Genomic DNA, 57251 nt, shown 5'->3' on the forward strand with positions numbered 1-57251 from the left:
CGCTGTTCTGCGCCGCCCCCGCGTCGCGCCCCGCCCGCACCCCCTTCGCGGCCGCCCCGGGGGGGGGGGGGGCGGGGCCGGGGGGGCCCCCGGGGGGGGGGCGGGGGGGCCCCCCCCCCCCCCCACCCCGTCTCCATCCCTGCTCCGAGGCCTGACAGGCCCCCGATCCGTAGCGTCGGTGGTGTCGGCGGAACCCCGCCGTGAACGCCAGGAAAGCCAAGCAGGAGATGATCGAGATGCCCGGCCTTGCCAATGCAGTGGTCATCGTCGCGGTGGTCGGATACGTGATCTTCCGCCAGTTCCAGGCACGCCAGTGGAACCCCAACCCGCGGCGGTTGCTGGTGGTCCCGGCGGTCCTCGCCTTCATGGCCCTGCGCGACCCGCACCTGGTCGACCCGCACCACCAGGCGCTCTCGGCCGCGTTCCTGATCATCGGCGTCGTCGTCGAGATCGGCCTCGGCACGGCCTGGGGCTTCACCACCCGGATCTGGACCGACGCCCAGGGGGCGGTCTGGTCCAAGGGCACCAAGGCCAGCTTCTTCGCCTGGATCGGCATGCTGGTGGTCCGCATCGCCCTCTACGCCGCCGCGGCCGCGATGGGCGTCGCCCAGGGCCAGGCCGGTCTGCTGCTCGCGCTGGCCGCGCTGCTGCTGGTGCGCGGAGCCGTGGTGACGTGGCGGGCCCGGGAGTTCGCCCCGGCGTACGGTAGCCCTGCCGGATCGCTGTGAGCGGCACCGGCCACCTCGGCACCGGCCACCTCGGTACCGGCCACCTCGGTACCGGCCACCTCGGTACCGGCCACCTCGGTACCGGCCACCTCGGTACCGGAGACCTCGGCACGGACGCCATGGGCATCGGCGGACACGGCAGGAGCGACGTGGAGAGCTGGACCGACTGGCCCTCCCGGGAGGCCCTCTCCCGGGAGGGCCTCGCCGTGGGCCGACGCGTGCTGAGCTGGGTGGGCCGCGTCGGCGGCCTGGCCGGCGGCCTGTGGGCGACCTTCGCCAACGAGCACCTGACGACCCCGCAGGTCCTGACGGTGCTGGCGGTCACGGCCGTGGGCGTCTTCGCGTTCTGGGGGTTCGTCCGCTCCGTGCCGCGCATGGACCTGCGGCGCAGCCTGCTCTGGCTGACCTTCACCTACGTCCAGGCGATCCTGTGCGGGATCAACCACGCCCCGGTCATGGGCATCATCTTCATGTGCGGGATCGCGCTCGGCTCGATCCAGCGACTGCCGATCGTCGCGGCCGCGCCCTTCATCCTGCTGGCCACCTCGGTCTTCATCGTGGTCGTCCCCACCGACGTGCAGAACTGGGGCAACGTCACCACCATCCTCGGCCTCGGAATCCTCGGCTACGTCACCCGGCAGGACTGGGAGGCCCGGGCGCAGACCCAGCGGACGCTGTCGCAGGAACGGGCGCTGCGCACCGTGGAGGCGGAGGCGGCGGCGCTGGCGGAGCGGGCCAGGATCGCCCGGGAGATCCACGACGTGCTGGCACACAGCCTCTCCGCTCAGCTCGTCCACCTGGAGGCGGCCCGGCTGATGGTCGAGGGCGAGGCGGACCGCGAGCAGATCCGCGAGCGGATCGTGGCCGCGCGGCGGATGGCCCAGGACGGCCTGCTGGAGACCAGGGCGGCCCTGTCCGCGCTGCGCGGGGAGTTCAGGCCGATCGGGGAGTTCCTGGTCAAGCTCACCGAGGACGCCTCGGCGAAACTGGAGGTGGTCGGCACGCCGCGCCCGCTCACCGCCGAGGTCGGCGTGGCGGTGCGGCGCACCGCCCAGGAGGCGCTGACCAACGTCCGCAAGCACGCGCCCGGGGCGTTGTGCACGGTCCGGTTGTCGTACCTGGAGGGTAGCGTCGAGCTCGAGGTGGTCGACCAGGGCGGATCCGGATCGGGCCGTCTGGGTGACTCCGGGCTGGCCTCCTCCGGCAGTGGGCTCGGGCTGCTGGGCATGAGGGAGCGCGCCGAGCTGCTCGGCGGCTCCCTGGAGGCGGGGCCCACCCAGGGCGGGTTCCGGGTGCTGTTGCGGATCGAGGGCTGACGTTCTCCGGCGCTCGTGTGGTTACGATGGGTCAGATGAGCGAGCAGCCGGTGCGGGTGGTGGTCGCGGACGACCAGCAGGTCGTGCGCGAGGGGATCGTCATGCTGCTCGGGCTGCTGCCCGGCATCGAGGTGGTCGCCGCGGCGGCAGACGGCGAGGAGGCCGTGGCCCTCGTCGCCGAGCACGCGCCCGAGGTGGTGCTCATGGACCTGCGGATGCCGCGCTGCGACGGCGTCGAGGCCACCCGGCGGATCAGGGCCGAGCACCCGGGCACGGCGGTGATCGTGCTGACCACGTACGCCGACGACGATTCCCTGTTCCCCGCGCTCGCGGCCGGGGCGCGCGGCTACCTGACCAAGGACGCCGGCAGCGAGGAGATCGTCCGCGCGATCCGTGACGTGCGGTCCGGTGCGGCGGGCCTCTCGCCGCAGGTGCAGGCACGGCTGCTGGAGCGGCTGTCGGCGGGGGAGGCGGCAGGCGAGGCGACAACCCGGCCGGAGTCGGCGGGCGAGCCCGCGCCCACCGCGGCGCCGACGGTCTCCTCGGGGCCGGCCGCCGGCCCGGCCGCTCCGGCCGCGGCGCTGCCGGACGGGCTGACGGCCCGTGAGGCGGAGGTGCTCGGGCTGATCGCGGCGGGCCTCTCCAACCAGGAGATCGCCGCGCGGCTCTTTGTGAGCGTCGCCACGGTCAAGACGCACATCAACAACCTCTTCGCCAAGACGGGCGTCCGCGACCGGGCCCAGGCGGTCGGCTACGCGTACAAACACGGCCTCCATCACCTGATGGGGTGAACGTCCGTACACCCGGCCACGGCGGTCCGCCGGGCTCCTCATTCTTGTGGCGTGAGTCCTCAAGAACTGGCCCCCGATACTGAGCACCCGACGGCCCCGCGGTCATCGGAGGAGTCCTTCGACTGGTGGGCCGCGTCCGCGGCGGCGCGGGAGAAGCAGGAGCAGCGCCGGGAGCAGGAGGCGGTCTCCGCCACGGCCTCCGGTGCCTTCGCCGCGTCGGCCGGAGCCCCGGCCGAGCCGCCCGAAGACGTCGCCACACCGTCCGGCATCGCCGCGGCGGACATCTACCGTGCCGTCCACGAGAGTTCCGAGTTCCGGGAGATCCGCGCCCGGTACCGGCGCTTCGTCTTCCCCGCCACCGCCGCGTTCCTGCTGTGGTACCTGCTCTACGTCGTCCTGGCGGTCTCCGCGCCGCAGTTGATGGCACATCCGATCGCCGGACCGTTCAACACCGCCTGGCTGCTGGGCCTGCTCCAGTTCGCCAGCACCTTTCTGCTGACCTGGCTGTACGCCCGGCATGCCCGCGCCCACCGGGACCGCGCCGCGCTCGGCCTGCGCTGGGAGACCCAGGACCGGCTCCGGTGAGGGCTCCGCTGACGCCGCGGCCCACGAGGGGGGAATGACATGGCTGCTGGCCTCTTCGTGCTCGTCGTCCTGGTGACGCTGGGCATCACCTTCTGGGCCGGCCGACGCAGCCGCGCCGCGGAGGACTTCTACACCGCGGGACGCGACTTCAGCCCCATGCAGAACGGTTTCGCCATCAGCGGCGACTACATGTCGGCCGCCTCCTTCCTCGGCGTCACCGGGCTGATCGCCCTCTACGGGTACGACGGGCTGCTCTACACGATCGGGTTCCTGGTCGCCTGGCTGCTGGTGCTGATGCTGGTGGCCGAACTGGTGCGCAACTGCGGTCGCTACACCCTGGCCGACGTGCTGACCCTCCGCATGCGTGAACGTCCGGTGCGGGTGGCGGCGGGGGTCTCCGGCATCGTGATCTCGCTGCTGTACCTGCTCGGGCAGATGGTGGGCGCGGGCACACTGGTCTCGCTGCTGCTGCACCTGCACTCCTCCGCCGCGCGCGCCGGGGCGATCGTGGGCGTCGGCGTGCTGATGGTCGTCTACGTGACGATCGGCGGGATGAAGGCCACCACGTGGATCCAGATCGTCAAGTGTGTACTGCTGATGGGCGGAACGGTTCTGCTGACGGTGCTGGTGCTGGTCCGCTTCCATGGGGACCTCGGCTCGCTGATGCGGTCGGCCGCCCGGGGCAGCGGGCAGGGCGCGGCGTACGACGTGCCGGGGCTGCGCTTCGGCCACAAGCTCACCGATCAGCTGGATTTCGTCAGCCTGGGCCTGGCGCTGGTACTGGGCACGGCCGGGCTGCCGCACATCCTCTCCCGCTTCTACACCGTGCCCACGGCGCGGGCGGCGCGCCGTTCGGCGGTCTGGGCGATCGGTCTGGTCGGGGCCTTCTACCTGATGACGATCGTGCTCGGGCTCGGCGCCGCCGCCCTGATCGGCGCTCCGGCGATCAAGGCGGCCAACAGCGCGGGCAACACGGCGGTGGCGCAGCTGGCCGACGCACTGGGAGGAACGGTTCTCTTCGGGGTGATCTCGGCCGTCGCCTTCGCCACGATCCTCGCTGTGGTGGCCGGACTGACCATGGCGGCTTCCGCCTCCTTCGCCCATGACCTGTGGGCGCAGGCGTTCCGCCACCCGGACGAGGATCCGCCGAGCGAACGGCAGGAGGTCGTGGTCGCGCGGATCTCGGCCGTGGCCATCGGGGGCGTGGCGATCGTGCTGAGCCTGTACGCGCAGAAGCTCAATGTGGCGACGCTGGTGGCGCTGGCCTTTGCCGTCGCGGCCTCGGCCAATCTGCCGGCGGTGCTGTTCACGCTTTTCTGGCGGCGGTTCACCACGCGTGGCGCGGCCTGGGCGATCTGGGGAGGCCTGGTGCCGGCACTGGTGCTGGTGGTCTTCTCGCCCGTGGTCTCCGGCAGCGCGGCGGCGATCTTCCCCGGCGCCCACTTCGACTGGTTCCCGCTGCAGAACCCCGGCCTGGTCTCGGTGCCGTGCGGGTTCCTGGCCGGCTGGCTGGGCACGGTGACCTCGCGCGAGCGCGCCGAGCCGGACGCGTACGCGGAGCTGGAGGTCCGCGCGCTCACCGGCGCGGGGGCGGTCTGAGCCGCCGCCCCGGCCGCCACCACGGGGTATGAAAGGGCCCCCGGGCGCGACGGGGGAGGCGCGCCCGGGGGCTGTCTTCCAGCGTATCTCTCGGTTGCTCCGGGGGTGGGCGTCTTCGGCATTTCCCGCGTTACCGAGGGTTCTGCTCGTTCTGCGCACGGTGACAGGGGTAGGCAAAGCGCTCCCCACCAGGCACAATCGCCGGGACGCGGGCGTGGCAATGGGGCTTTCGCCCCAGCTCATCCGGGTTGGAGGCCGAGATGTTCTCTCGACGCAAACTCTCCGGCCGGATCCTGGTCAGCCAGCTCGCGATCCTCGCCGTGACCAGCGTCATCGGCTTCGTGCTGCTGGCCTTCGCCCAGCGCGCGCAGATCGACCACGTGAACGAGCAGCGGGCACTCTCCATCGCCCAGGTGGCCGCGTCCGACCCGCAGATCGTCGCGGCCATGAGCGAGGGCGATCCGAAGCTCGGCCCGCGGGGTCCGGTCCAGCTGGCGGCGGGCAGGATCATGAAGGCGACGCAGGCCCGCTACGTCGTGGTGATCGACCGGCGGCACATCCGTCACTCGCACCCCATCGCCGGGCTGATCGGCGGGCGGGTCACCGAGCCCGTCGCCGCGCTCGACGGTCACGACCACTTCTTCATCGACAACGGCTCGACCGGCCGCTCGGCGAACGCCCGCACCCCGCTGCGCGACGCCTCCGGCCGGATCATCGGCGAGGTCTCCGTCGGCATCGACGAGCGGAAGGTCTTCACCACGCTGCTGACCGAGCTGCCGCCGTTCGCGCTCTACATCGGCGCCGCGCTCGCCGTCGGCCTGCTGGCCTCCTACGTGCTGGCCTGGCGGCTCAAGCGGACCACCTTCGGGCTGGAGCTGGAGGAGATCGCCGGCCTGCTGCAGGACCGTGAGGCGATGCTGCACGGCATCCGCGAGGGCGTGCTCGCCTTCGACCCGAGCGACAAGGTCAGCGTGGTCAACGACGAGGCGCGCCGGCTGCTCGGGCTGGGCACCGCGCTGGGCTCGCGGTTGGAGGACCTGCTGCCGGAGGGGCGTCTGCGCCGCGCGCTGGCCGGGGAGCTGGGCCCGGACGAGATCCATGTGCTGACCGACAGCCACTGCCTCGCGATCAACCGGATGCCGGTGGTCCTGCACGGTCGTGCGCTGGGCGCGGTGGTGACCGTCCGGGACCGGACCGAGATCGTCGGCATGCTGCGCGAGCTCGACTCGGTCCGCGGCCTGACCGACGCGCTCCGGGCCCAGCAGCACGAGTTCGCGAACCGCATGCACACCCTCGCCGGTCTGCTCGAACTCGGCGAGCAGGAGCAGGCGCTCGACTACGCGGTCGAGCTCGCCTCCACCGACCGTACCCAGGCGGCGAAGGTCCGCGAGCGGATCGCGAACTCGCTCATGGTCGGCCTGGTCGTCGCCAAGTGCACGGTCGCCGCGGAGCGCGGGGTCCGGTTGAGTCTTGACCCGGCCTCCAAACTGAGCGCGGACCCGGGCCACCTGCGCCGGCTGCTGACCGTCGTCGGCAACCTCCTCGACAACGCCGTGGACGCCGCTGCGGGGAGCAGCCCGGCCACCGTCGAGCTGCTGGTCCTGGAGACGCCGGATGCGATCACGGTCCGCGTCTCGGACAGCGGTCCTGGCGTTCCTGACGCGGCCCGCGGGCACATCTTCGAGGACGGCTGGTCCACCCGGCCGGACCGCGGCACCGCACGCCGGGGGCTCGGCCTGGCGATGGTCCACCGGCTGGTCACCCGGCACGGCGGCGAGATCACCGTGAGCCAGGGGCCGGGCGCGGTGTTCACCGTCCACCTGCCGCTGCCGGACACCGACCCGGCCCCGCTCGGGGCGGTGTTCGTCTCCGTTCCACCGGTCGTCGAACCGGCCGTACTGGCGCAGTCGGCCGGAGACGACGCGGGCGGGAGCGGGGGAACACCCGACGGAGTGAATGTGGCGATCGAAGGAAACGCGGGGCTCTGGGGAGACCTCTCTCCAGCAGGAACGAACTCAGGAAGGACGCGCTGGTGATCAGAACCTTGGTCGTGGACGACGACTTCCGGGTCAGCGGCATCCATGCGGCGTACGTCGCCAAGGTGACCGGATTCGAGGTCGCCGGGCAGGTGCCGTCGGTCGCCGCGGCGGAGGACGCCGTTCGCAGCCTCCGTCCCGATCTGCTGCTGCTCGACGTCTACCTGCCCGACGGCACGGGCCTGGACCTGCTGCGGCGCCTCGCCGCGCAGCCCCCGGATCCGCAGGCGCCGCACGCGGGCCGCCCGGACGCGATAATGATCACAGCCGCGCGGGACTTGCACTCGGTGCGCGAGGCGATGCAGCTCGGCGCCATCGGCTACCTGGTGAAGCCTTTCGGCTTTGCCGCCTTCGAGCAGCGGCTGGTGGCCTACGCGGAGCTGCGTCAGCGCATGGAGTCGCTCCGCGACGCGGAGGAGACCGACCAGGCCGAGGTGGACGCCCTGTTCAGTGCGGGCCGCTCCGCGCCGCTGCCGACGTTGCCGCCCAAGGGTCACTCGGCGCCGACCCTGGCCCTGGTCCGCGACGCGGTGCGCGGTGCGCGCCGCGATCTCTCGGCGGCGGAGGTCGCGGAGCTCACCGGGGTCTCCAGGGCCACCGCCCAGCGCTACCTCTCCTACCTGGTCCGTGAGGGCATGGCCCGCCTGGAGCTGCGCTACGGCTCCACCGGCCGCCCCGAGCATCGCTACCGAGCGGCCTGAGCAGCCTGGTCGGGCCCGGTGGCCGGGCGCTGCTCGCGGCGGATGCGGTAGAGCACGCCCTCTCGCAGCGGGCCCTCGGGCTCGGCGGGGTCCTCGAAGTCGTCGGCGGGGTCGTACGTCATGCCGAGCCGGCGCATGACGGCCTGGGAGCGCAGGTTGCGACGGATCGTCGTGGCGAGGATTTCGTCGAGGTCGAGCCGGTCGAAGCCGAAGTCCAGGCAGGCCAGGGCGGCCTCGGTGGCATATCCGTGGCCCCAGGCCGAACGGGTGAGCCGCCAGCCGATCTCGACGCCGGCGAACGGCATCCCCTCGTCCGTGTCGTCCAGGCCGGCGAACCCGATGAAGCGGCCGCTCTCGCGGACCTCGACCGCCCACCAGCCGTAGCCGCGCGCGGCGAACTCCGCCTGGAAGTGCCGGACGGACGCTTCGCTCTGCTCGCGCGTCAGGAGTCGGCCGAGATGTTCGCGCACCTCCGGGTCGGCGTTCAGCTCCGCCCAGGGGGCGAGGTCCGAGTCGAGCCACGGGCGCAACAGGAGACGGTCGGTATGGAGTTCGGTCATGCCGGCCAGCCAAGGGCAGCCGGCGTCCGGGCGCAATCGGTTTACGCGAGGGCGTGGTCGGGTTCGCGGACCATGTAGACGTCGACGGGGTCCTGGGACTCCAGGGTGAAGCCGAAGCGCTCGTAGAGGCGGCGGGCGGGGCTGCCCTGGAGGACGTTGAGGCGGACGCGGGTGCCCTTGGCGGAGCAACGGCCGAGCAGCTCGCGCAGGACGGCGGTGCCGATGCCCGCGCCCTGGAGGGCGGAGGCGAGGTAGAAGTGCTCCAGCCACAGGACGCCCCCGTCCGGCCGCAGGGCCACGCAGCCCGCGGGGGAGCCCGCCGCCGTCTCGCCCGCCGCCGTCCCGCCCGACGTCGAGCCGGACGCCGCGCCTGGCGTCGAGCCCGCCGTCTCGATGACCCAGGTGAGGGCCGGGTCGTAGGCGTCGCGGAACCGCTGCCGGACACGGTGAGGGTCGTAGCGGCCCAGGCGTTCGAGATCGGGGCGCATGGCCACGGCGCGGATCTCGACCAGGGGTTCGAGGTCGTCCGGGGTGGCCGGACGGAGCTTCCAGTCGATCATGGGCGCCGAGGCTACGCGGGGGTGGGACACACCTGTGCCGGCAGGCCGGTCAGTGAGACGACGTCGTAGCGGTCCGGCGTGGTCGGGGCCTTGAGGCAGCTCTCGGGGCGGGCCGGGGCGGCGGCGGTGCGGCGGACCTCGGCCTGCCACATGCGTCCGTCGGTGTGCTCGACGCGGACCGACCAGCGGTCGGGGTCGGTGGGAGCGGCCGGATCGGGGGCCTGGGTGACCGTCAGGGCCTCGGCGTCCTCGACGGCGTGGTTCTGGCGGACGGCCAGCTCGGCGGCCTGGCCGGGCCTGTCCCAGCAGGAGCGCCCGCGGCAGAACTCCGCGACGATGCGGCCGTGGTGGGTGGCCTCCAGGACCTCCTTGGCCGTCGGGGCGGTCAGCCGGCCGTAGGTGTAGCCGTAGGGCAGGACCAGCATCGTCGGTGCGAAACGGTGTCCACCGAGATGGGTGACCTCCCAGACCTCGGCGTGGCCGGCCGCGGCGAGCTCGCTCGCCAGAGGGCGGCCGAGCAGAGCGCAGCAGCGGTCGCGGCGGCCGTTGGTGCAGACGAGCGCGAGCGGATCGCCCTCGTGGGCGGTGCCGAAGCCACCGTGCTCGCCCGAGCCGATCGCGGCGAAGTCGAGGTCGCGCAGGATGTGCGGGTCGGCCAGCTGCGCCGTGCGGATCCAGCTGCGGCCGGGGGCCGTGTGGGCCAGGTGGACGGTGCGCTCCCCGGTGGGCGGACAGTCGGCGTGCCTGCCGGGGCGGCGGATCAGGGCGACCTCGACGCCGGTGCCCCGGGTGATCTCCTGCAGCTCGCGACCGAGCTCGGGGTGGAAGTGGCTCTCCGTGAGTGCCCGCGGCCCCCAGGGGCCGGTCTGCTCGATCAGCAGCCAGGCGGCGGCTCGCGGCGCGCTGCCGCCGAGCGGCTCCGCCAGCTCCTCCGACACTCTCGCACAGATGCTCACAGAGGCAAGGTTAGCCTTACCAACATCTCCGCTGTCCACCGGAGCGAGACTCCTCGTTCACCACTCCGGGGGCACCGCCGGTCTGGGAGCACGGCCAGGCCGGGGGCGCCGTCAGGCCGACGGCCCGCGCCCCGCCGCCAGCACCCCACCCCGCTGTCGGCTTGCGCCCGGCCATGGGCCCGCGTTCAGGCGAGCGGGTTGGGCACCTGGGTCCACTGGTCCCCGGCCGGCCGGCCCTCCAGCCGCATCAGCGTCAACGCCTTGACGGGCAGCGGGTCTGCCAGGAGCGCGCGTCGGTCCGCGGGATCGTGGAGCACCTCGGCTGCCACGCGCCGTGCCTCGGCGGCGATCGTGGCCCACAGTCGGTCCTCCAGTGCCCGGTCACCGCCACCGAATCCGGAGACGAGGCCACCGAGAGCACCGCCGACCAGCGAACCGAGCAGCTTGCGCCGCAGCACGAGCGGGTCGTCGTCCAGGACGTGACCGGTCACGGGCGCCAGTGGGACGTCCTGTCCGGCGCGGGCCAGGCGCCGCGGGCTGACGCGGATGTCGGCCAGGTCCCGGTAGACCAGTCGGATCGGGCGGTCGGCGTCGTCCAGCACCAGCAGCAGGTTCTGGCCGTGCGCCTCCAGCGCCACGCCCCGGTCCCAGAGGGTCAGCAGGGGCGGCCAGACCAGGTGGGCGAAGTCGGCGACCCAGGCGACCGGGTCTTCCGTCTTCGGGGGATGCGCGGCGAGGGCCGCCAGCGGAACCACTCGCTCGCCCGGTAGCAGCCCGGCCGCCGGGCTCTCGCGCACGATCACCGCCAGATCGGCGGAGGGCTCCCCGCCGGGCAGCCCGGCGGCCGCCGCCAGGTTCCGGGTGATCCGGAGGCCACCGTCCCGGAGGCCGTCTCCGGCGGAGCCTCCCGGACCGCCCGGACGGCCGGGACCGCCGACCAGGCTCTCCAGCAGGGCTGAGACCGCGGGGGCGTTGCGCACGGAACCGGCGGAGATGTCGCGGACGGCGGAGGTCATCCGCAGCGACAGCGAGGTCTTCAGGTGCGGTCCTCCGCCGTGCGGCGCGAGCGTCCGCACGGACATCAGCGGCACGGCCGGCAGGGTCCGGCCGCACGGCTCGATGCCGAGGCGGGGCAGGACCTCCCTGGCCTGCCAGGGGTGGACCGGGAGCAGTACGGAGCCGTTGGCCCCGCGCAGCCAACCGGGCCAGTCCCCGACGACGAGCGCGCGCCGGGGCGGCAGGGAGACCAGCTCCAGGGCGACGTCGGCGCCGTGCTCGGGCGCGTAGGCGAGCTGGTCGGCGACGGTGAAGCCAGGGCGGCTGCGGCAGCACGGGTGGTAGGGGTGCCCGTCCACGACCGAGCGTTCGGCGGCCTCCAGCGAGTCGAGCGCGTCCCCCTGCGTGGGCGCGGCGAGCGCGCCCGCGCGGGAGAGCGCGAGGGAGACCACGCTGTGCTCCAGCTCCCCGAGGAGGGTGGCCGAGCCCGGCAGTGCGAGCGCTTCGAGAAGGGCGGCCGGGTGGGTGAAGGCCACGCCGTCGAGGCGGACGGTCTCCCCGGCGGCCGGGGCGCCGATGTCGTACGGGCGCCGCTCCGGCCCACTGAGCCGCGCGCGCACGCCGGGGGCGAGCGGCAGCGGCTCGATCTCCAGAGCCCGCCACAGCCGCGCCAGCACCGCCGCCCGCGCCCCGGGCAGGGCGGCGGCGAAACCGGCGTCGAGGCTCGGCCGCACGCGGTGCAGCTCGGCCGCGAAGGCGGCCTCCGCCGGGCGGAGGCCGGGCGGCAGCGGATGGTTGCTGGCGGTGTGGTCCGTGGCGCGCATGAAGGTGAGGTACCCCGGATTGGGAGAGGATGCGTCTGGACAGATCATCGGCTGTCGGTATCGACGCGGACAAAATCGACGCGGACAACCCGCTCGCGTCGACGACGGGTCGGCCCCCGCGACAGCGGACGCCGGCGGGGTGCGGAGGCGAGTATGCACGGCGGTGGAGCGGCGGACGACGCGGGGCCGCGCGGCGCGGCGGCGTGGTGCGGGTGGGGGGCGGGGGAGCCGGAGGCCGGGACGGCTCTGCTGAACTGCCTCGTGCGGGAGCTCGCCGAGCCGCGGGCCGACGGTGGGGTCGGGTACCGGCTCGCCGGAACCGGGCGGGTGCTCACCGTCGCCGCGGGGCGCTGGCCCCAGCCGCCGATCGCCGTGGACGGTGTCGGGATCGGCGGGTTCGACGGGCTGGTCGCGCTCGTCGAGGAGGAGGCGCGGGTCCGCACCGGGGTGGAGAACGCGACGCTGGGCGCGGAGATCCGGGACAGCCGCGACGTGGTCGCCGCCCTGTTGGACGCTCGGGCGAAGTCCGCGGCCGGGGACGAGAAGCCGTCCGGCGACCTGTACCTGCGGTCCGAGCAGGCGCTGCTGGCCGGGCACCGGTACCACCCTGCGCCCAAGACGCGCGGCGGCGGCGTACCGGAGAGCTGGCTGCCCTACGCGGCGGAGGCGGGGGCCAGCTACCCGCTCGCGCTGCTCGGCGTCCGCGAGGACCTGTTGGGCGGGGAGGGCGCGACCGGGGCGATCGACGCCCTGTGGGGTGACGCGGCACCGCCCGGGTACCGGGTTCTGCCCGCCCACCCGTGGCAGTTGGACCTCCTGCGTACCCATCCGACGCTCGCGCCGGCCACGCTGACGGCCCTCGGCGACGGCCGGCTGATCGAGCTCGGGCGCAGCGAGGAGCTCGCGTTCGCGACCTCCTCGCTGCGGACCGTCTACCTCCCGGACGCGGACCTCGCGTTCAAGTTCAGCCTGGAGGTGCGGGTCACCAACGACGTGCGCCGACTCTGGCTGCGCGACCTGCGCTGGCTGCGGCCGGTGGACGAGGTGCTGGAGTCCCTGCCGATCGCCCCGCTCGTCCTCGCGGACCAGGGCTACCGGACCCTCGCCGGGCACGGCGAGGACGGCTGGGAGGCGTATGCGGTGCTGCAGCGCGAGGGCTTCGCGCAGCGGGTGCGGCCGGGGCTGACGCCGCTGCTCGCGGCGGGGGTGAGTGAGGGTTTCGCGGGCAACCCGCTGGACGGGCTGACGGCCGACCAGTGCCTCACCTGGTGGCGCCGCTACGTCGAACTGCTCGCGCTGCCGGCGCTGGACGCGCTGCGGGACCACGGAGTGGTGCTGGAGTGCCACCTGCAGAACGTCCTGGTCGCGGTGGACCGCGACGGGCAGCCGGGGCAGGTCCTCTTCCGCGACCACGAGGGCGTCAAGCTCACCACCGACCGCCACGCCGCGCTGCTGGCGCGCTTCGGCCCGGACGTGCCGACGCCGGGTGTGCCGGCCGCCAAGGGCCGTGACCGGCTGCTGTACTGCCTGGTCGTCAACAACCTCTCCGAGATCGCGGGTGCGATCACCTCCCGCCATCCCTCGCTGGCCGCCGAGTTGTGGCCGGCAGCCCGCGGGCTGCTGGCCGACTACCGCGACGTCCTGGACGTGCCCGTCATCCCGGGCAAGACCAACCTCCTCCTGCGCTGGACGGACGCCGACGGCGGCGACTCGACCTACACCCCGTTGCCCAACCCCTTGGCCGGGTGAGGCGGTGAGGGGGTGAGGGGAAGTCGGACGGCCGCCCGGCGGCGGCCCTTCGGCCAGTCCGGAGGTGCGGTCGGGGCGTCCGAAGAGGGTTGTGGGACTGCCGCGGATTGTGGAAGGGTGGAGCGCAGCTGGCACCGCCTGGTGCGCTCGAATGATGAAGGACTGAGCCATTTGACCTCGGCGACCCGCAGTGGCCGCCGGCAGGACTGAGCGTCGTCGCTCGTCCAAGCCTGACCGCGGCCCCACGACTCTTTTCATGCCTGGAAAGCCGGTACTTCTGTGTGCCGGCTGCCTGACTTCGTGAGGTCATCATCACCGTGGACATCTCTGTCCAGAGTTTTACCGTTGCCCATCTCCGTTGCCGTCCCGAGGTCGTGGAACGCGGCGGATTCGTGATGGGGTTCGACCCCGCCACGCCCAACCCCTACGTCAACTACGCCACCCCGCTGCCGGGCGCCGAGCCCACCGCGGGGGACGTGCGGGCGCTTGTGGAGGAGTTCCAGCGGCGAGGGCTGCGGCCCCGGCTGGAGTTCGCCTCGGACAGTGCGCCGGCCGTGCAACCCGCGCTGCTCGCCGCGGGGTTCGCGGTCGAGCAGGAGCACGAGTACCTGGTCTGCACGCCCGGCACCCTCGTTCCGGCGCCGCGAGGGACGGAGGCGACCGCCGCCCCGGCGTCGCTCGTCGAGGCGCCGGGGTCGGACGAGGACTACCTCGCCCTCGACGGAGCCCTCGCCGAGGCGTTCGGCGGGGAGTTCCCGGCCTCGGCCGAGGGAGCGGCGCGGTTGCGGCGCACCGCAGAGAGCGGGGGAGCGGTGCGCATGGTCCGGGCACCCGGCGGCGTGGTCGCCGGTGGGGCGTTGTGCACGGCGCCCCAGGTCGGGACGGCCGAGCTGGCGGGGGTGGGGACCCGCCCGGAGTTCCGGGGGCGGGGGTTCGCGCAGGCGGTGACCGCCGAGTTGGCGGCCACGCTCTTCGCCCGGGGAGCGGGCAGCGTGTGGCTGGAGTACTCCGGCGAGGGATCGCGCCGCGTCTACGAGCGCGTCGGGTTCCGGCCGCAGGGGACGCGGCTGTACGTCTCGCTCCCGGAGCACGACGATCAGGGGTAGGTGTTTGCCTACCTGAGCTGTAGGTTCCGGTCCATCGCGCCCGAACCGGGCCGCGCAGCAGCATGGTCGCGGGGCCGCAGAGCGCGGTCCGGAGGTCGGGAAGAGGTGGTGGCCATGCCGCCGGTTCTGGTGGACAGGGAACCCTGGACCCTGGTCGTCATCGTGCTGCTGACGGCCGGCTGCGGGGTGGCGGCCGTCAGGGCGGAGCACTCCGGCAGACGCTCCCAGGGAAGCCAGGGAACACGGGGAACACGGGCAGTGCAGGGGGCGCGGTACGGGTGGCTCGGCTGGGTTCTCGCGGCGGCGCTGGTGGGGGCGACCGCGTACGCCGCGGTGCAAATACTGCTGCTGGACCTGCACCTGCCGGACTCGTCCAGCCGGGTGATCACAGTGGCGGGGTGGGCCTCGAGCGGGCTGCTCGCGTCCGTGCTGCTGCCGGCCGGCTTCCTGGCGGTCGCCCTGCCCCCGCTCCCGAGGTCGCTGCCCCGGTGGGTCCTGCCGCTGGTCGCGGCGGCGTGTGCCGAAGCACTCGTCGTGGCCGCTCCGTTCGGGCTGCAGCAGGCCCGGACGCTGCTGGATCTGGTGGTCGGCTGCACAGTCGGTCTCGTGCTCGCGCTGCTCGCCTGGTGGGGTCTGCTGCGGCTGGTCCGCCCGGCTGCGGCGACCGGGGCCGCGACCGGCGGTGGGACCGGGGCCAGGAACGAGGGCCGCGCCGCGCTCGCAGCCGGACGCTGGGGGCTGCTGCTGCCGGGGGCCGTGGCGATGGTCGGTGACGTGCTGGGCCTCGAACTGTGGGTGCCCGCGTCGCCGGCAACCGGGATGCTCGTGCCCGCCGTCGGGGCGTTCGTCGTGGGCCTGCTGGTGCTGATGGGGGTCGGGGCCGCCGTCCGGCGGTGGCCGGGGCCGACGGCGGGCATCGCGGCCCTGGCGCTGGTGGGGGTCGGCACGTACGCCATCGCGCAGGGTGCGTTCGGTCAGACGATGGTCGTCGTGGGCACATACGGGTCTCCTCGCGATCCGTTGCCGGTGCTCCCGGTCGGCTTCGGCCACAACGCGTCGGTCCTCGGCGGGATCCAGGGTGCCATGCTGCTGGCGCTCGGTCTCTGGATGTTCCCGTCCACCGTCCTGCCGGACGTCCGGCGACTGCTGGGTCGGGCGCCCGACCCGGCGCTGACCGCGCGCGTGCAGGAGCTGACGGAGACCCGCGCGGAGGCGGTCAGCTCGGCCGCCGCCGAACTGCGGCGGATCGAGCGGGACCTGCACGACGGCGCGCAGGGGCGCCTCGTCGCCATCGGGATGAACCTGCGCGCGGCCGAGGACCTGATGGGGACCAGCCCGCAGGAGGCGACCGCCCTGATCACGGAGGCCCGCCACGCGTCCGCCGCCGCGCTGGAGGAGCTGCGCGGCCTGGTCCGGGGCATCTGCCCGCCGATGCTCGCCGACCGGGGGCTCGGGGAGGCGCTGCGGGCGCTGGCGATGGACCTGCCGCTGCCCTGCGCGACCGAGATCGATCTGCCCGAGCCTCCCGAGCGGCTGGACGCGCCCGTCGAGTCGGCGGTCTACTTCGCGGTCGCCGAACTGGTGACCAACGCCGTGCGCCACGCCGACGCGCGTACCGTGCGGATCCGGGCCGTGCTCACGGACGGAGTGCTGCGCGTCGAGGTGACGGACGACGGCGCGGGCGGCGCGGACCCGGCCGCGGGCAGCGGGCTGGCCGGGGTGGAACGGCGGCTCGCGGCCTTCGACGGCATCCTGGCCGTCAGCAGCCCGCCCGGGGGCCCGACGATCGTCGCCATGGAGGTACCGTGCCGGTAGGGCCCCTCAGGCTGGTCGTAGCGGAGGATCTCTACCTGCTGCGCGAGGGCCTGGTCCGGTTGCTCAAGGCCCGCGGGTTCGAGATCGCCGCGGCCACCGACAGCGCGCCGGGACTGCTCGACGCGTTGCTGGAGCACCGGCCGGACCTCGCGATCGTCGACATCCGGTTGCCGCCCACCCACACCGACGACGGCTTGCGCGCGGCGCTCGCCGCCCGCGCGCAGCTGCCGGGCCTGCCGATCCTGCTGCTGTCGCAGTACGTCGAGCCGGTGTACGCGCAGGAGCTGCTCGCCGACCAGGCGGGCGGGGTCGGCTACCTCCTCAAGGACCGGGTCTTCAGCGACGACCAGTTCGTCGACGTGATCCGGGCCGTCGCCGGGGGCGGCACGGTGATGGACCCGCAGGTGGTGACCAAGCTGCTCGGCCGCCGCAGCCGCAGCGACCCGCTGACGCGCCTCTCCGAGCGGGAGCGGCAGGTGCTGGAGCTGATGGCCGAGGGACGGTCCAACAGCGCCATCGCCGGCCGGCTCTTCGTCAGCGAGAAGGCCGTGTCGAAGCACAGCACCAGCATCTTCGCCAAGCTGGAGCTGGCGCCGTCCGACGACGACAACCGCCGGGTGCTGGCGGTCCTGGCGTACCTGATGGCGGCTCCCAAGCAGCCGTGACACGCGAGAGGGGCGGCAGGGCCCTCCGGCCCCGCCGCCCCTCTCGCGTACTCGCGTCGACGCGGCGTCAGGTCACGCTCGCCACGCAGGCGATCTCCTTGGCCAGCGGGACACCCGAGCCGTCGCGGCGCGGGTCGCGCGCCGGGAGCTCGGCCGGGGAGCCGTTGGCGGTGGCCGCGCGGGCCGGAGCGGTGCCGGCCCAGGCGAAGACGAGCGTGTCCTCGCCCTTCAGGAACCGTTGGCAGCGGACGCCGCCGGTGGCGCGGCCCTTGCGCGGGTACTGCTCGAACGGCGTGGCCTTGGCCGAGGTCTGGCTCATTCCGTCCAGCGCGTCCGCCCCGCCCGCGACGGTGACGACGAGCGCGTCCTGCGCCGGGTCGACCGCCGTGAAGGACAGCACCTTCGCGTCGTCGGCCAGCTTGACGCCCGCCATGCCGCCCGCCGGGCGGCCCTGCGGGCGGACCTGCCCGGCCGGGTAGCGCAGCAGCTGGGCGTCGGAGGTGATGAAGACCAAGTCCTCCTCACCGGTGCGCAGTTCGACCGCGTTGACGATCCGGTCGCCGTCCTTGAGCGCGATGATCTCGAACTCGTCCTTGTTGTCCGGCCAGTCCGGCACGACGCGCTTGACCACGCCTTGCTCGGTGCCGAGCGCCAGGCCGGGGGAGGACTCGTCGAGCGTCGTCAGCGCCAGCGCGGTCTCACCCGCCTCCAGTTTGAGGAACTCGGCGACCTTCGCCCCGCCCGCCAGCGCCGGGGTCTGCGCGCTCGGTGGCAGCTGTGGCAGGTCGATCACCGGCAGCCGCAGCACACGTCCGGCATCCGTGACGACCCCGATGTGACCGCGCGCGGTGGCGGGGACGGCGGAGACGATGACGTCATGCCGGGCCCGCTTGCTGTCGGCGAGGTCCGCGAGGTCCGCGAGGTCGGCGTCGGCGGGGGACTCCCCGTCGGCCGTCCGCGCGAGCAGACCGGTGGAGGAGAGCAGCACCCGGCACGGGTCGTCGGCGACCTCCAGCGGCACGGCGGCGGTGGCCACCGAGCCCGCCTCCAGCAGCACGGTGCGCCGCTCGGTGCCGAACTTCTTGGCCACGACCGCGAGTTCGTCGGAGACGAGCTTGCGCAGGACCGCGTCGGACTCCAGGATCTCGGTCAGTGCCGCGATCTCGGCGTTGAGCTTCTCCTGCTCCGCCTCCAGCTCGATCCGGTCGAACCGGGTCAGGCGGCGCAGCGGGGTGTCCAGGATGTACGCGGTCTGCGTCTCGGACAGGGAGAAGCGCTCGATCAGGCGCTCCTTGGCCTGCGTCGAGTTGTCGCTCGACCGGATGATCGCGATGACCTCGTCGATGTCGACGAGCGCGACCAGCAGGCCCTCGACCAGGTGCAGGCGGTCCTGGCGCTTGCGGCGCCGGAAGTCGCTGCGCCGGCGGACCACCTCGAAGCGGTGGTCGACGTAGACCTCGAGCAGCTCCTTCAGGCCCAGCGTCAGCGGCTGGCCGTCGACCAGGGCGACGTTGTTGATGCCGAAGGTCTCCTCCATCGGCGTCAGCTTGTAGAGCTGCTCCAGCAGCGCCTCGGGCACGAAGCCGTTCTTGACCTCGATGACCAGGCGCAGGCCGTGCGCACGGTCCGTCAGGTCCTTGACGTCCGCGATGCCCTGGATCTTCTTGGCGTTGACCAGATCCTTGATCTTGGAGATGACCTTCTCCGGGCCGACCGTGAACGGCAGCTCGGTGACGACCAGCCCCTTGCGGCGCGGCGTGACGTCCTCGACGGAGACCTTGGCGCGGATCTTGAAGGTGCCGCGGCCGGACTCGTAGGCGTCCCGGATGCCGTCCAGGCCGACCACGAGACCGCCGGTCGGCAGGTCGGGGCCGGGGATGAACCGCATCAGCGCGTCGAGGTCCGCGCCGGGGTAGCGGATCAGGTGGCGGGCGGCGGCGACGACCTCGGAGAGGTTGTGCGGCGGCATGTTGGTGGCCATGCCGACGGCGATGCCGGAGACGCCGTTGACGAGCAGGTTCGGAAAGGCGGAGGGAAGGACCTCCGGCTCCTGCTCGCTGCCGTCGTAGTTGGGCCGGAACTCGACGGTGTCCTCGTCGATCGTCTCGACCATGGCCATCGCGGCCTCGGTGAGCCGGGCCTCGGTGTAACGCATGGCGGCCGGCGGGTCGTCGTTGCCGAGCGAACCGAAGTTGCCGTGGCCGTCGATCAGCGGCAGCCGCATGGAGAACGGCTGGGCCATGCGCACGAGCGTGTCGTAGATGGCGGTGTCGCCGTGCGGGTGCAGGCGGCCCATCACCTCGCCCACGACACGCGCGCTCTTGACGTGGCCGCGATCGGGGCGCAGCCCCATCTCGTTGGCCTGGTAGAGGACACGCCGGTGGACGGGCTTGAGACCGTCCCTGGCGTCGGGGAGCGCCCGGGAGTAGATCACCGAGTAGGCGTACTCCAGGTAGGAGCTCTGCATCTCGTCCACCACGTCGACGTCGAGGATGCGCTCCTCGAAGTCCTCTGGCGGAGGGGTCTGCGAACTGCGGCGGGCCATCCGGCGGCGCTCCCTAGGACGGCATGCGCGCCTCCGGCGGTACCGGTCGGTGGGCATGGGTGGGCACGGTCGGGGACCATTCTGGACCAGCGGGCTGACAAACCCGGCCACCGCGTCCCCTGCTGGTGCAGCACAATGGGGCTTTCGGGGCTTCACGGCCCCGGACGACGACTCTCGATCGTGTGCAGACCGGAAGGAACGACGCGGATGGCCCAAGGATTCACCATCAGCGAGCACACTCTGGGCAACGGGCTCAGGGTCGTGCTCTCCGAGGACCACCTCACCCCGGTCGCCGCCGTCTGCCTCTGGTACGACGTCGGTTCCCGCCACGAGGTCGAGGGGCGCACGGGTCTGGCGCACCTGTTCGAGCACCTGATGTTCCAGGGCTCGGCGCAGGTGCCGGGCAACGGCCACTTCGAGCTGGTGCAGGCGGCCGGCGGTTCGCTCAACGGCACCACCAGCTTCGAGCGCACCAACTACTTCGAGACCATGCCCGCGCACCAGCTGGAGCTGGCGTTGTGGCTGGAGGCCGACCGGATGGGCAGTCTGCTCGCCGCGCTCGACCAGGAGAGCCTCGACAACCAGCGCGCCGTGGTGAAGAACGAGCGGCGTCAGCGCTACGACAACGTGCCCTACGGCACCGCGTTCGAGCGGCTGACGGCGATGGCCTTCCCCGAGGGCCACCCCTACCACCACACCCCCATCGGCTCGATGGAGGACCTGGACGCGGCCACCCTCGGCGACGCGCAGGACTTCTTCCGCACCTACTACGCGCCCAACAACGCGGTCCTGGCCGTGGTCGGCGACATCGACCCGGAGCAGACGCTCGCGTGGGTGGAGCGGTACTTCGGCTCGATCCCCTCCCACGACGGCAAGCGCCCGCCGCGGGACGGTGCGACGATCGTCCGCGCCGCCGGCGCGCCGCTGCGCGAGCACGTCGTCGCCGAGGTCCCCTCGCGCGCCGTCATGCAGGCCTACCCGCTGCCGCTGGACGGCACCCGTGAGTCCGACGCGGCCGACCTGGCGCTGACGATCCTCGGCTCGGGCGAGTCGTCCCGCCTCTACAACCGCCTGGTCCGGCACGACCGCACGGCCGTCACGGCCGGCTTCGGCCTGCTGCGGCTCGCGGGCGCGCCGTCGCTGGGCTGGCTCGACGCGAAGACCTCCGGTGAGGCGACGGTCGAGGCCGTCGAGGCCGCCATCGACGAGGAGCTCGCCCGCTTCGCGGCCGAGGGCCCCACGGCGGAGGAGCTGGAGCGCGCGCAGGCGCAGATCGAGCGCGAGTGGCTCGACCGGCTCGACACGGTCGGCGGCCGCGCGGACGAACTGTGCCGCTACGCCGTCCTGTTCGGCGACCCGAAGCTCGCGGACTCCGCGCTGGAGCGGGTGCTGGACGTCAAGGCCGAGGAGATTCGCGCCGTCGCGCTGAAGTACCTGACGCCGGACAACCGTGCGGTGCTGACGTACGAGCCCACGGTCACGCCGGCCGCTGACGAGAACGCCGACGAGGACGAGGAGGTGCAGGCATGACCATCGCCTCCACCATGACCTTCCACCCGCGCCCCGAGCCGGGACAGCCGACCCCCTGGAACTTCCCCGCGCCGACGCGCGGCACCCTGGCCAACGGCCTGACGGTGCTGCGCTGCGACCGTCCGGGTCAGGCGCTGGTCGCGGCCGAGCTGGTGCTGGACGTGCCGCTCGCGGCCGAGCCGCGCGAGCAGGAGGGCGTCTCCACCATCCTGGCCCGCGCCTTCTCCGAGGGCACCGAGTCGCTGACGGCGGAGCAGTTCGCGGCGGAGCTGGAGCGCACCGGCGCGACGCTGGACGCCCACGCCGACCACACCGTGCTGCGGATCTCGCTGGAGGTCCCCGCCTCCCGCCTGGAGCGCGGTCTCGCGCTGATGGCCGACGCCGTCCGTTCGCCCGCGTTCCCCGGGCACGAGATCGAACGGCTGGTCGCCAACCGCCTCGACGAGATCGTCCACGAGCAGGCCAACCCGGCCCGCCGTGCCGCGATCGCCTTCTACGGCGAGCTGTTCGAGGCGGCCGACCGGCTGTCGCGCCCGCGCTCCGGCAGCGCGGAGACGGTCGAGGGGATCGACCGTGCCGCGGTGACGTCCTTCTACGCCGCGCACGTCCGCCCCGCGACGGCCACGCTCGTCGTGGTCGGCGACTTCACGTCGGTCGACTTCGACGCGGTGCTGGCGGCCACGGTCGGCCAGTGGACCGGTACCCCCGGCGCCCACGTCACCCCCGCGCCGGTCCACGGGGAGGACGCCGGCCGCGTCGTCATCGTCGACCGTCCCGGGTCGGTGCAGACGCAACTGCTGATCGGCCGGATCGGTCCCGACCGCCACGACCCCTCCTGGGCCGCGCAGATCCTCGGCACCTACTGCCTGGGCGGCACCCTGACGTCCCGTCTGGACCGGGTCCTGCGCGAGGAGAAGGGCTACACCTACGGTGTCCGCGCCTTCGCCCAGCCGCTGCGCTCCGGCGCGGACGGTTCGGGGCGCGCGCTGCTCGCCATCTCGGGTTCCGTCGACACCGAGTCGACGGCCCCGGCGCTCGCCGACACCTGGCAGATCCTGCGCACGCTGGCGGCGGAGGGCCTGACGGACGAGGAGCGCGACGTCGCGGTCCAGAACCTGGTCGGGGTGGCGCCGCTGCGTTACGAGACCGCGTCGGCGGTCTGCGCGACGCTGGCCGACCAGGTCGAACAGGAGCTGCCGGACAACTACCAGGCCGAGGTCTACCGGCAGTTGGCCGAGACGACCACCGCCGAGGCCACGGCGGCCGTCGTCGCGGCGTTCCCCCCGGAGCGGCTCGTCGCCGTCCTGGTCGGCGACGCGGCGGCCATCGCCGGCCCGCTCAAGGACCTGGGCCTGGGCGAAGTCACCGTCATCCCGGCGTAGCCGGAAAGGGGCGCGGGGAACTGCGCGAGCAACCACCGGCGTGCGGATGGCCCTGTCAGTTCGGGGACTCACCGCCCACGGTGGCTTGCCGCGCAGTTCCCCGCGCCCCTGGTGGTGTCACTTCCGTTGGTGCAGAACGCATCAGCACGCGCCGGCCCAGCACGGCCGTCAGCGCGAGGCAGATGCCCGACACCGAGAAGCCCGCACGCGCGCCCGCGTGCTCGATCACCGCGGCGACGGCGAAGCCGGTGAGTGGGACGGAGCCCGGGAGGGCCATCGACCACAGGCCCATGACGCGGCCGCGCATCTGGGGCGCGGAGCGCAGTTGCGCGAGGGTGTTGGCCGAGGCGATGAACCAGATCGAGGTGAGGCCCGTCAGGGCCATCGCCGCGACGGCGAGTGGCGTGGTCGGCGCCCACGCCGTCAGCAGGACGGACGCGCCCGTCGCCAGCGCGAGGACCCCCACGCGACGCCCGGTGGGCTCCGGCGAGCCCGCCGCGAGCAGCGCGCCGGGGAGGCCCCCGACGCCGAACGCGGCCAGCAGCGCGCCGTAGCCGCCACCGCCGAGGTGCAGCGCGCGTTGTGCGAGGGTCGGCAGGGTGAGGTTCATCGTGAAGAGGATGCCGCCGGCCGCGGCCATCGGCAGCAGGACCCGCAGCAGCGGCGTCGACCAGGCGTAGCGCAGCCCGGCGCGCACCGCGCCGGCCTCGCGCCCCGGGCGGGATGACGGCGCCCCGGCCGTTGGGGGGACGCGGAGCCGGCGCAGCACCAGCAGCGGGGCGAGGTAGGCGAGCGCGTTGACCAGGAAGCACCAGGTGGCGCCGGCCGTCGCCAGCAGCGCGCCGCCGAGCGCGGGCCCGAGGACACGGGAGGCGTTGAGCGCCACCTCCCACAGGCCCACGGCGCTGGCGACCGCGTCCGGGCCGACCAGATCGACGACCATCACCTGACGTGCGGGGCCGTCGACGGAGGAGACCACGCCGTAGCCGAGGGCGATCGCCAGGATGGTCCACACACCCAGGCTCCCGGAGGCGTTGAGCGCGGCGAGGAGCAGGCCGAGCACGAGCATCAGCGACTGGGTGACCAGCAGCAGGCGGCGTCGGTCGTGCCGGTCGACGAGCGTGCCCGCCCAGGGGCCGAGCACCAGCAGCGGTCCCCACGAGCAGATGGTGAAGGCGCTGAGCCAGAACGCGTCCCCGGTGCGCTGGAGGATCACCCAGGAGAGTGCGACGCCCTGGGTCATCGCCCCCGACGCGGAGGTGATCTGACCGGCGAACCACCACCGGAAGTCCCGGCGCTGCAGCGCCGCCCCCACTCTGACCAGCGTGTTCCGCATTGATCCTCCCCGGCGCCCGGTCGAATTGGACTAGACCTTATCTCCTTTTAAGAAATGTGACGCAGGTCACACTCGTAGGGGGGATTTCCGGGGACTCTCTCCCCGTTTAGCTGTTTGAATGGAAAGCGGGGAGAAGCTCCCCGGTTCAGCGTCACAGGAGGAAGGAGTCGCCGTGGCCCAGGTAGCCGTCACCGAGAAGCAGCCCGCCGCGGGGCTCCGCCGGCGAGCCGACGCCGCCCGGAACCGGGCGCGCATCCTCGAGGCCGCGCAGGACGCCTTCATCGAGCACGGCGCGGACGTGCCGCTCGACGAGATCGCCCGCCGCGCCGGGATCGGCAACGCCACCGTCTACCGGCACTTCCCTGACCGCGGCGCGCTCGTGCGCGGCGTCGTCCTGGAGGTCATGGAACGAGCCATCGGCGTGGCCGAACGGGCCTACGCGGAGGAAAACGATCCCTTCGAGGCCCTGAGCCGCCTCGTGCACGACTCCGTCAACTGGAGGATCGGCGCCCTGTGCACGATGCTCTCCGAGTGGACGGACCTGGAGGAGCCCGAGGTCTTCGCGACCAAGGAGCGCCTCGACACCATCGCCCAGACCATCGTCGGTGCCGCGCAGGCGTCCGGCAGCATGCGTGAGGACGTCGGCAGCGACGACGTCTTCATGGCCGTCGCCCAGCTGGTGCGACCGTTCCCCGGCGCCTCGTACGACAGCCTCCAGCCTTTCGTGCACCGGCACCTGCAGTTGCTGCTCGACGGTCTCCGGGCACCCGCCCGGACGCCGCTCCCGGGCAGCCCGCAGACGCTGGAGGACGTCCGCCGCGAGTGCCTTCTCTCCCGCGCCGCGCGGCGCATCTGCCGGCAATGACGCCGTCGTCCTGATCCGCCACCTCTCGACTTCACCGTTCCACATGCGCGCCGGCATGCCGCGTCCGCGTTTCTGATCCATCACCGTCACCTTCGGCCCGCCGACCGTGGGCTCTTGCCGTCCTGTTACGGGGAAATACTCATGTCTGCTTCCGCACCGGCCGCGCCTGCCGACCAGGCCCAGCCAGATCCACGGCGCTGGAAGGCGCTCATCTTCATCGCCATCGCCCAGTTGATGGTCGTCCTCGACGCCACCGTCGTGAACATCGCACTTCCGCACGCTCAGGCGGACCTGCACATCTCCGACGCCAACCGCCAGTGGGTGATCACCGCCTACAGCCTGGCCTTCGGTGGTCTGCTGCTCTTCGGCGGCCGCGTGGCCGACCTGTGGGGGCGCAAGAAGGCCTTCATCGTCGGCCTGATCGGCTTCGCGCTGGCCTCGGCCATCGGCGGCGCGTCGGTCAACTCCGGCATGCTGCTCGGCGCCCGCGCCCTGCAGGGCGTCTTCGGCGCGCTGCTGGCCCCGGCCGCGCTCTCGCTGCTCGCCGTGACCTTCACCGAGGCCAAGGAGCGGGCCACCGCGTTCGGCATCTTCGGCGCCATCGCCGGTGCCGGCGGCGCCGTGGGTCTGCTGCTCGGTGGCGCGCTGACCGAGTACGCCAACTGGCGCTGGGCCCTGTACGTCAACATCGTCTTCGCGATCGTCGCGGTGGCCGGCTCCATGGTCTTCGTGCACGAGCGTGAGGACGAGCGCAACCGCAACCGCCTGGACATCCCCGGCGTGCTGCTGGCCACCTCCGGCCTGGTCGCCCTGGTGTACGGCTTCACCAAGGCGGAGGAGTCCGGTTGGGGCTCCGGCATCACCATCGGCCTCTTCGTGGCCTCCGCGCTGCTGCTCGCGCTGTTCGTCCTGGTCGAGTCCCGCACCAAGGCCCCGCTGCTGCCGCTGCGCGTCGTGATGAACCGCAACCGCGGTGGCGCCTACCTCGGTCTCGGCCTCGCGATCATCGGCATGTTCGGTCTGTTCCTGTTCATGACCTACTACCTGCAGGGCATCAAGCAGTACAGCCCGGTCATGACCGGCGTCGCCTTCCTGCCCATGGTCGTCGGCATGATCACCGGCTCCACGCAGATCGGCGCGCGGCTGATGAACCGCGTCCCGGCGCGCTGGCTGATGGGCCCGGGTCTGTTCGTGGCCTCGATGGGCATGCTGATGCTCACGCAGATGCACGTGGACAGCAACTACTGGACGCTGATCCTGCCGGCCGAGTTCCTGCTCGGCATCGGCATGGGTACCTCGTTCATGCCGGCCATGAGCCTGTCGACCCTGGGCGTGCAGCCGCAGGACGCGGGTGTCGCCTCCGCGATGATCAACACCTCGCAGCAGGTGGGCGGTTCCATCGGCACCGCACTGCTGAACACCATCGCCGCGAGCGCGACGGCCAGCTGGCTCACGGCGCACCACCTGCCCAAGGGCACGCCCAACCCGCTGGCGGCGGTGCACGGGTACGACGTGGCCATCTGGTGGGCGGTCGGCATCATGCTCGCCGCCTCGGCGCTGGTCTTCATCCTGGTCAACGCGGGCCGTCCGGACCAGCACGTGGTCGCCGGCTCAGGCGCGGACCAGGACGCGAGCGTCCCGGTCGTCATGCACTGACGCACAACTGACGCATCGTCAACGACGAGGCCCCCGACCCTCCCGGGTCGGGGGCCTCGTCGTGCGAAAAGGCGTTGCGGCGCCCTGCGGATCCATGGGTAGATAGGCGCAGCGACCGGACGTGACAGGCCGGTCCCCGAGGCGGTGGAGAGGAGGCAGTCCCATGCGGGTCGAGAAGCAAGGCCGGTGCCACATCAGCACCGAGCACGCCTCCCTGCGGCGACGCCCCTCCACCGTCCGCGGCTTCCGCCGCTGAGGCGGCGATCCCCGCGCGGTCCCGCCACACGGCGACCGCGCGCCCCAAGACTTGTAGCCTGTTCCCAGGAGAACCCTTCCCATGTCGTACACCGAGATTCCGGGCATCAACGTGCCCATCCGCATGTGGACCGACCCCGCGACGGTCGAGGGCCAGGCCCTCCAGCAGCTGCGCAACATCTCCTCGCTCCCGTGGATCCACGGCCTCGCCGTCATGCCCGACGTCCATCTGGGCAAGGGCGCGACGGTCGGCTCCGTGATCGCCATGAAGGGCGCGGTCTGCCCGGCCGCCGTCGGCGTGGACATCGGTTGCGGGATGAGCGCGGTCAAGACCTCGCTCACCGCCCGTGACCTGCCCGACGACCTCAGCCGACTGCGCTCGAAGATCGAGCAGGCCATCCCGGTCGGCCGCGGCATGCACAGCGACCCGGTCGAGCCGGGCCGGATCCACGGCTTCGCCACCGGCGGCTGGGACGACTTCTGGTCCCGCTTCGACGGCCTCACCCCGGCGGTGAAGGCACGCCGCGAGCGCGCGCTGGCGCAGATGGGTTCGCTCGGCTCGGGCAACCACTTCATCGAGGTCTGCCTCGACAAGTCGGGCGCGGTGTGGCTGATGCTGCACTCGGGTTCGCGCAACATCGGCAAGGAGCTCGCTGAGCACCACATCGGCGTCGCCCGCTCGCTCCCGCACAACCAGAACCTGGTCGACCGCGACCTGGCGGTCTTCATCGCGGCCACCCCGCAGATGCAGGCCTACCGCTCGGACCTGTTCTGGGCGCAGGAGTACGCGAAGCGCAACCGCGCGGTGATGATGGCGCTCTTCCAGGACGCCGTCCGCAAGGAGTTCAGCCGGGCCAAGGTCACCTTCGACCAGGTCATCTCCTGCCACCACAACTACGTGGCGGAGGAGCGGTACGACGGCGAGGAGCTGCTGGTCACCCGCAAGGGCGCGATCCGCGCCGGTGCGGGCGACTACGGGATCATCCCGGGGTCGATGGGCACCGGCTCGTACATCGTCCGCGGCCTCGGCAACACGGACGCCTTCAACTCCGCCTCGCACGGCGCGGGCCGCAAGATGTCCCGCTCGGCGGCGAAGCGGAAGTTCGGCGTGCGGGACCTGGTCGAGCAGACGCGGGGCGTGGAGTGCCGCAAGGACTCCGGCGTCGTCGACGAGATCCCGGGCGCGTACAAGCCGATCGAGAAGGTCATGGCCCAGCAGACCGACCTCGTCGAGGTCGTGGCGCAGCTCAAGCAGGTCGTCTGCGTCAAGGGCTGAACTTTCGGAGCCCGTAGGTGTGCGGGCGCGAGCCGTTCCGGCTCGCGCCCGCACCGTTGTTTGGGGGACGCGGAGGGTTTCACGACGCACGACGGCGAGGACAGCACGTTCCGCCGGCGGCTGGAGAGCCGGGAGCGACCGACTTGACCTTGTCGCAACGTCAAGGTTTCTCATGGAGTCATGAGGATCGGAGAACTCGCCGCCGTCGTCGGCGTGACCACGCGGGCCGTGCGGCACTACCACCGCGTCGGCCTGCTGCCGGAGCCGCCGCGTCAGCCGAACGGCTACCGGGAGTACTCCCTGCGGGACGCCGTCGAGCTGGCCCGGATCCGGCGGTTGACCTGTCCTGGATGTCTGGGGCGCCTGGTTCGTGCTCGCCCTGCACCTGTCCTGCGTCGTGCGTCCGCACGTCGTCCACGCCGACGGCTCGCTGCGGCTGCGCTACGGCACGCTGCTGGACATCCGGGTGCCCGCCGCCGCGATCGCCTCCGCTCGGATCGAACGCCGCTTCTCCGGCGGCAGGTTGGCGAACATCGACGCGGACGGGCAGGTGGACCTCTCCGTCGGGAGCCAGTCCACCGTGCTGGTGGAGCTGACCGAGCCGCTCGCCTTCGTCCGCCCGTCGGGCCGTACGGCCCAGGCGCGGTCCTTCCGGTTCCACGCCGAGGACCCGGCCGCGGTCCTCGCTGCCCTCGGTTCCCGGGGCGTGGCCGTCAGACCAGGTGGCGGCCGCCGTCGACGGTGAGGACGTCGCCCGTGGTGTAGCCGGCGTCGACGAGGTGGAGGGTGGCGTCCGCGACGTCCTCCGGGGTGCCCACGCGACGCAGCGGGGTGTGGGCGGTGATCCAGTCGCGCGAGCTCTCCCAGACCTCGTCGGCCTCCGCGTACCAGGGGGTGTCGACCAGGCCGGGTGCCACCGCGTTGACGCGGATCTCGGGGCCGAGCTGGGAGGCGAGCAGCCGCGTCATGTGGTTCACCGCCGCCTTGCTGACGGCGTAGGGGACGGAGCTGCCCATCGCGCGGATCGCGGAGACTGAGGAGATGTTGACGACGCATCCGGCACCGGAGGCGCGCAGGTGGGGGACGGCGGCGGTGGTGAGCTGCCAGGTGCCGATGACGTTGACGTCGAAGATCTCCCGCCAGGCCTGGGCGTCGGCGGCGGCGAGGTCGTCGAGTGGGATGAAGCGGGTCGTGCCCGCGTTGTTGACCAGGATGTCCAGGCGTCCGTAGTGCTCCACGGCCTGCGCCACCAGGCGCTGGGCGTCGGCGGGGTCGGCCACGTCGCCCTGGAGGTAGAGGGCGCCCGGCAGTTCGGCGGCGAGGGCCTCCCCGGCCGCGCGGCTGCGGGCGGAGTTGACGACGACGCGGATGCCGTTCGCGGCCAGCCGCCGGGCGACGGCGGCGCCGATGCCGGACGACGAACCGGTGACGAGTGCGACGCGCTGTTCCGACATGGGTCCCCCTGTGGTCCGTGGCTGCTCGCCCGACCATACCTTTCGTATCGCGGAAACCAAATTCCATTTTCCTGGATCACGCCCCATGTGACAGCGGAAGGTGACCGTGTACTGACTTTTAGTAGCATGGCCGCGTGGACAGCGACCTGGACCGGAGCGGGAACGGAAGCACGGCCGTACGGGTGGTCGTCGTGGACGACCACCCACTGTTCCGGGAGGGGCTGCGTGCCGCGCTGGAGAGCACGCCCGACGTCCGGGTGGTCGCCGAGGCCGAGACGACCGCCGGTGCCCTGGAGGTGGTGGCGGCGCAGCGGCCCGACGTGGTGGTGATGGACCTGTCCCTGCCCGACGTCTCCGGCATCGAGGCCACCAGGCGTCTGACACAGCTGCACCCCGGTCTGCCGGTGCTGATGCTCACCACCTCCGACGACGACGGCAGCCTGCTGGGCGCGCTGCAGGCCGGCGCCCGCGGCTACCTGGTCAAGGGCGCCGGACGGGACGAGGTGCTGCACGCCGTCCGCACGGTGGCGCACGGCGGCGCGGTCTTCAGCGGCGACATCGCCGCGCGGATCTCCGCGCTGCTGGCAGGTGGCGCGCGCCGGGACGCGGAGCAGCTGTTCCCGAGCCTGACCTCGCGCGAGGTCGAGGTCCTGGACCTGGTCGCCCGGGGCCTGGACAACCGGCGCATCGCCCGGGAGCTGTACCTCGCGGAGAAGACGGTCCGCAACCACATCTCGCACATCTTCGACAAGTTGAACGTGGCGACCCGTACCGAGGCCGCCGCGCGGGCCAGGGACGCCGGCCTCGGCGAGCCGTCCCGGCCGCCCGGCCCGGCGCAGTGACAGCAGTGACAGGTGAGGGACCACGGCCTCATGCGCCCGGGACATCGGCCCGACCAGAATGGCGGCTCCCCGCGGCGGACGCGGGAGGGAGCGAGAGGGGCCAGGGAATGTGCCGGGGAACGTGATGGCGCAGCCGAGCACGACGCCCGGCGACGCGTGGGCCGGGAACCAGCGGATGGGGTCCGCCTACGCGGCCTGCGGCGTCGCGCTCGGCGCCTGCTTCGTCTGGCTGGCCCTGGCCTACACGGGCCTGGGCGGCTCGCGCCTGGGCTCGCTCGACCTCGGCCTCACCGGCTCGCACATCCTCTTCATGCTGGCCTGCGCGCTGGCGGGCACGTTCAGCCTGGCCCACCCCTCGGGCGGGCCGGTGGGCCGCCTGCTGCTCTGGACCAGCACGGGCGAGCTGGTCGGGCAGGCCGTCGGCATCACCGGCGCGGCGCTCGGCTGCGGGCACGCGGTGCGCACCGGCGTCGTGCTGGTCGGCTACGCCGGGGACTGTCTGGCCATCTTCCTCCTGTACGGACTGCCGTTCTGGCTGCCCGACGGGACGCTGCCAGGACGGCGCTGGGGACGGATCCTGGTCACGGCGATCGCCGTCTGGACCGTCGGCGAGGTCTACCTCGACACCGGCACCCAGGACACCTGGTACGGCATGGCCAACCCGCTGGCCACCGGCGAGCCCTGGGTCACCGTCAAGAACGCGCTGTCGTCCGTCATCGGCGCGCCGCTGGTGTTCATGCCGGTCTCCCTGTCCGCGCTGGGCTTCCTGGTCCTCGCGGTCCGGGCCTGGCGGTGGCGATGGCGCGGGCCCGTCCGCCGGACGCGCCGGCAGCGGCTGCCCGGTGCGCTGTTCGTGGTGGTGGTCCCGTTCCTGCTGCTGACCGTGGGGAGTTACGTGGACTACTTCTTCCCCCTGCCCGCCGCCGCGATGCTGGTGGTGTTCTACACCCCGCTCGTGTTGCTGCCGTTGGGCCTGGTCTTCTTCTTCGCCCGGGACCGGACCGCCCATCTGGACCGGGCCACGCGCCGGGTGCTGGCCGTGCTGGTGACCCTCGCGCTGCTGGTGGTGGGCTACTTCGCGCTCGCGGTCGGGCTGTCCGACGTGCTGCCGGGAACCCGTACTCCGGGCGCGCTGGTGCTGGCCGTCGGCTCGCTGGTGATCGGCCTGCTGCTGCGGGCCACCGGCGGCTGGGCGGTCCGCGTCGTCGACCGCTCCTACTACGGCGACCGCGCCCGGCCCTACCACGTCGTACGGGAGCTGGCCGGACGCCTGAGCCGGACGGTGACGCCGGGCGAGGCGCCGCGGCTGCTGTGCGAGAGCGTCGTCACCACGCTCCGGTTCCCCGCCGCGCGGGTGCTGGTGCACACCAGCGGCGGCAGCCGGCAGACCGCGGCGCTGGGCGAGACGCCACCGGGCGAGCCGGGCGAGGACGCCTGGCATCGCCTCACGCTCGTCTTCGAGGGGGACGAGGTCGGCGCGCTGGAGGTCGCCGCCCGTACCGGCGAGCCGGTGCTGGACCAGCAGGACCACGACGTGCTGCGTCTGCTGGCCGACCAGGCCGCGCCCGCGATCGCCTCCCTCGGCCTGTACGAGGAACTCCAGGCCAGCCGGGAGCGGATCGTGCTCGCCCGCGAGGAGGCGCGGCGGGCGCTGCGCCGCGACCTGCACGACGGCCTCGCGCCGGCCCTGTCCGGCCTGCGGCTCCAGGTGGACACGGCCCGCGCGGGCCTCGCCGGGGACGACCCGGCCAGTGGGCGCCTGGGCGGCGTCTCCGAGGGCATCGCGGACGCGATCACAGAGCTGCGCCGGATCACCGCCGGGCTCGCGCCCGCGGTACTGGACCGGGATGGTCTCGGTCCCGGGCTGCGCGCGCTGGCGACCGGTCTCGGCGGCCGGAGGTTGGTGATCGACGTCGAGCTCCGCCCCGATCCACTGCCCGCGCTCCCCGCCGCCGTCGAGGTCGCGCTGTACCTGATCGCCGCCGAGGCGCTGCACAACGTGGTCCGCCACTCCGGTGCCTGCCGCGCGTGGCTCCGTCTCGGGGTGGCGGACGGCTCGGCGCGCCTGGAGGTCACCGACGACGGGCGGGGCCTGAACGGGACGGCCCGGCGGGCGGCCCCGGCGCGTGGGAGCGGCGGCAGCAACGGCGGCAGCAGCGGCGCGGCTCGCGCGGTCGACGGGGTCGACGGGGTCGGGCTGCGGTCGATGGCGGAGCGGGCCGAGGAGCTGGGCGGGACGCTCCGCGTTCGCGAGCACGGCCGGGGCTCCGAAGGACCGGGCGTGGTGGTGGCCGCCGAGATTCCGCTCCCTTCGGGTCGTTAGGCGCCCCACCGCCCGGTCGTTGAAGCGGCGACGGTCTTCGGGCGCGGGCGCGGGCGCGGGTGCGGGCGCGGGTGCCGGACCGGGACCGGTCCGGGACGCTGGACTCATGTGCCCGGGACCTCCGGCGGCGGAGATTCGATGGCAGAGGCCGACCCGGCCTCCCCGAACGGCGGCACCGAAGACAGGAGCAACCGATGACCGTCAATCCCACGCCCGCGCCCTCCACCGGCGGCGCGCCGGTCGAGTGCAAGCACCACGGCTGGACCTGCGCGCACGCGCCGGGGCAGATGCCGGCGGAGTGCCATCACCCGGGGTGGACCTGCGCGACCGCCCCGGCCGGATGCCACCACCCCGGCTGGTGCACGCCCGAGCCGCACGGACCGGACGAGCCGGACGACTGAACCGCTCAACCGAGCCGCACAGACCGGACGAGCCGGACGACTGAACCGCTGAAGCGAGGAGCCGCACGCCTCGCCGAGCACGCCGCTCCGGTGGACCCCTCCAGGGCCCACCGGCGCGGCGCTGCTACATCCCGCTCATCCCGCCCATGCCGCCGAGGTCCATGACCGCGCCGGGCATGACCGCGAACTGGCGCATCATCCCGGCGTCCTCGTGCTCCAGGATGTGGCAGTGGTACATGTACCGGCCGGACGCGCCCCGGAACTGGCCGGCCAGGGTGACCATCGTGCCCGGCGGCACCCGCATCACGTCCTTCCAGCCGGTCAGGCTCGGGTCGATCGGGAGCGACTCCAGGTGGGCGACGGGCGCGCCCGGCGCGGTGCCGCCCTGGGCCTGGACGAACTTCTCGGTGTCGTAGCCGTCGATCGCCAGCGGCTGGAAGCGGGTCAGGTGGATGTGGACCGGATGCAGGATCCCGCTCAGGTTGAGGACCTTCCAGACCTCCCACCCATCCTGCCGGGCGCGCCAGTTGAGCGGGTCGTCGAAGTGCCGGGCGAGCCGCCGGTAGGTGGTGGTCACCCCGTCCTGGTCGGTCACCTGGACGATGCCGTCCTGGACACCTCCGGTGGGCGCCTCGGACGCCGGGACCTCGCCGAGCTCCCACAGCCCGAGCGTGCCGTCCGCGTCGGCGGCGAGCGCCAGCATCCGGTGCATGTGGTCGGCCGGGAGCCGGTCGTGAGTGAGCCGGACGTACGAGGCGGAGAGCGTCCGCGGCAGCCGGAAGCCGTCGGTGGGCGGCAGGTCCGCGACGCGGAACTGCATGACGTCCGGCTCCGGCAGCCGGTTGGCGGGCAGCGGGTCGCCGGGACGGACCCCGGCCGGCAGCGGGTCCCCGCGGAACGGTGCCTGGGCGGAGTTGACCAGCCGCAGCGCCTGGCCCCGGAAGGGGCCGAAGTCCACCAGCAGGTCGGCCCGTTCGGCCGGGGCCAGGGTCAGTCCGTCGGCGGGGACGGGGAGCGGGGCGCCGAGCAGGCCGCTGTCCGTCCCGATCAGCCAGGCCGTCCCGGTGAGCACCTGACCGGCCTCGTCCAGCAGGTGCAGCCGGTAGGTGCGGGCGTTCGAGGCGTTCAGCACGCGGAACCGGTACCAGCCGGGTGCCACCTCCAGCGCAGGCCAGATACGCCCGTTGACGAGGGTGTACGGGCCGAAGAACGGGAGCGTGCCGCTCGTCTTGTGCAGCAGCCTGCCGGTGAACCGGCCCGCCGCGTCGGTCTCCAGGTTGCGGTCGCAGACGATGAGCGGGATCTCGCGGTCACCGCCCGGCAGGCGCAGCGCCTCTTCCTCGTCGTCCCGCAGCAGGTACATCCCGGCGAGTCCGGCGAAGACGTTCAGCCGGGTGACGTTCATCGCGTGGTCGTGGTACCAGAGCGTCATCGCCGGCTGGTCGTTGGGGTATTCGGACAGCTGCGCGTCGCCGTGCAGGACGGCGTTCTCCATCCAGCCGTCGTTGTCGCCCCCGGTCACCGCGCCGTGCAGATGGGTGACGTGCCAGGCCGGGAGCGCGGCGACGCCCTTGACGGGCTGGGCGAGCCCGATGCCCGGGTCGTTCATCGCGAGCGACGGGTTGCCCGGCGCGTCTGCGAGGAAGGCGTCCACGGCCGGATAGCTGGTCGTGGTGCCGTTCTCCCAGGTCACGTGCAGCCGCTGGCCGCGGTGCACGTCGAGCACCGGGCCGGGGAACTCACCGTCGTAGGTCCACAGTGGGGTGGGCGGCAGTTGGGAGTGCAGGCGGGCCTGGACCCCGACCGTGCGGAAGGTCAGCCGGGGGGCGGGGTCCGCGCGGTCGACGTGCAGGCGTCGCGGAATCGGCAGCGGATCGACGAACTTGGCGAGGGCGGTGGTCGTGGGTGTCTCTTCGGTGGTGGTCATGACGCCTCCTCGGGACTGGTGACGGTGGTGGTGGCGGTCCGTGGCCGCAGGACGGCGACGGCCCCGGGCAGCAGCGGCAGGGCGGCGAGGACGCCGCCCAGCAGGCACACGCCCGGCCAGCCTGCGTGGGCCCAGACCGCGGCGGAGAGCGCGGAGCCGGTCGCGCCACCGGCGAAGTAGCAGGTCATGTAGACGGTGGTCACCCGGCTGTGGGTGCCGGCGGGCAGCTGGGCGTAGATCTGCTGCTGGTTGGCGGTCTGCACCCCGCGCAGCCCGAGGTCCAGCAGAACGGCTCCGACACCGAGTAGCACCAGGTTGCCGCGCCCCAGCGCGAGCGGCAGGAACGCCACGACCATCAGCAGGTGGGCACCGAAGCGCGCGGGGCGCGCGTGTCCGTGGTCGCACAACCTGCCCGCGGGCTGCGCCAGCAGCACGCCGGCGAGGCCGGCCAGCCCGAACAGGCCGGTGGCGGCCTCCCCGAGGCGGAACGGCGGGCCTGCGAGGAGGTAGGCGCTGGGCGTCCAGAACGCGGAGAACGCCGCGAACACCGCGAACCCGGACGCACAACGAGCGGCCAGCCGCCGCGACCACAGCCCGCCCCCGCCCCAGGCCCCGCCCCCGCCCCCGCCCCAGGCCCCGCCCCCGTCCCTGCCGCAGGCCGCAGGCCGGAGCCGGACACCCCGCCGTGGCCCCCCTCCGCCGGGGCCGGCGGCCTCGCTACGCGGGCTGCCTGACGCGGCCGGTGCCGGGCCCTGGGCGGGTTCTCGGCGTTCTGCGGGGGCGGCCGGCCCGCTGGGCCGGCGGGCGGGTCCGGCCGGGCGTCCTGGCGGCGTCGTCGGCAACGGCACGGCGGTCGCGCACGGGGCGGCGGCCGCGACGTGGAGGGGCTCGCGGGCCGCCGGTGCCGGGCCCCGGGCGGGTTCCCGGCGTTCTGCGGGGGTGGCCGGCCCGCCAGGTGCCGGCCCTGCCGGGTCGCCGGGCAGGCTGCCGTCGCCGTGGGCGGTCCGTTCGGCGGGGGCACGGGGGTGTGGCTGCGCGCCGTGGCGCAGGGTCGCTCCCAGCAGCACGGCCGCCGTCGCGGGCAGGACGGCGGCCGCGGCATAGGTCGCTCGCCAGCCCGCGGCGGCGGCCAGTTGGCCTGAGAGGACGCGGGCCAGCAGGATGCCGGCCGTCAGGCCGCCCATGGCCGTGCCGACGGCACGGCCTCGGCGTTCCGGGCCGGCCGTCGAGGCCGTGCGGGCGACCAGGACCTGGGCGGCGCTGCCGCACACCCCGAGCCACACGGCCGCGAGAGCCAGCACCGGGAGCGTGGGCGAGAGCGCCGCCAGGACCGCCGCCGGGACGGCGAGCCAGAGCAGTGTTATGGCCAGCCGCTCCCGCGGCAGCCGGTCGCCCAGCGGGACGACGAGCAGCAGGCCCGCCGCGTAGCCGAGTTGGCCGGCGGAGACCACGTCCGCCGCGCCCGCCCGGCCGGCGTGGAACGTCGCGGTGAGCGCGGGCAGCAGCGGCTGGGCGTAGTAGAGGCCCGCCACCGCCACGCCGCAGGCGAACGCCGTCGTGGCCAGTTCACCGCGCCGCAGCGTCGCGCTCACCGCGGTTCCAGGTCTACAGGGCGCCGTGCCGTGAGCCACTCGCCCTCGGACGCCCCGAACGTGGCGCCGCCCTCGGGGTCCAGCGCGTAGACGGTCGCGCCGCGCCGGACGGTGTGCAGGACCCGGCCCGTCATCGTCCAGCCCTCGTAAGCCGACCAGCCGCACTTGGAGCGGATCGCCCCCGGCTCCAGCATCCACCGCCGGTCCGCGTCGAAGAGGACGAAGTCGGCGTCCAGGCCGGGGCGCAGGGCCCCCTTGCGCTCGTCCAGGCCGAAGAGCTCGGCCGGGCGCTCCGCCAGCATCCGTACCAGGCACGACAGGTGCGCGTCCGGTGGCTCGTGGGGGGCGCGCCTGCGCAGTCCGGTGTGGACGGCGGCCAGCATCTCCTGGACGCCCGGCAGGCCCGGCGGCGCCTCCGCGGGGGCGCGGAGCTTCTCCGCGCGGGTGTGCGGGGCGTGGTCGCTGCCGAGGGTCGCCGCGTGGCGGCCGCGCACGGCCTGCCAGAGGCGTTCCTGGTCCGGTAGGTCCCGCAGCGCGGGACTGAGCCGGGCCCGGGCGCCGACGCGCGAGGTCTCCTGGGCCGTGAACGACAGATGATGCGGCGTCACCTCGAAGGTGACCGGAAGTCCCGCATGGGCGGCTGCAGTGAGCAGGTCCGCCTCCTCGGCGGTGGAGGCGTGCAGCACGTGCACCGCGGTGCCGTGGCGGCGGACCAGCTCCAGTACCCGGGCCACTGCCACGATCGCGCCGCTGCGCGGACGGTGGCGCTCGTACTCGCCGTAGCCGGCCGGTTCGCCGCGCCACTCGTCCAGCAGCCCGAACACGCCGTCGTCCTCGGCGTGCAGCAGCAGCCGCAAGCCCGTCTCGGCGGCCGTGCGGAAGATCTTCTCCAGCTGCGCCGGATCGCGCACCACATGGGGGGCGGTGTGGTGCCCGGCGAGGAAGACCTTGACGCTGGTCGCCTCCCGGGCACCCACCTCGCGCAGTGGCGTGGGGTCCTCGCCCGCGACGCCGAGGTGGAAACGGTAGTCCACGAGGGAGGTGCCGTCGATCAGCCGGGCCTTGGCGTGCGCCTCCTCGCCGGTGCGCAGCGGCGGGACGGTGTTGGGCATGTCGACGACCGTGGTGATCCCGCCCGCGACGGCGGCCCGGCTCGCGTGTGCCCAGTCCTCCTTGTGCGTCAGGCCGGGGGTGCGGAAGTGGACATGGGAGTCGATCAGGCCGGGCAGCAGGTGGTGTCCGCCGCCGTCGAGCGTCCGCCGCGCGGGCGGACGCTCGTTCGGCCCCAGCAGGCAGGCGATCCGGCCGCCCGACACGGCCAGCCCGCCCGTCACCACCCCGTCCCCGCCCACGAGGCGGACCCCGGTGACCACCAGGTCGTAGGGCCGCTCACGCCGGTCGCTCCGCGGGTCGCTCTGCTGGTCGCTCCGCCGGTCGCTCCGCGGGTCGGTCCGCTGGTCGCTCGGCCGGTCGGTCCGCTGGTCGTTCGGCCGGTCGGTCCGCTGGTCGTTCGGCCGGTCGTCGGGGGAGTCGAGCTGGGGGTCAGTCATCGCCGACACCCACCGCGACCGTGCCCAGCGCCCGGGTCTCCTTGCCGCCGACGCTGACCCAGAGCAGCTCGTCGTCCGGTCCGTCGCCGGTGGCGGCGTAGGAGGCCACGACCTGCCGCGCGGGGGTGTCGATGACCAGCCGTCCGGCCTCGCCGCCGCCGGCTTCACCGGCGGTCACCGCCGTCAGCAGGCGGTTCGGGACCGTGCCGCGCAGCGCGGAGGCCGCCGCGAGGCAGACCGCACCGGTCAGCGCGAGCTCCGGGTGCCAGCCGCCGACCGTCAGCGCCCGCACCGCCAGGTGCCCGGGAGCCACCGGGACCACCGCCGCGACCTTGGGGAACGCGCCGTTCGGCGGCCAGCCCAGCCGGGCCGCCTGCCGCCTGCGCAGGCGCTCCAGCGTCGCGTACAGATCGGGCTGCTCGCCCCGGAACAGGGCCTCGCGGTCCCGCACACCGAGCCGGGCCCCGTCGACGAAAAGGTACGGGTTGGCCATCCGCACCACCCGGCCGCCGTCGCGCAGCAGGGTGCCGAGCCGGGTGCCCGGCGGGGCGACGAAGTGCGCGGTGAACACGGTGCGCAGCGGGGAGGCATGGTCGACCTGGCAGACCACCTGGTCGCCGTTGTTCAGCACCCGGGCCCGGATCCGGTCGCCCGCGCGGAGTGCGAGCAGGCGCCCGGCCTGTGCGGCGGCGGTCACCGCCGCGAGCAGTGAGTGGCCGCAGGTGCCGCTGAGGTCGAAGTGGTCCGGGGCGTCGGGCATGGCCTGGACGAACCGGTAGTCCACGTCGAACAACGGGTGGGCGGAGGGCGCGATCAGCGCCCACTTGAGCACCTCGCCGGTGCCGGTGCCGGTGCCGGTGCCGGTGCCGGTGCCGCTGCCGTCCAGGGCCGGGAGGCGGCGGCGGATCCGGGTGAGCGACTCGACGAGCGCGTCGCCGTCGCGGGGGAGCGCGTCGGCGTCCAGGACCAGGGTCGGTCCGGGGGCGCCGGTCGCGCGGGCGAGGGCGGCGAAGCCGAGGTGGGTGGTCGGCGCGGTCAGGGTCGGGCTCAGCGGGTGACTCAGGGTCGGCGCGGTCATGACGCCACCTCCAGCAGTTCTCGGTCCTCGGCCGGGCGGGAGGCGGCGCGGCGCACCGCGAACTCCTCGCGCCACAGCTCGAACATCAGCAGCGACCAGGTCGCCAGGGCCAGGCAGTCGGCCGGGCGGGTCTGCTGCGCCCGCAGCAGCCGCTCCACGGCCGCCGGGTCGAGCAGGCCGCCGGCGAGCAGCCGGCCGGGGGAGAGCACCTCGCGGGTGTAGGCCCACAGCGGCGTTCCCGGCGCGAGCATCGCCGTGATCGGCAGCGTGAAGGGCTGCTTGGGCCGCTCCAGCACGCTGCGCGGCAGCAGGCCCTGCGCGGCCGCGTACAGGGCGACCTTGCCGCGTCCGCCGTCCGGCGAGAGCCGGTGCCGTTGCGGCAGCGCCCGGGCCAGCTCGCGCACCGACCGCTGGCAGAACGGCAGTCGGACCTCGACGGCGTGGGCCATGCTCAGGTGGTCCACCCGGCGCAGGTGGTAGGCGGGCAGCCGGACCGTCGTCTCGAAGTCGGTCAGGACGTCGAGCCGGGACCGGTGCGCGCAGTCCTGCCGCAGCTCCTCCGCGATCGCGTCGGAGGCGCTGCCGCGAGCGGCGACGAAGGCGCGGTACTCGGCGCTGTAGAGCCGTGGCCGGGCCTCGGCCGGGATGGCCGCCAGCGCGTCGACGTAGCCGGGCAGCCAGTCCCCTTGCGCGGTGACGGCGGTGTGGATCCTTCCGTACCCGGCGAAGACCTCGTCGGCGGCGTCGCCGGTCAGCGCCACCTTGAACCCGGCCTGGTGCACGGCCTCGAACAGGCCGTGGGTGCTCAGGGTGATCGGGTCCGCGTTGGGCTGGCCGAGGTGCCAGGCCACCGCCGGGAGCAGCTCGGCGAAGCGCGCCACGTCCAGTTCGACCTGGTGGTGCACGGTGCCCGCCCGCTCGGCGACCTCGCGGGCGAAGTGCCGCTCGTCGTGGGGCCAGTCGCCGGTGTAGGCGATGTTGAACGAGTGCACCTCGCCGTCTGCGGGGGTTCCGTCCGGGGCGGCGGCCATCAGCGCGGTCACCAGACTGGAGTCCAGTCCGCCGCTGGTGATCGCGCACACCGGCGCGTCGGCGACGGTCAGCCTGCGGACCTCCTCGGTGAGTGCCTCCCGCACCTGGTCGCCCGGCTCCCCTCCGGTGACGGCCGGGCGTTCCGGGGCGGGGCGGCGGTGCAGCCGCAGTCCGCGCGAGCGCGAGCAGACGGCGGTGGTGCCGGGCGGCAGCACCCGCACGCCCTCGACGAGCGTCTCCTCGCCGAACGGTGTCTTGGTGGCCAGGTAGCTGTCCAGCCCCGGCTCCCAGAGCGACGGACGTTCCCGTCCCATCGCGAGCAGGGCCGGCAGCTCGGAGGCGAACCGCAGCCGTCGCCCGTCCCACCGGTAGTAGAGCGGCTTCATCCCGGCGTCGTCCGTGGCCAGGACGAGCGTCGGCTCGGCCCGCAGGTCGACGAGTGCGACGGCGAACATCCCGTCGAGGTGCTCGGCGAACGCCGGCCCCTGCTCCTGGTAGAGCGCGGGCAGGACGGCCCCGTCGCAGCGGTCCGCGAAGCGGTGCCCCCGGCCGCGCAGCTGGGCGCGCAGTTCGTCGTGGTTGTAGATCTCACCGTTGAAGACGGCCTTGATCCGGCCGCCGTCGCCCTCGTAGGGCTGGTGTCCGCCCGCGGGGTCGGTGATCGCCAGCCGGTTGCTGCCCAGAGCCCAGCCGGGGCCGTGGGCCAGCCGCGCCTCGTCCGGTCCGCCGTGCCGTTGCAGCGCTCCGGCTGCGCGCAGGTCGTGCGGCGAGAGGTCGGCGTCGAAGTGGCCGTGGATTCTGCACATGATCGCTGGTGCCTTCCACTGGGGTGCGGGGGATTTCGATGCCCCCAACCTCCCCGGCCCGCCGTCCCGCCCGCCTGAGACGGCGGTCCCGTCGCGGTCCCGCTCGCGCCCGGGTCGGGGGCGGGACGTGGTCAGCTGGTGGTCGGCCGGTGCCGTCGGCAGGTGGGCTGTGGGAGGATGCGCTCCGTGGGCGAAGTTGACATTTTGTTGAAGCGCGCCGGGCTGGGCAGGCGCGCGGCCGTGGAGTTCGTCGGCACGCTCGCGCTCGTCGCGGTGGTCGTCGGCTCGGGCATCCAGGCGGTGCGGCTGACGCCCGATCCCGGGGTGGAGCTGCTGGTGAACGCGCTGGTCACCGCGCTCGGGCTGGGCGTGCTGATCGCGCTGCTCGGACCGGTCTCCGGGGCGCACCTCAACCCGGTGGTCACGCTCGCCTCCTGGTGGAGCGGGCGACGGAGCGAGGGCGGACCGCGGCCCGTCGAGGTCGGCGCCTACACGGTGGCTCAGACCGCCGGGGCGATCGGCGGAGCGCTGCTCGCCGACGGGATGTTCGCCGGTTCCACACTGCGGCTGTCCCGGCAGCCGCACGAGGGCGTGCATCTGTGGCTCGGCGAGGTCGTGGCGACGGCCGGGCTGGTGCTGCTGGTCGTCGGCCTCGGCCGGATCGGACGCGAGGCGCTCGCGCCGGTGCTCGTGGCCGCCTACATCGGGGCGGCGATCTGGTTCACCTCCTCCGGCAGCTTCGCCAACCCCGCCGCGACCGTCGGACGCGCCTTCACCGACAGCCTCACCGGGATCGCCCCGGGCTCCGTCCTCCCGTTCGTGGTCGCCCAGTCGGTCGGCGCCGTCCTCGGACTCGCCCTGGTGCGCCTGCTGTTCGGCCGCGAGCCGGAGAGACGAAGCCGCGTCGTCATCGATGCCGACCCGTGCTGTCCCGCCCCGCGCTCCGCTCCGGACAATCAGGCGGTGTGAATCACGCCGACGCTCCCGACCGCGACCGCTACCTGGACTTCCTCCGGGCGCTGGCCATCTCCTGCGTGGTGGTCGGGCACTGGCTCATCACGGCGCTGACCCACCGCGACGGCGCCCTGGCCGCACCGGAGTTGCTGGTGACGGTGCCGTGGACCCAGTGGCTGACGCTGCTCTTCCAGATCATGCCGCTGTTCTTCCTGGCCGGCGGCTGTGCGGCGGCCGGCTCCTGGAGCCGCGCGCGGGGACGGGCTTGGCCGTGGATCCGGCAGCGGACCCTGCGGCTGCTGCTGCCGACCGGTGTCTACGCCGGCCTCGCGTTGGCGGCCGTGGCCGTCTGCGCGGCGGTCGGGGTCGATCCCGGGCTGCTGGCGATGGTCGGCTGGGCGCTGGCCATGCAGTTCTGGTTCCTGCCGGTGTACCTGCTGGTCACCGCGCTCACGCCGGCGCTGCACGCGGCCCACCGCCGGTTCGGCCTCGCGGTCCCGGCGGTGCTCGGCCTGGCCGCGGTGGCAGTCGACGTGGTGGTGCTCCGCCTGCACCCGCCCGTGCTCGGCTCGCTGAACTACGTCCTGGTCTGGGCGGTCGCCTACCAGATGGGCTTCTGCTGGGCCGACGGTCTGCTGACGCGCCGTCGGGCACTGCCGTGGCTGCTGGCGCTCGGTGGCGGCCTGGGCTTCACCCTGCTGGTGGCCTACGGCCCGTTCCCGGTGAGCCTGATCCTGGTCTCCACCGAGACGGTCTCCAACACCAACCCGCCCTCGGCGGCCATGCTGGCCTGGGTCGTCGGCCAGTGCGGCCTCTGCGTCGCCCTCGCTCCGGCGGCGCGCCGCCTGCTGGGCGGGGAACGGCTGTGGCGGCTGGTGCGGCCCGTTGGGCGCGCCTCGATGCCGGTCTACCTCTGGCACATGGTCCCGGTGCTCGCGGCGGCCGGTCTCTTCTACCTCACCCGCCTGGCCCCCGAGCCGACCGTCGGCTCCGGCGGCTGGTGGGCGCTGCGCCTGCCCTGGCTGCTCGTCCTCGGCGCGCTGCTCCTCGTCCTGCTCGTCGCCCTGGCGCCACTGGAGCGTGCGCTGCGCGCCCTCGCCACGTGGCTGCGCCCCGACGCCGAGGTGCGGTACCCGGCGGCGTTCGCGCTGGGCTTCGGCGCGGCGGTCTACGCCCTGGCCGTCTTCGCGAGCCACGGCTTCGCCTTCGACGGGCGCTTCCCCACGGTGCCGGCCGCGCTGTTCGGCGCGGGCGTGCTGCTCACCTGCCGTCCCGGCCCCGCCGTGCTGACCGAGCCCGGCGTCGCGAGCGCGTAGCGCCGCGCTCGGCCCGGTTCGGCGCAGGCGTTCGGCTAAGGCAGGCCGACCTGGTCGGCCAGGAGGCGCAACGCCTGCGCCAGGGCCGCACGCTGGTCCGGTGTCAGTGGCGCGGCGAGCTCGTCGTCGAGGGCGCGCCCGGCCGCCTCGCAGCGCTCGACCAGGCGTCGGCCGACCGTAGTGAGAGTCAGCACCTGGCGTCGTCGGTCCTGAGGGTCCCGGACCCGCTGCACGGCGCCGAGCTGCTCCAGATGGTCCGTGAGGGAGACGACCAGGCTCGGGGCGACGCCCATGCGGCCGGCCAGCTCCTGCTGGGAGGCGGCGGCCCCCGCGCCGAGGGTCACCAGCAGCGCGACGTGCTTGGGCTTCAGGCCCAGGTCGAAGGCGTCCAGCGCGCGGGTGAACCGGTCCGTCGCCACCGTGCCGAGGGTGCCGAGCGTGAAGACCAGGGTGGCGGTGAGCCCTGGCATCCGGTCCGTCGTCGGCCTGCATTCGCTGTTGACATCGCTCATGGGTCGAATGATAGCTTATGGATATCGTTCTTAGCTCGAATGATTCAGGGGGAGATGCACTATGTCGTCGTCATCCGTTCTGCTGTCCGTACTCCTCGGCGCCAACGTCCTTGCCGCGCTGGTCTCCACCGGCTCCGCCGTCGCGGGAATGCTGCGGCCCGGCCTCGCGCTGACCACGGGTGAGGCGATCACGGGGGGTGTGCGCTTCTATGCCTCTGCCTACGCGATCCGCGCGGTGCCGCTTGGCCTGCTCACCGCCGCCCTGGTGGTCGCCGGGGACACCCCGGCGCTCGTGCCGGTCCTCGCCGTCGCGGGTCTGGTGCAGCTCGGGGACTCCGCGCTCGGCGCCCGCCGCCGCAACCCCGGCATGGCCTACGGCGCGGGAGCGTTCGCCGCCCTCCACCTCGCCACCGCGTGCTGGCTCGCATCCCGCTGACGGGACGCCGCTCGCTCACCTTCAGTCCGACTTCCACGCATCCACGGCTCAGGAGAGATGAACCATGACCGGCACCACCTCGGCCCCGGCCGCCGCACCCTCCCGCTCCATTGTGCTGCACCCGCTCGCGCTCACCGGCATCGCCTACACCGTCAGCTGGATCGCCGGCCTCTCGCTCGGTGCGCCGAGCCCCGGGCTGCGTGACACCGGAACGTCGATCGTGTCCCAACTGCACGGCCGCAGCGGGGCGGTGACGATGCAGTTCGTCCTGACCGAAGGGCTGCCGGCCATCGGGCTGGCCGTGATCTGTCTCGGGCTGGCCCGCGTGGCGGCGGGAACGGCCGTCGCCCGCACGCTCCGCCTGGCCGGCCTGGCGGCCGCTGTGGTCTCGGCCGTGCAGTGCGTCCTCGGCCTGCTGCTCGCCTCCGCGACCGCGCCGGGCACGGCGCACGACCTCTGGCAGGCGGTGGCCCGCCTGGACGGCGTGAAGATGCTCGCGCTCGCCGTCGTTGGTGCGGCCACCGTCGCGAGTGCGTCCTTCCCCCGCTACCTGCGCGTCCTGGCGGCCGCTCTGGCCGTCTCGATCGCGGCCTCGGGCGTCGCCTACGGACTGCTGCTGACCGGCCTCGCCTGGCTCGCCTACCCGGCGGGGCTCTTCCTGCTCGCCTTCGTCACCGCCGCGGGCATCGCCCTCAGCCGGGCCTCGTCCGCCCGGTGATCCCGCCGCGCCGGTCCCCTGTGCCCCCGGCCCGGACGCCCGCCTCTTCGAGCACGTGCTCGGCGGCCACCCCGGCTGAGCCCTCTCGCGCGGCTGAGGGTCAGCCGAGGCTGCAACCCTGGTCCGCGCAGAGCTTCTTGGCGATGGCGAGGGCCAGGGTGTCGGCGGTGGTGGGGTCCGGGGTGGCCGGGTTGGAGACGTTGACGACGATCACCGTGTCGCCCGCGACGGCGTGCAGGCGGACCAGGGCGTTGCCGTAGGCGTCGAGGGACGCGATCGACTGGACGAAGCCGGTGCCGATGCCCGGCACCGGCTCGGGGGTGACGGTCGGGTACTTCTTCAGCTTGGCGGCGTGTTCCATCAGGTAGTAGCTCTGCGCGCCGATGTCGGTGCGGAAGCGGGCGAGCAGGATCTCCACCAGCTCGCCGTCGGTCGTCGCCCAGGTCCAGCGGGCACCGGACTGGAGGCCGCGGTTGAGCTCGATTGGCAGGTCCGTCGCGGCGTTGGCCTTGCCGAAGGCGACGCCGACGTAACCGGCGGCGTCCAGCAGGCCGTTGGGGCCGGTCGAGGCGACCCACGGCTTGGCGCCGGCGGGGAGCGCCGGCAGCGCGGCCGTCAGCTGGGCGCTGGTGGGCGCGGCCTGGGCGGCGGTCGAGGCGGGGCTCGCGAGGGCGGTGGCCGGCGGGCTGGCGGCCGAGCTCTGCGCCGGTCCGGCGCTGTGGCCCGCGCTGTGGCCGGGAGGCACGAGGGATCCGGAGACACATGCGCTCAGCAGCGGGAGGACGCAGAGGGCGAGAGCGGCCGCCCTGGTCGTGGCGCGGTACATGGTGACTCCTGGAGGGATGCGCGGTGCGGGTCGCCGACGCCGGGTCGGTACGGTGACGGGGAGGCAGCATAGGGCGTGCCCCATCTCCGTCGTGGCCAGGGGCCGCGCGGGAGCGGTGATCGCGGGGACAGGTGCGGCGAACCGGGACGAACGGTGGCGCCGCAGCGAGTGAGGGGGGACGGATGTCCGCACGGAGCGCGTTGGTCTACGGGGCGTCAGGCGAGTTGCTGGACGTGTACCAGCCGCAGGGGGAGCCGGTCGGGACGGTGCTGTTGTGGCACGGGCGCGGTCCCCGGGAGCGGGACGTGCTGGGCGCGCTCGCCGGGGAGGCCGCCGCGCGCGGGCTGTTGGTGCTGGTGCCCGACTGGCGACCCGATGCGACGGACGCGGGGTGGACGCAGCTGCGGGAGTCGGTCGCTTTCCTGCGGGGGCGGGCGGCCGAGTGGGGCGGCGATCCGGACCGGGCCGTGCTCGCGGGCTGGTCGCTGGGCGCGCGGGCGGCGGCGGCGGTCGTGCTGCGGGAGGACGCGCTGGGGGAGGCGGGCGCCGGGTGGCGCCCGGCGGCGCTGGTCGGGATCGCGGGCAACTACCTGACCTCGCACGACCCGAGGATGGGACCGCCCGCCGTCGAGGACCTGGCCGGCACGCGGCGGGTGCCCGTGCCGGTTCGGCTGGTGCACGGCGCGGACGACCCGGTGGTCGGCGCGGACAACAGCCGTGCCTTCGCGGCCGCACTGGAGCGGTCCGACTGGCCGGTGGAGCTGGCTCTGCCGCCCACGGACCACGCGGGTGTGGTGATGACCGAGTTCGTGCCGGAGCTGGGGCGCTGCCGGGCGCTGCTGACGGGGCACGCCCGGGAGGGCGGACTGGCGACCGCGCGAGCGCTGGAGGAGGCCGCTCTCTCCGCCCGCTCTTGATTGAGAGCGTTGCTCGCAAACGAGAGCACTGCTCTTGACTGCGACACCTGCTCGCGCGCACACTGTTCTCAAGCGAGAGCAGTGCTCTCGGAATGCATGATTCGACCGTCAGGAGCAGGCCGTGATCCCCAAGCCGCTGCACTACGCCAACGAGCTGCTCGCGTTCCTGCTGGAGCTGGCCGCGCTCGGCGCGCTCGCCTGGTGGGGCTTCCACACCGGGCACGGACTCGTCCTGCACCTGCTGCTCGGGATCGGCGCTCCGCTGCTCATGGCCGTCGCCTGGGGCACCTACGCCGCGCCGCGCGCCCGTCGCCCGCTGCCGGTCCCGGCGCTGCTCGCCTTCAAGCTGGCCGTCTTCGGCCTGGCGGGCGCCGCGCTCTACGCGACCGGCGCCCACACCCTCGCCGTCGTCTTCCTCGCGGTCGCGGTGGCCAACACCCTCCTGGCCACCGCCGATCGCGAGTCGCTCGCCCGGAAGGCCCACTGACCGCCGGCGGCCGGGCCGCCGGTCTCAGTCGCGCGGGAAGTCCTCCTCCCAGAACTCCAGCTTCCCGCGCGCCGGGGACTCGCCGCCGCCGGTCAGGCCGCTGCCGTGCAGCTCCTGCTCGCGGCCGCGCAGCTCCACCCGGCGGATCTTGCCGGAGACGGTCTTCGGCAGCTCCGCGAACTCCAGCCGCCGCACCCGCTTGTACGGCGCCAGCCGGCCCCGCGCGAACGAGAGGATCGACTGCGCCGCCTCCGCGTCGGCCGACGCGCCCGGCACCAGCACCAGGTACGCCTTCGGCACCGACAACCGCACCGGGTCCGGCGACGGCACCACGGCGGCCTCCGCCACCAGCGGGTGCTCGATCAGCACGCTCTCCAGCTCGAACGGCGAGATCCGGTAGTCGGAGGACTTGAAGACGTCGTCCGTGCGTCCGACGTAGGTCAGGTAGCCGTCGGCGTCCCGGAACGCCACGTCGCCGGTGTGGTAGAAACCGCCGGCCGTCGCCTCCGCCTGGCGGGCCTCGTCCTGCTGGTAGCCCGTCATCAGGCCCAGCGGCGCGGTGTCCAGCGGCAGGCACAGCTCGCCCTCGGCACCCGGCTCGGTGACCACCTCCCCGCTCAGCGCGTCCACGAGCGCGACCTCGTAGCCGGGGAGCGGCACGCCCATCGAACCGGGCTTGACCGTCAGGCCGGGCGGGTTGCCCACCTGGGCGGTGGTCTCGGTCTGGCCGAACCCGTCGCGCAGCGTCACGCCCCAGGCGGACTGCACCCGCTCGATGATCTCGGGGTTCAACGGCTCGCCCGCGCCCACGAGTTCACGCAGCGGCGGCCGCCACTGCGTCAGGTCCTCCAGCACCAGCATCCGCCACACCGTCGGCGGCGCGCAGAACGAGGTGACCTGGTGGCGGACCATCGCGTCGAGCAGCGGACGGGCGGCGAACCTCGGCTGATTGACGATCAGGATCTCCGCGCCCGCGTTCCACGGGGCGAAGAAGTTGCTCCACGCGTGCTTGGCCCAGCCCGGGGAGGAGACGTTGAGGTGCACGTCGCCCGGCCGCAGGCCGATCCAGTACATGGTCGACAGATGGCCGACGGGGTAGGAGCGGTGGGTGTGCTGCACGAGCTTGGGGCGGCTGGTGGTGCCGGAGGTGAAGTAGAGCAGCAGCGGGTCCTCGGCGTTGGTCGGCCCGTCCGGGGTGAAGCCCGCCGGTGCGTCGGCGGAGTCCGCGTAGGAGACCCAGCCGGCGGCGGGCTCGCCCACGGCGATCCGGGTCCAGTCCCCGCCGATCGCGGCGAATCCGCCGGTCAGTCCGGACTCGGCGACGACGTGCCGGACCTCGCCACGGCTCACCCGGTCGGCGAGGTCCTCGGGGGAGAGCAGCGTGCTGGCGGGGATGACGACGGCGCCGAGCTTGATCGCGGCCAGCATCACCTCCCACAGGGCGACCTGGTTGCCCAGCAGCAGCAGCACGCGGTCGCCCCGGGCGACGCCGAGGCCTCGCAGCCAGTTGGCGACCTGGTCGGAGCGGGCGCTCAGCGCGGCGAAGCTCAGCGCGGTCTCGGCGAGCGTCTCGCCCTCGGGGGAGAGGTCGACGACGCGCAGGGCGGTGCTGTCGTTGTCACGCGCCTCGGCGTCGAACCAGTCCAGAGCCCAGTTGAACTCGGCGTCGACGGGCCGCGGGAAGCGGCGGGCGCCGGCGATGTCGCCACGATGGCGCAGCAGATGGTCACGCGCGGCGCGGAACGCGGCTGTCGCCGCGTTCGGGGGCGTGCTGTCCGATGCCATGGCGATCTCCTCCCGAGAGGGCGCACGGCGGTGTGCGCCGAATGGATCACACCGTTTCAGCCGCCCGGGGAGGGGTCAAGCAGGCGTTCCGGCGGTGCCTTGCGGGTCGCGGGAAGTTGCGGCACGCCAAGGGGCGCGAGGCCCTGCTCGATGAACCCCGTGCGCGACAGGCCACTGTGTGTGGTGAGTCGCTCGGCGAGCAGGGCCATCCGCACGGGGTGGCTGCTCGCGCACGCAGTTGGTCGAGCAGGGCCTCGCGCCCTGGAAAGGCGCTACGTGCCTCAGGCGGCGGGGAGCTCGTCGAGGCCTTCGGAGACAAGCTTGGCGAGGCGGTCGAGGGCGGTGTCCGCGCCGTCCGCGTCGGAGGCGAGGGTGACCTCCTCGCCGGCCTGGGCGCCGAGCCCGAGCAGGGCGAGCATGGACGCGGCGTTGACCGGCTCGCCGCCGTTCTTGGCGATGGTCACCGGCACGCCCACCGCGCCCGCGGCGCGGACGAAGACGGAGGCGGGACGGGCGTGCAGGCCCTCGGGCCAGCCGATGGTGACGCGGCGCTCAGCCATGGTGCGTGCCTTTCGCGTGGTGCGTGGTACTCGGACAACTCAGGATATTCGGAACATTCGGCTCCAGGGCGGAACCTCGCTCCTATGTTGTCTAGACCATTCTCGCACGCCTTCCGCACCGGCGGACCGTCCCGCTCCGGTTCGGGACGAAGAGGGGTCCAACGTCCCGCCGGAAAGGACGTTCGCGACCCTTCTGCGTCGCACCGTACCCGCGCGGCTTCCGCGGTTAACCTGGGCGGGTGAGCGAGAGCGCCGAGAGCGGCGAGAGCTATCCGGCCCACTGGGAAGCCGACATCGTGCTGCGCGACGGCGGCACGGCCCGGATCCGCCCGATCGTCCCGGACGACGCGGACCGGCTGGTCGACTTCTACCAGCAGGTCTCGGACCAGTCGAAGTACTACCGCTTCTTCGCCCCTTACCCGCGCCTGTCCGCCAAGGACGTCCGCCACTTCACCCACCACGACTTCGTCGACCGGGTCGGGCTCGCCGCGCTCGTCAACGACCAGTTCATCGCGACGGTCCGCTACGACCGCATCGACGAGACCGGGCGCCCCTCCGGGACAGGCACCGAGGCGGAGGTCGCCTTCCTGGTCCAGGACGCCCACCAGGGGCGCGGCGTCGCCTCCGCGCTGCTGGAGCACGTCGCCGCGACCGCCCGCGAGCGCGGCATCCGCCGCTTCGTCGCCGAGGTGCTGCCCGAGAACCGCAAGATGGCCAAGGTCTTCACCGAGGCCGGCTACATCCAGCAGCGCAGCTTCACCGACGGAGTGCTCCACTTCGAGTTGGACCTCGCGCCCACGCAGGAGTCCCTCGCCGTCATGCGCGCCCGCGAGCACCGCGCCGAGGCGCGGTCGATGCAGCGGCTGCTCGCGCCGCGCTCGGTCGCGGTGATCGGCGCCGGGCGCAACCCCGTCGGCGTCGGCCGGACGCTGCTGCGCAACCTGCTGGCGGGCGGGTTCACCGGTCCCCTCTACGCGATCAACCCGGCCGCGGCCGACCCGGCGGTCGGCCTCACCGAGCTCGACGGGGTGCCCGTCCACGCCGCCATCGCCGACGTGGCGGAGCCCGTCGACCTCGCGGTCGTCGCCGTCCCCGCCGAGCAGGTGCCCGACGTCGTCGCCGACTGCGGCGCGGCGGGCGTGCGCGGGCTGGTCGTGATCACCGCCGGCTACGCCGAGACCGGCCTCGACGGCCGCGCCCGCCAGCGCGAGCTGGTCCGGCAGGCGCGGGCCGCCGGGATGCGGGTACTCGGACCGAACGCCTTCGGACTGATCAACACCGACCCGGCGGTGCGGCTCGACGCCTCGCTCTCGCCGCAGCTGCCCAGGCGCGGACCGCTCGGCATCTTCACCCAGTCGGGCGCGATCGGCGCGGCGCTGCTGGAGGCCGCGCACCGGCGTGGGCTCGGCATCTCCTCCTTCGCCTCGGCGGGCAACCGGGCGGACGTGTCCGGCAACGACCTGCTGCAGTTCTTCGAGGAGGACGAGGCCACCGGCGTCGCCCTGCTCTACCTGGAGTCCTTCGGCAACCCGCGCAAGTTCAGCCGGCTGGCGCGGCGCGTGGCCGCGCGCAAACCGCTGGTGGTGGTCAAGGGCGGCCGCGACACGCGCAGCATCCCCGCCGGGCACGCGGCGGCGATCCGGCGGATGGCCGACACGACCGTCGACACCCTCTTCCAGCAGGCCGGGGTGATCCGCGTCGACACCATCACCGAGCTGTACGACGCGGCTGACCTGCTCGCCCACCAGCCGCTCCCGGCCGGACCGCGCCTGGCGATCGTCGGCAACTCCGACTCGGTGGGTCTGCTGACCCACGACGCGGCCCTGGGAGCCGGGCTCCAGCCGCTGCTCCCGCACGACCTCACGACCAGCGCCACCCCCGACGACTTCCGGCGGGGTCTGCGGGCGGCGATCGACCGGCCGGACAGCGACGCGGTCGTCGCCGTCGTGATCCCGCCGATCGGCGCGGGCGGCTTCCCGAGCTTCCCCGGCTCGGGCCTGATCAGCCGCACCCACCTGCCCTCGGCGGCGGAGCGCGCCCCCGTCCTCGACCTCGCCCCGCTGGCGGACGCCCTCCGCGACAGCGCGGTGCAGGCCCGCGAAGCGGGCAAACCACTGGTCGTCGTCCACCTGGCCATGCAGGAGCTGGTCGACCTCGTCAACGCCCACGCCACGAGCGGCCCGGCGGAAACCCCGGCCGAGGCCCCGAGCGCACCCGCTGCCCCCGGCGCGGGGAGCGCGTCTGTGGGCGCGACCACCCTCCCGGGCTCCCCTGCCTCTCCGCCCCCCGGTGGCTGCGCCGCCGGCGGCGCTGGGCAGGTGCCCGGGTATCCGAGGCCGGAGCGGGCGGTGCGGGCGCTCGCGCATGCCGCGCGGTACGCGCAGTGGCGGGTGTGGAGTGCCGAGCCGCGGACGTTCCCCGAGTTCGACGACGTCGCCGAGCAGCAGGCGCGGGCCATCGTCGCCGAGGCGCTCACGGGCCGGAAGGAGGCCGAGCTGAACGCGGCCACCGCCGCCCGGCTGCTGGCCTGCTACGGCGTGCCGATCGCCCCGGGAGCGAGTGAGCCGGAACCCGGCTCCGTCGACACCACCGTCTCCGCCAGCGTCGACCCCGCCGTCGGCGCGATCCTCTCCTTCGGGCTCGCGGGCGTCGCCTCCGAGCTCCTCGGCGACGTCGCACACCGGCTCGTTCCGGCCACCGCCGCCGAGGCCGCCGCGCTGATCAGGGAGATCAAGGCCGCGCCGCTGCTCTTCGGCTGGCGCGGCTCCGAGCCGGTGGACACCGAGGCACTGGAGCTGCTCCTGCTGCGGGTGTCCCAGCTCGTGGACGACCTGCCGGAGGTGGCCTCCCTCACGTTGGAGCCGGTACGGGTGGGGCGCAAGGGCCTGACGGTGCTGGGAGCGGAGGTGCGACTGGCCCGCCTGCCCGCGCGGACCGACCTCGGACCGCGCGCGCTGGCATGAGCCGGGCCCGGCTCGTGCCAGGATGGTAGGTATGGCGAAGACCGGTACGACGACCACCACCCAGGGGCTGCGCTCCGCGATCGAGCGCAGCGGCTACTACCCGACCCTCGTCTCCGAGGCCGTCGAGCAGGCCGTGGGCAACGAGGGTGTCGAGGCCTACCTGGTGCACCAGGAGACCACCTTCGACGCCAACGAGGTCCGCCGCCACGTCACCGTGCTCGTGCTGACCGACACGCGCTTCATCGTCAGCCACACCGACGAGCAGGGCGCGGACGACACCTCGCCGGTGCCCTACGCGACGACCTCCACCGAGAGCGTCAAGATCGGCCGGATCTCGTCGGTCGTCGTCAGTCGCGTCGTGGCCAACCCGGAGACGTATGTCCGCGGCTCGCTGCCGCGCGAGGTCGTGCTGACGATCGGCTGGGGCGCCGTCTCCCGGATCGACCTGGAGCCCGCCGCCTGCGGCGACCCGAACTGCGACGCCGACCACGGTTACACCGGCTCCACCACCGCCGACGACCTCTCGCTGCGCGTCAGCGAGGCGGGCGACGGCCCGGAGACCGTGGGCCAGGCGCTCGCCTTCGCCCGCGCCCTCTCCGAGGCCACGGCACGAACTGCGGACTGAGTCCCGACGCCCTCCGCAGTCCGTCCGCGTCCCGTAGAAACGACTTGATGACTCTCCCTCACACCGCCGCGCCCGTCCCGGCCTACGGCACGGCCGCCCTCGCGGACGTCCTGCCCGCCGTCGCCGCGGGTCTCGGGCTCACCGAGGCCGACGGCGTGCCCGCGACGGGGTTGCGGCTGCCCGCCGCCGACCGCGTCTGTGTCTTCCTGATCGACGGCCTCGGCTGGGAGCTGCTGCGCGCGCACCCCGACGAGGCGCCGTTCCTCACCTCGCTGCTCCCGAGCTCGCTCGCGGGTACCGGCCGTCCGCTGACCGCCGGCTTCCCCGCGACGACGGCGACCAGCCTGGCCTCCTTCGGCACCGGCCGCCCGCCGGGCGAGCACGGTCTGGCCGGGTACATGGTCCGGATCCCCGGCGAGCGCCGGCTGATGAACCAGCTGCGCTGGCAGCCGCACGTCACCCCGCGTACCTGGCAGCCCTACCAGACGGTCTTCCAGCGCGCCCACGCGGCAGGCGTCAGGACCAGCCAGGTGTCCTCGCCGACCTTCGAGTTCACCCCGCTCACGGAGGTCGCCCTCTCCGGCGGCGAGTTCCTCGGCCGGCTGACCGGCGAGGAGCGGATGGACCTCGCGGCCGAGCGCCTCGCCGCCGCCGATCGCGCCCTCGTCTACACCTACTACAGCGAGCTCGACGGCATGGGCCACCGCCACGGCGCCGCCTCCGACGCGTGGCGCGGCCAGCTGATGGCCGTGGACCGGCTCGCCCAGCGCCTGGCCGAGCAGCTGCCGCCGCGCTCCGCGCTCTACGTCACCGCCGACCACGGCATGGTCGACGTGCCGACGGACCCGGCCTCCGGTGCGCGCATCGACATGGACGCCCCCGAGCAGGAGGACCTGCGCGCGGGCCTGCTCCTGCTCGGCGGCGAGGGCCGTGCCCGCCACCTCTACGCCCGCCCGGGCGCGGAGGCCGACCTGCTGGCGACGTGGCGCGAGCGCCTCGGCGACCGGTTCTGGATCGCCTCGCGCGACGAGGCGATCGACGCGGGCTGGTTCGGCCCCGTCGTGGAGGACCGGGTGCGCGGGCGCATCGGCGACGTCGTCGCCGTGGCCGCGTCCGAGGCGGCGATCACCGCGACCCGTCGCGAGCCGGGGGAGTCGTCGATGGTCGGCATGCACGGCTCGCTGCTCGACTCCGAACTGCTGGTGCCGCTGCTGGAGGTGCGTCGTGGCTGAGCTGGTCTTCTTCTCCGGGACCATGGACTGCGGCAAGTCGACGCTGGCGCTTCAGATGGACCACAACCACCGCGCCCGCGGCCGCCGCGGCATCATCTTCACCCGCAACGACCGCGCGGGCGCGGCGACGCTCTCCAGCCGCCTCGGGCTCAGCACGCAGGCGGTGGAGGTGGACGACGGCCTCGACTTCCACCACCACGTGGTCAAGCTGCTCTCCGCCGGCGAGCGGATCGACTACCTGATCTGCGACGAGGCCCAGTTCTTCGACGCGGGCCAGGTCGACCAGCTGGCCCGGATCGTCGACGACCTCGCCATCGACGTCTTCACCTTCGGCATCACCACGGACTTCCGCACCCGGCTCTTTCCGGGCTCGGCGCGGCTGATCGAGCTGGCCGACCGCGTCGAGGTCCTCCAGGTCGAGGCCCTGTGCTGGTGCGGCGCGCGGGCGACGCACAACGCCCGTACGGTGGGCGGCGTCATGGTCGTCGAGGGCGCGCAGGTCGTCGTCGGCGACGTGGCCGTCAACGAGGACCAGGTCGGCTACGAGGTCCTGTGCCGCAGGCACCACCGCAAGCGCATGACGTCCGCGACGGCCCGCGCGGGCGCCCTCTCCCCGGACGTCCTCCCCTTCGACGCGGCCACCCCCATCCCGGGCCAGCACCACCACTAGGCACACGGGTCAGTCGCACGACCCAGGGGCGCGGGGCTCTGCCGATGTGCGGCTCCTCCCCCAGCCTTCGGCCGGGAGGTGTCCCATGCGTGGGCGCGAGCAACCACCGGCGTGCGGATGGCCCTGCGCGCCCCGGACCATCTGCTCATCGGTGGCTTGTCGCGCGGTTCCCCGCGCCCCTGGCAGAGCGCAACTGCCTCTTCGTGCACAGGGCCCTCGCCCTGGACCGGGTGCAGGCTCAGGCCGGCTGGAACGCTTCCGCGTCGTTCCGGGCCGCGGCCGCGGCGAAGGGGAGGCCGTCCAGGGTCCAGTGCCGGTCCGGGGCGAGGCCCAGGGAGGCGAAGACCTGGGGGACGACGTCCACGTGGCGCAGCGGCGCCGTGATCGCGCCGGGGGTGAACTCCGGGCCCGCGCAGGCGATCCACGCGGTGCGCTCCAGCACGCTGTCGCCGCCGTGGCCGCCCTCGTCGACGTGGCCGTGGTCGGTGACCACGATGACCGTCCAGTCCTCGTCCGCGTAGGTGGGGCGGGAGCGGACCGCGTCCAGGAGCAGGCCGAGGCGCGCGTCCGCGCGCAGGATCGCGGCGCGGTAGTCCGCGCCGCAGCCGCGAAGGTGCGCGGTCTCGTCGACCGCGCCGAGGTAGACGAAGGAGGCCTCCGGGTCCTCGTCCCGCAGGACCGCGACCGCGTCGCGGACCATGCGCTCGTCGACGGCCTCCCAGTCCTCGCAGGTCTCCGCCGCCGGGGCGACGAAGCTGAGCCGTCCGGGCCCGTTGAACAGCGGGCCGCCGCTGCGCGCCAGCACGAGCGGTTCCCATGCCGCGGCGACGTAGGTGCGGCGGCCGAAGCCGTGGGTGAGGCGGGTCAGGAAGTCGGGGAAGACCGCGAGCCGGTGGCCGGTGAAGTCGTTGTTCCACACCGCGTGCTTGGTGACGTGGACGCCGGTGGCGATGGTCGCCCAGCACGGGCCCGACATGGTGGGGGTCCCGGCGTCGATCTCGACCGGGGCCAGGAAACCGGCGGTGGCGATCTCGTCCAGGCGCGGCGTGTCCAGCTCGCCGAGCAGGTCGAGGCGGACGCCGTCGATACCGACGACGAGGACCCGGCGGGCACGCGCGTGCGGGTCGGACTGGTGCGGGAGGTGCATGTGGTGCCCCTGGGCTTCGTCGGGCGAACAGGCGAACGGACTTCCGTCACCCTAACGGGGACCCAGGGGGTTGGAAAGCGCTTTCCATGCATGGATGCCGGTGAACTTGTCAGGACAAGTTGGTGAAGTCCAGGTGGCGCCCCGCTCACGCCTCGGCGAGCCGGACCAGCGCGAACTGGCCGCCCTGCGGGTCGCGCAGGAACACCGACGTGCCGTAGCGGGCGGGCGGCGGCGAGTACTCCAGGCAGCCGCCCAGCTCGACAGCGGTCTTGACCGAGGCCTCCAGGTCGGCGACGGAGAAGTAGACCCGCCAGCGCGGACGCGGATCGTCCTCTCCGGCCTCGCGGATGCCGGCGACCCGGTGGCCGCCGTAGCGCAGCAGGATCGCACCGTCCTCGTGCCCGATCTCGGCGAGGCCCGCCTCGACCGCCGCGAGCCCGAAGACCTTGGCGTAGAAGTCGGAGGAGTCCAGCGGCGAGGGCGTGCGCAGCTCGCTCCAGACCACCGAGCCGGGCGCGCGCCGCAACTGCCAGCCGTAGTGGACCCGTGGCTGCCACAGGCCGAAGACCGCCCCGGCGGGGTCCGCCGCGATCACCAGCCGGCCGGCGTCGTCCACGGAGTCCATCGGGCCGAGGGCGACCGTGCCGCCGCAGTCGCGCACCCGGCCGGCGATCTCGTCCGCGCTGTCCACGGCGAAGTACGTGATCCACTCGACCGGGAAGTCGACCGAGTCGTTGAGCTGCCCGATCCCGGCGACGAACAGGTCGTTCACCGTGGCCCGCACGTACGGGCCGAGCCGGCCGGGCCCGCGCTGGAACTCCCAGCCGAGCAGGTCGGCGTAGTACGCGCTGGCCGCGTCGAGGTCGTGCGCCATCAGGCTCACCCAGCAGGGGGTACCCTGCGGCAACCGCAAGCTCTCCGTCACCCCCCTGATGCTGCCATCCCCGGCGTGCGAGCGCTGCGGTTGGCGCGAGATTGTCCCCTGACGAGGTGTATCCGGCGGTCGGACAAAACCACAGGTCACAGCGGTGGGACGGCGAGGCGGGGCGGCAAGCCGCAGGTCAGCGGGTCCTTGAGGGGCGCTTGAGCGTCCCGGTGGGCGGGACGCCCGGCCCAAGCCGGGCTTTTGCCGGGTGAGGCCGCGTCCGGATACTGGGGCCATGACTGAGCCCGCCAACCCACTGATCCGCGCCGCCGAGCTCGCCGCCCTTCTCGCGTCGGACGAGCCGCCCGCCCTGCTGGACATCCGCTGGAGCCTCGGCGGCC

The 57251-nt window shown here is 73.6% G+C and carries 49 protein-coding genes and 1 pseudogene (1 of these 50 running past the window's edge); 32 read left to right on the forward strand and 18 right to left on the reverse strand.

What is annotated here, in order from left to right:
* Nucleotides 1-200 precede the first annotated feature (200 nt).
* The 7 genes from ABH931_RS10250 (at nt 201) to ABH931_RS10280 (ending at nt 7756) form a co-directional block, all read left to right on the forward strand.
* The gene (locus ABH931_RS10250) at nt 201-728 is read left to right on the forward strand and encodes a DUF1453 domain-containing protein (RefSeq protein ID WP_370112025.1); all 528 of its coding nucleotides are present in this window, start codon (nt 201-203) and stop codon (nt 726-728) included.
* Nucleotides 725-2044, forward strand: a complete 1320-nt coding sequence (locus ABH931_RS10255) for a sensor histidine kinase (RefSeq protein ID WP_370112026.1) — start codon at nt 725-727, stop codon at nt 2042-2044. Before ABH931_RS10250 ends, ABH931_RS10255 begins: the two co-directional genes overlap by 4 nt.
* Nucleotides 2045-2079: 35 nt before the next feature.
* Nucleotides 2080-2835 carry a response regulator gene (locus ABH931_RS10260; protein ID WP_370112027.1) on the forward strand — a complete coding sequence of 252 codons (756 nt, stop codon included), beginning with the start codon at nt 2080-2082 and terminating at the stop codon, nt 2833-2835.
* A 51-nt stretch (nt 2836-2886) separates the two neighbouring features.
* Nucleotides 2887-3420: a DUF485 domain-containing protein gene (locus ABH931_RS10265; RefSeq protein ID WP_370112028.1), complete on the forward strand. Its 534-nt coding sequence runs from the start codon at nt 2887-2889 to the stop codon at nt 3418-3420.
* A gap of 39 nt (nt 3421-3459) precedes the next feature.
* Complete coding sequence (locus ABH931_RS10270) at nt 3460-5019, forward strand: cation acetate symporter (RefSeq protein ID WP_370112029.1); 1560 nt, start codon at nt 3460-3462, stop codon at nt 5017-5019.
* Nucleotides 5020-5279: 260 nt separating this feature from the next.
* Nucleotides 5280-7055 (forward strand): ATP-binding protein, encoded by a 1776-nt coding sequence (locus tag ABH931_RS10275; protein WP_370112030.1) that lies wholly within the window; start codon nt 5280-5282, stop codon nt 7053-7055.
* Entirely contained in the window at nt 7052-7756 is a 705-nt protein-coding gene (locus tag ABH931_RS10280) for a response regulator (protein WP_370112031.1), read from the forward strand. Before ABH931_RS10275 ends, ABH931_RS10280 begins: the two co-directional genes overlap by 4 nt.
* Here the strand turns inward: ABH931_RS10280 and ABH931_RS10285 are convergent.
* The 4 genes from ABH931_RS10285 to ABH931_RS10300 all read right to left on the reverse strand — a co-directional run bounded on the left by ABH931_RS10285 (nt 7741) and on the right by ABH931_RS10300 (nt 11652).
* Nucleotides 7741-8316: a GNAT family N-acetyltransferase gene (locus tag ABH931_RS10285; RefSeq protein ID WP_370112032.1), complete on the reverse strand. Its 576-nt coding sequence runs from the start codon at nt 8314-8316 to the stop codon at nt 7741-7743. The genes ABH931_RS10280 and ABH931_RS10285 overlap by 16 nt on opposite strands.
* A gap of 41 nt (nt 8317-8357) precedes the next feature.
* Nucleotides 8358-8876: a GNAT family N-acetyltransferase gene (locus tag ABH931_RS10290; RefSeq protein ID WP_370112033.1), complete on the reverse strand. Its 519-nt coding sequence runs from the start codon at nt 8874-8876 to the stop codon at nt 8358-8360.
* Between the two features lie 11 nt (nt 8877-8887).
* Nucleotides 8888-9832, reverse strand: a complete 945-nt coding sequence (locus ABH931_RS10295; RefSeq protein ID WP_370112034.1) for a sucrase ferredoxin — start codon at nt 9830-9832, stop codon at nt 8888-8890.
* Nucleotides 9833-10017: 185 nt separating this feature from the next.
* The gene (locus tag ABH931_RS10300) at nt 10018-11652 is read right to left on the reverse strand and encodes an IucA/IucC family siderophore biosynthesis protein (protein ID WP_370112035.1); all 1635 of its coding nucleotides are present in this window, start codon (nt 11650-11652) and stop codon (nt 10018-10020) included.
* Nucleotides 11653-11805: 153 nt separating this feature from the next.
* On the opposite strand from ABH931_RS10300, the gene ABH931_RS10305 reads away from it, so the two are divergent.
* From ABH931_RS10305 to ABH931_RS10320, 4 genes are all read left to right on the forward strand, one after another.
* Nucleotides 11806-13401, forward strand: a complete 1596-nt coding sequence (locus tag ABH931_RS10305; protein WP_370112036.1) for an IucA/IucC family protein — start codon at nt 11806-11808, stop codon at nt 13399-13401.
* 317 nt (nt 13402-13718) lie between these two features.
* A complete protein-coding gene (locus ABH931_RS10310; protein WP_370112037.1) occupies nt 13719-14507 on the forward strand; it encodes a GNAT family N-acetyltransferase in 789 nt (262 codons plus the stop codon).
* Nucleotides 14508-14621: 114 nt separating this feature from the next.
* Nucleotides 14622-16322 carry a sensor histidine kinase gene (locus ABH931_RS10315; RefSeq protein ID WP_370112038.1) on the forward strand — a complete coding sequence of 567 codons (1701 nt, stop codon included), beginning with the start codon at nt 14622-14624 and terminating at the stop codon, nt 16320-16322.
* Nucleotides 16313-16987, forward strand: a complete 675-nt coding sequence (locus tag ABH931_RS10320) for a LuxR C-terminal-related transcriptional regulator (protein WP_370112039.1) — start codon at nt 16313-16315, stop codon at nt 16985-16987. Before ABH931_RS10315 ends, ABH931_RS10320 begins: the two co-directional genes overlap by 10 nt.
* Before the next feature lie 67 nt (nt 16988-17054).
* Here the strand turns inward: ABH931_RS10320 and ABH931_RS10325 are convergent, their stop codons facing one another.
* Nucleotides 17055-19532, reverse strand: coding sequence for a DNA topoisomerase (ATP-hydrolyzing) subunit A (locus ABH931_RS10325; protein ID WP_370112040.1), 2478 nt, complete (start codon nt 19530-19532; stop codon nt 17055-17057).
* A 207-nt stretch (nt 19533-19739) separates the two neighbouring features.
* On the opposite strand from ABH931_RS10325, the gene ABH931_RS10330 reads away from it, so the two are divergent.
* Both ABH931_RS10330 and ABH931_RS10335 read left to right on the forward strand, forming a co-directional pair.
* Entirely contained in the window at nt 19740-21062 is a 1323-nt protein-coding gene (locus ABH931_RS10330; protein WP_370112041.1) for a M16 family metallopeptidase, read from the forward strand.
* A complete protein-coding gene (locus tag ABH931_RS10335) occupies nt 21059-22444 on the forward strand; it encodes a M16 family metallopeptidase (protein ID WP_370112042.1) in 1386 nt (461 codons plus the stop codon). The genes ABH931_RS10330 and ABH931_RS10335 overlap by 4 nt, the downstream gene beginning before the upstream one ends.
* A 55-nt stretch (nt 22445-22499) precedes the next feature.
* Here the strand turns inward: ABH931_RS10335 and ABH931_RS10340 are convergent, their stop codons facing one another.
* Nucleotides 22500-23780 carry an MFS transporter gene (locus ABH931_RS10340; RefSeq protein ID WP_370112043.1) on the reverse strand — a complete coding sequence of 427 codons (1281 nt, stop codon included), beginning with the start codon at nt 23778-23780 and terminating at the stop codon, nt 22500-22502.
* Nucleotides 23781-23952: 172 nt separating this feature from the next.
* Here ABH931_RS10340 and ABH931_RS10345 point away from each other — a divergent pair, with 172 nt between their 5' ends.
* The 5 genes and pseudogenes from ABH931_RS10345 (at nt 23953) to ABH931_RS10365 (ending at nt 28577) form a co-directional block, all read left to right on the forward strand.
* The gene (locus tag ABH931_RS10345; RefSeq protein ID WP_370112044.1) at nt 23953-24645 is read left to right on the forward strand and encodes a TetR/AcrR family transcriptional regulator; all 693 of its coding nucleotides are present in this window, start codon (nt 23953-23955) and stop codon (nt 24643-24645) included.
* Nucleotides 24646-24786: 141 nt separating this feature from the next.
* A complete protein-coding gene (locus tag ABH931_RS10350) occupies nt 24787-26301 on the forward strand; it encodes an MFS transporter (protein ID WP_370112045.1) in 1515 nt (504 codons plus the stop codon).
* A gap of 337 nt (nt 26302-26638) precedes the next feature.
* On the forward strand, nt 26639-27832 hold the full coding sequence (locus ABH931_RS10355) for an RtcB family protein (protein ID WP_370112046.1): 1194 nt from the start codon (nt 26639-26641) through the stop codon (nt 27830-27832).
* Between the two features lie 180 nt (nt 27833-28012).
* Nucleotides 28013-28174: pseudogene (locus ABH931_RS10360) on the forward strand (MerR family DNA-binding transcriptional regulator); the annotation flags it as partial.
* Nucleotides 28175-28202: 28 nt separating this feature from the next.
* Nucleotides 28203-28577, forward strand: a complete 375-nt coding sequence (locus ABH931_RS10365) for a hypothetical protein (protein WP_370112217.1) — start codon at nt 28203-28205, stop codon at nt 28575-28577.
* Here ABH931_RS10365 and ABH931_RS10370 read toward each other — a convergent pair.
* Complete coding sequence (locus ABH931_RS10370; RefSeq protein WP_370112047.1) at nt 28546-29286, reverse strand: SDR family NAD(P)-dependent oxidoreductase; 741 nt, start codon at nt 29284-29286, stop codon at nt 28546-28548. The genes ABH931_RS10365 and ABH931_RS10370 overlap by 32 nt on opposite strands.
* Before the next feature lie 134 nt (nt 29287-29420).
* On the opposite strand from ABH931_RS10370, the gene ABH931_RS10375 reads away from it, so the two are divergent.
* The 3 genes from ABH931_RS10375 to ABH931_RS10385 all read left to right on the forward strand — a co-directional run bounded on the left by ABH931_RS10375 (nt 29421) and on the right by ABH931_RS10385 (nt 32852).
* Nucleotides 29421-30128 carry a response regulator gene (locus tag ABH931_RS10375; protein WP_370112048.1) on the forward strand — a complete coding sequence of 236 codons (708 nt, stop codon included), beginning with the start codon at nt 29421-29423 and terminating at the stop codon, nt 30126-30128.
* 124 nt (nt 30129-30252) lie between these two features.
* On the forward strand, nt 30253-32451 hold the full coding sequence (locus ABH931_RS10380) for a sensor histidine kinase (RefSeq protein ID WP_370112049.1): 2199 nt from the start codon (nt 30253-30255) through the stop codon (nt 32449-32451).
* Nucleotides 32452-32645: 194 nt separating this feature from the next.
* Nucleotides 32646-32852 (forward strand): hypothetical protein, encoded by a 207-nt coding sequence (locus tag ABH931_RS10385; protein ID WP_370112050.1) that lies wholly within the window; start codon nt 32646-32648, stop codon nt 32850-32852.
* Nucleotides 32853-32976: 124 nt separating this feature from the next.
* Here ABH931_RS10385 and ABH931_RS10390 read toward each other — a convergent pair whose 3' ends face one another.
* Genes ABH931_RS10390 through asnB form a run of 5 tightly spaced genes read right to left on the reverse strand, consistent with a single transcriptional unit; the run spans nt 32977 to nt 40837 of the window.
* Nucleotides 32977-34779, reverse strand: coding sequence for a multicopper oxidase family protein (locus ABH931_RS10390; RefSeq protein ID WP_370112051.1), 1803 nt, complete (start codon nt 34777-34779; stop codon nt 32977-32979).
* Nucleotides 34776-36371 (reverse strand): MFS transporter, encoded by a 1596-nt coding sequence (locus ABH931_RS10395; protein WP_370112052.1) that lies wholly within the window; start codon nt 36369-36371, stop codon nt 34776-34778. The genes ABH931_RS10390 and ABH931_RS10395 overlap by 4 nt, the downstream gene beginning before the upstream one ends.
* Nucleotides 36368-37921: a dihydroorotase family protein gene (locus ABH931_RS10400; RefSeq protein ID WP_370112053.1), complete on the reverse strand. Its 1554-nt coding sequence runs from the start codon at nt 37919-37921 to the stop codon at nt 36368-36370. Before ABH931_RS10400 ends, ABH931_RS10395 begins: the two co-directional genes overlap by 4 nt.
* Entirely contained in the window at nt 37914-38999 is a 1086-nt protein-coding gene (locus ABH931_RS10405) for a PrpF domain-containing protein (protein WP_370112054.1), read from the reverse strand. The genes ABH931_RS10400 and ABH931_RS10405 overlap by 8 nt, the downstream gene beginning before the upstream one ends.
* Entirely contained in the window at nt 38996-40837 is a 1842-nt protein-coding gene (asnB, locus tag ABH931_RS10410; RefSeq protein WP_370112055.1) for an asparagine synthase (glutamine-hydrolyzing), read from the reverse strand. The genes ABH931_RS10405 and asnB overlap by 4 nt, the downstream gene beginning before the upstream one ends.
* A 186-nt stretch (nt 40838-41023) precedes the next feature.
* Here asnB and ABH931_RS10415 point away from each other — a divergent pair, with 186 nt between their 5' ends.
* Entirely contained in the window at nt 41024-41806 is a 783-nt protein-coding gene (locus tag ABH931_RS10415; RefSeq protein ID WP_370112056.1) for an aquaporin, read from the forward strand.
* Entirely contained in the window at nt 41803-43107 is a 1305-nt protein-coding gene (locus ABH931_RS10420; RefSeq protein WP_370112057.1) for an acyltransferase, read from the forward strand. Before ABH931_RS10415 ends, ABH931_RS10420 begins: the two co-directional genes overlap by 4 nt.
* Nucleotides 43108-43142: 35 nt before the next feature.
* Here ABH931_RS10420 and ABH931_RS10425 read toward each other — a convergent pair whose 3' ends face one another.
* Nucleotides 43143-43619, reverse strand: coding sequence for a MarR family winged helix-turn-helix transcriptional regulator (locus ABH931_RS10425; protein ID WP_370112058.1), 477 nt, complete (start codon nt 43617-43619; stop codon nt 43143-43145).
* 61 nt (nt 43620-43680) lie between these two features.
* Between ABH931_RS10425 and ABH931_RS10430 the strand changes: the two genes are divergently transcribed.
* Nucleotides 43681-44055, forward strand: a complete 375-nt coding sequence (locus tag ABH931_RS10430; protein ID WP_370112059.1) for a hypothetical protein — start codon at nt 43681-43683, stop codon at nt 44053-44055.
* Nucleotides 44056-44119: 64 nt separating this feature from the next.
* Complete coding sequence (locus tag ABH931_RS10435; RefSeq protein WP_370112060.1) at nt 44120-44773, forward strand: hypothetical protein; 654 nt, start codon at nt 44120-44122, stop codon at nt 44771-44773.
* A gap of 100 nt (nt 44774-44873) precedes the next feature.
* On the opposite strand, the gene ABH931_RS10440 is transcribed toward ABH931_RS10435, so the two are convergent.
* Nucleotides 44874-45599, reverse strand: a complete 726-nt coding sequence (locus tag ABH931_RS10440; RefSeq protein WP_370112061.1) for a hypothetical protein — start codon at nt 45597-45599, stop codon at nt 44874-44876.
* Between the two features lie 182 nt (nt 45600-45781).
* Between ABH931_RS10440 and ABH931_RS10445 the strand changes: the two genes are divergently transcribed.
* Nucleotides 45782-46516: an alpha/beta hydrolase gene (locus ABH931_RS10445; protein WP_370112062.1), complete on the forward strand. Its 735-nt coding sequence runs from the start codon at nt 45782-45784 to the stop codon at nt 46514-46516.
* A gap of 121 nt (nt 46517-46637) precedes the next feature.
* Nucleotides 46638-47003, forward strand: a complete 366-nt coding sequence (locus ABH931_RS10450; protein ID WP_370112063.1) for a YrdB family protein — start codon at nt 46638-46640, stop codon at nt 47001-47003.
* Between the two features lie 24 nt (nt 47004-47027).
* On the opposite strand, the gene ABH931_RS10455 is transcribed toward ABH931_RS10450, so the two are convergent.
* Both ABH931_RS10455 and ABH931_RS10460 read right to left on the reverse strand, forming a co-directional pair.
* Nucleotides 47028-48788 carry an AMP-binding protein gene (locus ABH931_RS10455; RefSeq protein ID WP_370112064.1) on the reverse strand — a complete coding sequence of 587 codons (1761 nt, stop codon included), beginning with the start codon at nt 48786-48788 and terminating at the stop codon, nt 47028-47030.
* A 281-nt stretch (nt 48789-49069) separates the two neighbouring features.
* On the reverse strand, nt 49070-49348 hold the full coding sequence (locus ABH931_RS10460) for an HPr family phosphocarrier protein (protein WP_370112065.1): 279 nt from the start codon (nt 49346-49348) through the stop codon (nt 49070-49072).
* 239 nt (nt 49349-49587) lie between these two features.
* On the opposite strand from ABH931_RS10460, the gene ABH931_RS10465 reads away from it, so the two are divergent.
* The 4 genes from ABH931_RS10465 to ABH931_RS10480 are packed head-to-tail and all read left to right on the forward strand — an operon-like array spanning nt 49588 to nt 54838.
* Complete coding sequence (locus ABH931_RS10465; protein WP_370112066.1) at nt 49588-52311, forward strand: GNAT family N-acetyltransferase; 2724 nt, start codon at nt 49588-49590, stop codon at nt 52309-52311.
* 31 nt (nt 52312-52342) lie between these two features.
* Nucleotides 52343-52936, forward strand: coding sequence for a DUF5998 family protein (locus ABH931_RS10470; protein WP_370112067.1), 594 nt, complete (start codon nt 52343-52345; stop codon nt 52934-52936).
* Between the two features lie 47 nt (nt 52937-52983).
* A complete protein-coding gene (locus ABH931_RS10475) occupies nt 52984-54168 on the forward strand; it encodes an alkaline phosphatase family protein (RefSeq protein WP_370112068.1) in 1185 nt (394 codons plus the stop codon).
* Nucleotides 54161-54838: a thymidine kinase gene (locus ABH931_RS10480; protein WP_370112069.1), complete on the forward strand. Its 678-nt coding sequence runs from the start codon at nt 54161-54163 to the stop codon at nt 54836-54838. Before ABH931_RS10475 ends, ABH931_RS10480 begins: the two co-directional genes overlap by 8 nt.
* A 238-nt stretch (nt 54839-55076) precedes the next feature.
* On the opposite strand, the gene ABH931_RS10485 is transcribed toward ABH931_RS10480, so the two are convergent.
* Together ABH931_RS10485 and ABH931_RS10490 are read right to left on the reverse strand one after the other, a co-directional pair.
* Nucleotides 55077-55985 carry an alkaline phosphatase family protein gene (locus tag ABH931_RS10485; protein WP_370112070.1) on the reverse strand — a complete coding sequence of 303 codons (909 nt, stop codon included), beginning with the start codon at nt 55983-55985 and terminating at the stop codon, nt 55077-55079.
* A gap of 145 nt (nt 55986-56130) precedes the next feature.
* On the reverse strand, nt 56131-56910 hold the full coding sequence (locus ABH931_RS10490) for a VOC family protein (RefSeq protein WP_370112071.1): 780 nt from the start codon (nt 56908-56910) through the stop codon (nt 56131-56133).
* A 235-nt stretch (nt 56911-57145) separates the two neighbouring features.
* Here ABH931_RS10490 and ABH931_RS10495 point away from each other — a divergent pair, with 235 nt between their 5' ends.
* On the forward strand, nt 57146-57251 hold the start of the coding sequence (locus ABH931_RS10495) for a sulfurtransferase (RefSeq protein ID WP_370112072.1). Its footprint extends 749 nt past the window's final position; the window shows 106 of its 855 coding nt (coding positions 1-106); the start codon lies at nt 57146-57148; its stop codon lies off the right edge, out of view.

It is taken from the genome of Streptacidiphilus sp. MAP12-33, assembly GCF_041261265.1.
In the GTDB taxonomy this organism is placed as follows: domain Bacteria; phylum Actinomycetota; class Actinomycetes; order Streptomycetales; family Streptomycetaceae; genus Streptacidiphilus.

Coding starts and splice junctions, on each gene's coding strand:
- ABH931_RS10275 (WP_370112030.1), top strand. CDS start 5,280: ATGTTCTCTCGACGCAAACTCTCCGGCCGGATCCTGGTCAGCCAGCTC.
- ABH931_RS10470 (WP_370112067.1), top strand. CDS start 52,343: ATGGCGAAGACCGGTACGACGACCACCACCCAGGGGCTGCGCTCCGCG.
- ABH931_RS10290 (WP_370112033.1), bottom strand. CDS start 8,876: ATGATCGACTGGAAGCTCCGTCCGGCCACCCCGGACGACCTCGAACCC.
- ABH931_RS10425 (WP_370112058.1), bottom strand. CDS start 43,619: ATGAGCGATGTCAACAGCGAATGCAGGCCGACGACGGACCGGATGCCA.
- ABH931_RS10340 (WP_370112043.1), bottom strand. CDS start 23,780: ATGCGGAACACGCTGGTCAGAGTGGGGGCGGCGCTGCAGCGCCGGGAC.
- ABH931_RS10270 (WP_370112029.1), top strand. CDS start 3,460: ATGGCTGCTGGCCTCTTCGTGCTCGTCGTCCTGGTGACGCTGGGCATC.
- ABH931_RS10315 (WP_370112038.1), top strand. CDS start 14,622: ATGCCGCCGGTTCTGGTGGACAGGGAACCCTGGACCCTGGTCGTCATC.
- ABH931_RS10285 (WP_370112032.1), bottom strand. CDS start 8,316: ATGACCGAACTCCATACCGACCGTCTCCTGTTGCGCCCGTGGCTCGAC.
- ABH931_RS10305 (WP_370112036.1), top strand. CDS start 11,806: ATGCACGGCGGTGGAGCGGCGGACGACGCGGGGCCGCGCGGCGCGGCG.
- ABH931_RS10390 (WP_370112051.1), bottom strand. CDS start 34,779: ATGACCACCACCGAAGAGACACCCACGACCACCGCCCTCGCCAAGTTC.
- ABH931_RS10335 (WP_370112042.1), top strand. CDS start 21,059: ATGACCATCGCCTCCACCATGACCTTCCACCCGCGCCCCGAGCCGGGA.
- ABH931_RS10460 (WP_370112065.1), bottom strand. CDS start 49,348: ATGGCTGAGCGCCGCGTCACCATCGGCTGGCCCGAGGGCCTGCACGCC.
- ABH931_RS10355 (WP_370112046.1), top strand. CDS start 26,639: ATGTCGTACACCGAGATTCCGGGCATCAACGTGCCCATCCGCATGTGG.
- ABH931_RS10400 (WP_370112053.1), bottom strand. CDS start 37,921: ATGACTGACCCCCAGCTCGACTCCCCCGACGACCGGCCGAACGACCAG.
- ABH931_RS10350 (WP_370112045.1), top strand. CDS start 24,787: ATGTCTGCTTCCGCACCGGCCGCGCCTGCCGACCAGGCCCAGCCAGAT.
- ABH931_RS10325 (WP_370112040.1), bottom strand. CDS start 19,532: ATGGCCCGCCGCAGTTCGCAGACCCCTCCGCCAGAGGACTTCGAGGAG.
- ABH931_RS10445 (WP_370112062.1), top strand. CDS start 45,782: ATGTCCGCACGGAGCGCGTTGGTCTACGGGGCGTCAGGCGAGTTGCTG.
- ABH931_RS10330 (WP_370112041.1), top strand. CDS start 19,740: ATGGCCCAAGGATTCACCATCAGCGAGCACACTCTGGGCAACGGGCTC.
- ABH931_RS10380 (WP_370112049.1), top strand. CDS start 30,253: ATGGCGCAGCCGAGCACGACGCCCGGCGACGCGTGGGCCGGGAACCAG.
- ABH931_RS10435 (WP_370112060.1), top strand. CDS start 44,120: ATGACCGGCACCACCTCGGCCCCGGCCGCCGCACCCTCCCGCTCCATT.
- ABH931_RS10370 (WP_370112047.1), bottom strand. CDS start 29,286: ATGTCGGAACAGCGCGTCGCACTCGTCACCGGTTCGTCGTCCGGCATC.
- ABH931_RS10385 (WP_370112050.1), top strand. CDS start 32,646: ATGACCGTCAATCCCACGCCCGCGCCCTCCACCGGCGGCGCGCCGGTC.
- ABH931_RS10300 (WP_370112035.1), bottom strand. CDS start 11,652: ATGCGCGCCACGGACCACACCGCCAGCAACCATCCGCTGCCGCCCGGC.
- ABH931_RS10485 (WP_370112070.1), bottom strand. CDS start 55,985: ATGCACCTCCCGCACCAGTCCGACCCGCACGCGCGTGCCCGCCGGGTC.
- ABH931_RS10475 (WP_370112068.1), top strand. CDS start 52,984: ATGACTCTCCCTCACACCGCCGCGCCCGTCCCGGCCTACGGCACGGCC.
- ABH931_RS10440 (WP_370112061.1), bottom strand. CDS start 45,599: ATGTACCGCGCCACGACCAGGGCGGCCGCTCTCGCCCTCTGCGTCCTC.
- asnB (WP_370112055.1), bottom strand. CDS start 40,837: ATGTGCAGAATCCACGGCCACTTCGACGCCGACCTCTCGCCGCACGAC.
- ABH931_RS10260 (WP_370112027.1), top strand. CDS start 2,080: ATGAGCGAGCAGCCGGTGCGGGTGGTGGTCGCGGACGACCAGCAGGTC.
- ABH931_RS10455 (WP_370112064.1), bottom strand. CDS start 48,788: ATGGCATCGGACAGCACGCCCCCGAACGCGGCGACAGCCGCGTTCCGC.
- ABH931_RS10405 (WP_370112054.1), bottom strand. CDS start 38,999: ATGACCGCGCCGACCCTGAGTCACCCGCTGAGCCCGACCCTGACCGCG.
- ABH931_RS10430 (WP_370112059.1), top strand. CDS start 43,681: ATGTCGTCGTCATCCGTTCTGCTGTCCGTACTCCTCGGCGCCAACGTC.